Origin of the sequence: Microbacterium esteraromaticum, from assembly GCF_014084045.1 — a bacterium.
GTDB lineage: Bacteria > Actinomycetota > Actinomycetes > Actinomycetales > Microbacteriaceae > Microbacterium > Microbacterium esteraromaticum_D.
This window is the reverse complement of the sequence record NZ_CP043732.1, coordinates 2,326,906-2,384,576: the sequence shown is the minus strand read 5'-3', so window position 1 is coordinate 2,384,576 and position 57,671 is coordinate 2,326,906. Positions and strand designations below refer to the sequence as shown.

At 69.6% G+C, this 57,671-nt stretch carries 46 protein-coding genes, 1 tRNA gene and 2 pseudogenes (2 of these 49 only partly in view); 20 read left to right on the top strand and 29 right to left on the bottom strand.

All coding sequences use genetic code 11. The annotated features are described in order from the left end of the window. Nucleotides 1-907 carry the 3' portion of a glycosyltransferase family 2 protein gene (locus FVO59_RS11225; RefSeq protein ID WP_524538368.1) on the top strand. Its footprint begins 158 nt before the window's first position, so only the last 907 of its 1,065 coding nucleotides appear in the window; the start codon falls outside the window, past its left edge; its stop codon occupies nucleotides 905-907. Nucleotides 908-921: 14 nt separating this feature from the next. On the opposite strand, the gene FVO59_RS11220 is transcribed toward FVO59_RS11225, so the two are convergent. Genes FVO59_RS11220 through FVO59_RS11210 form a run of 3 tightly spaced genes read right to left on the bottom strand, consistent with a single transcriptional unit; the run spans nucleotide 922 to nucleotide 5,273 of the window. Continuing rightward, the gene (locus FVO59_RS11220; RefSeq protein ID WP_182252713.1) at nucleotides 922-2,358 is read right to left on the bottom strand and encodes a CDP-glycerol glycerophosphotransferase family protein; all 1,437 of its coding nucleotides are present in this window, start codon (nucleotides 2,356-2,358) and stop codon (nucleotides 922-924) included. Further along, nucleotides 2,355-3,608, bottom strand: a complete 1,254-nt coding sequence (locus FVO59_RS11215) for a CDP-glycerol glycerophosphotransferase family protein (protein WP_182252712.1) — start codon at nucleotides 3,606-3,608, stop codon at nucleotides 2,355-2,357. Before FVO59_RS11215 ends, FVO59_RS11220 begins: the two co-directional genes overlap by 4 nt. Before the next feature lie 54 nt (nucleotides 3,609-3,662). After that, nucleotides 3,663-5,273, bottom strand: coding sequence for a S1C family serine protease (locus tag FVO59_RS11210; RefSeq protein WP_182252711.1), 1,611 nt, complete (start codon nucleotides 5,271-5,273; stop codon nucleotides 3,663-3,665). A 97-nt stretch (nucleotides 5,274-5,370) separates the two neighbouring features. Between FVO59_RS11210 and FVO59_RS11205 the strand changes: the two genes are divergently transcribed. Beyond that, nucleotides 5,371-6,570 (top strand): aminotransferase class I/II-fold pyridoxal phosphate-dependent enzyme, encoded by a 1,200-nt coding sequence (locus tag FVO59_RS11205; RefSeq protein WP_182252710.1) that lies wholly within the window; start codon nucleotides 5,371-5,373, stop codon nucleotides 6,568-6,570. A gap of 37 nt (nucleotides 6,571-6,607) precedes the next feature. Here the strand turns inward: FVO59_RS11205 and FVO59_RS11200 are convergent, their stop codons facing one another. The 5 genes from FVO59_RS11200 to FVO59_RS11180 form a co-directional block, all read right to left on the bottom strand. Beyond that, entirely contained in the window at nucleotides 6,608-7,405 is a 798-nt protein-coding gene (locus FVO59_RS11200) for a carbon-nitrogen hydrolase family protein (protein ID WP_182252709.1), read from the bottom strand. A 177-nt stretch (nucleotides 7,406-7,582) separates the two neighbouring features. Next, a tRNA-Met gene (locus tag FVO59_RS11195) sits at nucleotides 7,583-7,656 on the bottom strand. Between the two features lie 63 nt (nucleotides 7,657-7,719). Next, on the bottom strand, nucleotides 7,720-7,923 hold the full coding sequence (locus tag FVO59_RS11190; RefSeq protein WP_182252708.1) for a DUF1918 domain-containing protein: 204 nt from the start codon (nucleotides 7,921-7,923) through the stop codon (nucleotides 7,720-7,722). 123 nt (nucleotides 7,924-8,046) lie between these two features. Next, complete coding sequence (locus FVO59_RS11185; protein WP_182252707.1) at nucleotides 8,047-10,962, bottom strand: UPF0182 family membrane protein; 2,916 nt, start codon at nucleotides 10,960-10,962, stop codon at nucleotides 8,047-8,049. A gap of 61 nt (nucleotides 10,963-11,023) precedes the next feature. Further along, on the bottom strand, nucleotides 11,024-12,115 hold the full coding sequence (locus tag FVO59_RS11180; RefSeq protein ID WP_259363179.1) for a YlbL family protein: 1,092 nt from the start codon (nucleotides 12,113-12,115) through the stop codon (nucleotides 11,024-11,026). Between the two features lie 118 nt (nucleotides 12,116-12,233). Here FVO59_RS11180 and FVO59_RS11175 point away from each other — a divergent pair, with 118 nt between their 5' ends. After that, complete coding sequence (locus tag FVO59_RS11175; RefSeq protein WP_182252706.1) at nucleotides 12,234-13,667, top strand: zinc-dependent metalloprotease; 1,434 nt, start codon at nucleotides 12,234-12,236, stop codon at nucleotides 13,665-13,667. A gap of 838 nt (nucleotides 13,668-14,505) precedes the next feature. Here the strand turns inward: FVO59_RS11175 and FVO59_RS11170 are convergent. After that, complete coding sequence (locus FVO59_RS11170) at nucleotides 14,506-16,236, bottom strand: ATP-dependent helicase (protein ID WP_430736351.1); 1,731 nt, start codon at nucleotides 16,234-16,236, stop codon at nucleotides 14,506-14,508. Continuing rightward, nucleotides 16,227-17,177, bottom strand: coding sequence for an NAD(+) diphosphatase (gene nudC, locus FVO59_RS11165; RefSeq protein WP_182252704.1), 951 nt, complete (start codon nucleotides 17,175-17,177; stop codon nucleotides 16,227-16,229). Before nudC ends, FVO59_RS11170 begins: the two co-directional genes overlap by 10 nt. 102 nt (nucleotides 17,178-17,279) lie before the next feature. Between nudC and FVO59_RS11160 the strand changes: the two genes are divergently transcribed. Next, entirely contained in the window at nucleotides 17,280-18,689 is a 1,410-nt protein-coding gene (locus FVO59_RS11160; protein WP_182252703.1) for a phosphotransferase, read from the top strand. On the opposite strand, the gene FVO59_RS11155 is transcribed toward FVO59_RS11160, so the two are convergent. Together FVO59_RS11155 and FVO59_RS11150 are read right to left on the bottom strand one after the other, a co-directional pair. Further along, on the bottom strand, nucleotides 18,635-22,138 hold the full coding sequence (locus tag FVO59_RS11155) for an ATP-dependent helicase (protein ID WP_182256736.1): 3,504 nt from the start codon (nucleotides 22,136-22,138) through the stop codon (nucleotides 18,635-18,637). The two genes, FVO59_RS11160 and FVO59_RS11155, sit on opposite strands and share 55 nt — an antisense overlap. Before the next feature lie 2 nt (nucleotides 22,139-22,140). After that, a complete protein-coding gene (locus tag FVO59_RS11150; RefSeq protein WP_259363177.1) occupies nucleotides 22,141-25,404 on the bottom strand; it encodes an ATP-dependent helicase in 3,264 nt (1,087 codons plus the stop codon). Between the two features lie 82 nt (nucleotides 25,405-25,486). Here FVO59_RS11150 and FVO59_RS11145 point away from each other — a divergent pair, with 82 nt between their 5' ends. Together FVO59_RS11145 and FVO59_RS11140 are read left to right on the top strand one after the other, a co-directional pair. Next, nucleotides 25,487-25,711 carry a DUF3107 domain-containing protein gene (locus FVO59_RS11145; protein ID WP_182252702.1) on the top strand — a complete coding sequence of 75 codons (225 nt, stop codon included), beginning with the start codon at nucleotides 25,487-25,489 and terminating at the stop codon, nucleotides 25,709-25,711. A gap of 1 nt (nucleotide 25,712) precedes the next feature. Next, entirely contained in the window at nucleotides 25,713-26,000 is a 288-nt protein-coding gene (locus FVO59_RS11140; RefSeq protein ID WP_182252701.1) for a hypothetical protein, read from the top strand. Nucleotides 26,001-26,069: 69 nt separating this feature from the next. Here the strand turns inward: FVO59_RS11140 and FVO59_RS11135 are convergent, their stop codons facing one another. Continuing rightward, the gene (locus FVO59_RS11135; RefSeq protein WP_182252700.1) at nucleotides 26,070-26,780 is read right to left on the bottom strand and encodes a ferritin-like fold-containing protein; all 711 of its coding nucleotides are present in this window, start codon (nucleotides 26,778-26,780) and stop codon (nucleotides 26,070-26,072) included. Between the two features lie 164 nt (nucleotides 26,781-26,944). Here FVO59_RS11135 and FVO59_RS11130 point away from each other — a divergent pair, with 164 nt between their 5' ends. Then, a complete protein-coding gene (locus FVO59_RS11130; RefSeq protein WP_182252699.1) occupies nucleotides 26,945-28,465 on the top strand; it encodes a DEAD/DEAH box helicase in 1,521 nt (506 codons plus the stop codon). A gap of 11 nt (nucleotides 28,466-28,476) precedes the next feature. On the opposite strand, the pseudogene FVO59_RS11125 reads toward FVO59_RS11130, so the two are convergent. Continuing rightward, nucleotides 28,477-29,408: pseudogene (locus FVO59_RS11125) on the bottom strand (DUF817 domain-containing protein). Between the two features lie 65 nt (nucleotides 29,409-29,473). Continuing rightward, a complete protein-coding gene (locus FVO59_RS11120) occupies nucleotides 29,474-30,349 on the bottom strand; it encodes a PHP domain-containing protein (RefSeq protein WP_182252698.1) in 876 nt (291 codons plus the stop codon). A 54-nt stretch (nucleotides 30,350-30,403) separates the two neighbouring features. On the opposite strand from FVO59_RS11120, the gene FVO59_RS11115 reads away from it, so the two are divergent. Then, nucleotides 30,404-31,435, top strand: a complete 1,032-nt coding sequence (locus FVO59_RS11115) for an endonuclease/exonuclease/phosphatase family protein (RefSeq protein WP_182252697.1) — start codon at nucleotides 30,404-30,406, stop codon at nucleotides 31,433-31,435. A gap of 25 nt (nucleotides 31,436-31,460) precedes the next feature. On the opposite strand, the gene FVO59_RS11110 is transcribed toward FVO59_RS11115, so the two are convergent. Next, entirely contained in the window at nucleotides 31,461-32,612 is a 1,152-nt protein-coding gene (locus FVO59_RS11110) for a cystathionine gamma-synthase (protein ID WP_182252696.1), read from the bottom strand. Continuing rightward, nucleotides 32,609-33,607 (bottom strand): pyridoxal-phosphate dependent enzyme, encoded by a 999-nt coding sequence (locus FVO59_RS11105; RefSeq protein WP_182252695.1) that lies wholly within the window; start codon nucleotides 33,605-33,607, stop codon nucleotides 32,609-32,611. The genes FVO59_RS11110 and FVO59_RS11105 overlap by 4 nt, the downstream gene beginning before the upstream one ends. Before the next feature lie 210 nt (nucleotides 33,608-33,817). Here FVO59_RS11105 and FVO59_RS11100 point away from each other — a divergent pair, with 210 nt between their 5' ends. The 3 genes from FVO59_RS11100 (at nucleotide 33,818) to FVO59_RS11090 (ending at nucleotide 37,491) form a co-directional block, all read left to right on the top strand. Continuing rightward, nucleotides 33,818-35,236: an aminopeptidase P family protein gene (locus FVO59_RS11100; RefSeq protein ID WP_182252694.1), complete on the top strand. Its 1,419-nt coding sequence runs from the start codon at nucleotides 33,818-33,820 to the stop codon at nucleotides 35,234-35,236. 168 nt (nucleotides 35,237-35,404) lie between these two features. Further along, a complete protein-coding gene (locus FVO59_RS11095) occupies nucleotides 35,405-36,292 on the top strand; it encodes a phosphotransferase (RefSeq protein WP_182252693.1) in 888 nt (295 codons plus the stop codon). A gap of 116 nt (nucleotides 36,293-36,408) precedes the next feature. Then, nucleotides 36,409-37,491, top strand: coding sequence for a serine hydrolase domain-containing protein (locus FVO59_RS11090; RefSeq protein ID WP_182252692.1), 1,083 nt, complete (start codon nucleotides 36,409-36,411; stop codon nucleotides 37,489-37,491). Between the two features lie 91 nt (nucleotides 37,492-37,582). On the opposite strand, the gene FVO59_RS11085 is transcribed toward FVO59_RS11090, so the two are convergent. From FVO59_RS11085 to FVO59_RS11060, 6 genes are read right to left on the bottom strand one after another with little or no spacing between them, the layout of a single operon-like run. After that, nucleotides 37,583-37,813 carry a hypothetical protein gene (locus tag FVO59_RS11085; protein WP_182252691.1) on the bottom strand — a complete coding sequence of 77 codons (231 nt, stop codon included), beginning with the start codon at nucleotides 37,811-37,813 and terminating at the stop codon, nucleotides 37,583-37,585. Between the two features lie 13 nt (nucleotides 37,814-37,826). Further along, nucleotides 37,827-38,600, bottom strand: a complete 774-nt coding sequence (locus FVO59_RS11080; RefSeq protein ID WP_259363175.1) for a type 1 glutamine amidotransferase — start codon at nucleotides 38,598-38,600, stop codon at nucleotides 37,827-37,829. Continuing rightward, nucleotides 38,597-39,706 (bottom strand): dipeptidase, encoded by a 1,110-nt coding sequence (locus FVO59_RS11075; RefSeq protein ID WP_182252690.1) that lies wholly within the window; start codon nucleotides 39,704-39,706, stop codon nucleotides 38,597-38,599. Before FVO59_RS11075 ends, FVO59_RS11080 begins: the two co-directional genes overlap by 4 nt. Continuing rightward, nucleotides 39,703-40,872 carry an o-succinylbenzoate synthase gene (menC, locus tag FVO59_RS11070; RefSeq protein ID WP_182252689.1) on the bottom strand — a complete coding sequence of 390 codons (1,170 nt, stop codon included), beginning with the start codon at nucleotides 40,870-40,872 and terminating at the stop codon, nucleotides 39,703-39,705. Before menC ends, FVO59_RS11075 begins: the two co-directional genes overlap by 4 nt. Then, the gene (locus tag FVO59_RS11065; protein WP_182252688.1) at nucleotides 40,869-41,549 is read right to left on the bottom strand and encodes a MurR/RpiR family transcriptional regulator; all 681 of its coding nucleotides are present in this window, start codon (nucleotides 41,547-41,549) and stop codon (nucleotides 40,869-40,871) included. The genes menC and FVO59_RS11065 overlap by 4 nt, the downstream gene beginning before the upstream one ends. Next, the gene (locus tag FVO59_RS11060; protein WP_182252687.1) at nucleotides 41,546-42,415 is read right to left on the bottom strand and encodes a GNAT family N-acetyltransferase; all 870 of its coding nucleotides are present in this window, start codon (nucleotides 42,413-42,415) and stop codon (nucleotides 41,546-41,548) included. The genes FVO59_RS11065 and FVO59_RS11060 overlap by 4 nt, the downstream gene beginning before the upstream one ends. 92 nt (nucleotides 42,416-42,507) lie before the next feature. Between FVO59_RS11060 and FVO59_RS11055 the strand changes: the two genes are divergently transcribed. Beyond that, on the top strand, nucleotides 42,508-43,659 hold the full coding sequence (locus FVO59_RS11055) for a M20/M25/M40 family metallo-hydrolase (protein ID WP_182252686.1): 1,152 nt from the start codon (nucleotides 42,508-42,510) through the stop codon (nucleotides 43,657-43,659). Here FVO59_RS11055 and FVO59_RS11050 read toward each other — a convergent pair. Then, nucleotides 43,656-44,273 (bottom strand): M15 family metallopeptidase, encoded by a 618-nt coding sequence (locus FVO59_RS11050; protein ID WP_182252685.1) that lies wholly within the window; start codon nucleotides 44,271-44,273, stop codon nucleotides 43,656-43,658. The genes FVO59_RS11055 and FVO59_RS11050 overlap by 4 nt on opposite strands. 415 nt (nucleotides 44,274-44,688) lie before the next feature. Here FVO59_RS11050 and FVO59_RS11045 point away from each other — a divergent pair, with 415 nt between their 5' ends. Genes FVO59_RS11045 through FVO59_RS11025 form a run of 5 tightly spaced genes read left to right on the top strand, consistent with a single transcriptional unit; the run spans nucleotide 44,689 to nucleotide 51,416 of the window. Continuing rightward, nucleotides 44,689-46,467, top strand: a complete 1,779-nt coding sequence (locus tag FVO59_RS11045; protein WP_182252684.1) for an ABC transporter substrate-binding protein — start codon at nucleotides 44,689-44,691, stop codon at nucleotides 46,465-46,467. 11 nt (nucleotides 46,468-46,478) lie between these two features. Next, nucleotides 46,479-47,543: an ABC transporter permease gene (locus FVO59_RS11040; RefSeq protein WP_259363174.1), complete on the top strand. Its 1,065-nt coding sequence runs from the start codon at nucleotides 46,479-46,481 to the stop codon at nucleotides 47,541-47,543. A gap of 11 nt (nucleotides 47,544-47,554) precedes the next feature. Then, a complete protein-coding gene (locus tag FVO59_RS11035; protein WP_182252683.1) occupies nucleotides 47,555-48,469 on the top strand; it encodes an ABC transporter permease in 915 nt (304 codons plus the stop codon). Then, a complete protein-coding gene (locus tag FVO59_RS11030; RefSeq protein WP_182252682.1) occupies nucleotides 48,469-50,148 on the top strand; it encodes an ATP-binding cassette domain-containing protein in 1,680 nt (559 codons plus the stop codon). The genes FVO59_RS11035 and FVO59_RS11030 overlap by 1 nt, the downstream gene beginning before the upstream one ends. After that, on the top strand, nucleotides 50,145-51,416 hold the full coding sequence (locus tag FVO59_RS11025; RefSeq protein WP_182252681.1) for a D-alanyl-D-alanine carboxypeptidase/D-alanyl-D-alanine-endopeptidase: 1,272 nt from the start codon (nucleotides 50,145-50,147) through the stop codon (nucleotides 51,414-51,416). Before FVO59_RS11030 ends, FVO59_RS11025 begins: the two co-directional genes overlap by 4 nt. 31 nt (nucleotides 51,417-51,447) lie before the next feature. On the opposite strand, the gene FVO59_RS11020 is transcribed toward FVO59_RS11025, so the two are convergent. Beyond that, nucleotides 51,448-52,386 (bottom strand): S66 peptidase family protein, encoded by a 939-nt coding sequence (locus tag FVO59_RS11020; protein WP_182252680.1) that lies wholly within the window; start codon nucleotides 52,384-52,386, stop codon nucleotides 51,448-51,450. 181 nt (nucleotides 52,387-52,567) lie between these two features. Between FVO59_RS11020 and FVO59_RS11015 the strand changes: the two genes are divergently transcribed. Genes FVO59_RS11015 through FVO59_RS11005 form a run of 3 tightly spaced genes read left to right on the top strand, consistent with a single transcriptional unit; the run spans nucleotide 52,568 to nucleotide 55,647 of the window. Beyond that, entirely contained in the window at nucleotides 52,568-53,875 is a 1,308-nt protein-coding gene (locus tag FVO59_RS11015; RefSeq protein ID WP_182252679.1) for a M20/M25/M40 family metallo-hydrolase, read from the top strand. A gap of 37 nt (nucleotides 53,876-53,912) precedes the next feature. Next, on the top strand, nucleotides 53,913-54,773 hold the full coding sequence (locus FVO59_RS11010) for a serine hydrolase (RefSeq protein ID WP_182252678.1): 861 nt from the start codon (nucleotides 53,913-53,915) through the stop codon (nucleotides 54,771-54,773). Between the two features lie 10 nt (nucleotides 54,774-54,783). After that, complete coding sequence (locus FVO59_RS11005; RefSeq protein WP_182252677.1) at nucleotides 54,784-55,647, top strand: serine hydrolase; 864 nt, start codon at nucleotides 54,784-54,786, stop codon at nucleotides 55,645-55,647. A 58-nt stretch (nucleotides 55,648-55,705) separates the two neighbouring features. On the opposite strand, the gene FVO59_RS16570 is transcribed toward FVO59_RS11005, so the two are convergent. The 4 genes and pseudogenes from FVO59_RS16570 to FVO59_RS10990 form a co-directional block, all read right to left on the bottom strand. Then, nucleotides 55,706-56,413, bottom strand: coding sequence for a DUF2785 domain-containing protein (locus FVO59_RS16570; RefSeq protein ID WP_259363545.1), 708 nt, complete (start codon nucleotides 56,411-56,413; stop codon nucleotides 55,706-55,708). Nucleotides 56,414-56,503: 90 nt separating this feature from the next. Continuing rightward, nucleotides 56,504-56,884: pseudogene (locus FVO59_RS16565) on the bottom strand (VOC family protein); the annotation flags it as partial. A 10-nt stretch (nucleotides 56,885-56,894) separates the two neighbouring features. Next, nucleotides 56,895-57,560: an alpha/beta hydrolase family protein gene (locus tag FVO59_RS10995; RefSeq protein ID WP_182252675.1), complete on the bottom strand. Its 666-nt coding sequence runs from the start codon at nucleotides 57,558-57,560 to the stop codon at nucleotides 56,895-56,897. Then, on the bottom strand, nucleotides 57,560-57,671 hold the end of the coding sequence (locus FVO59_RS10990; protein WP_182252674.1) for a DUF4870 domain-containing protein. It continues 296 nt past the right edge of the window; only the last 112 of its 408 coding nucleotides appear in the window; its start codon lies off the right edge, out of view; its stop codon occupies nucleotides 57,560-57,562. The genes FVO59_RS10995 and FVO59_RS10990 overlap by 1 nt, the downstream gene beginning before the upstream one ends.

The window sequence follows — 57,671 nt, the reverse complement described above, 5'->3', positions numbered from 1 at the left end:
CACGACCGAGCTCGCCAGGAGACTCGCCGCGTCCGACGACCGGATCCTGCTGGTCGAGAACCCCGCCGCGCACATCCCGGTCGGCCTGAATGCCGCGATCCGCGCGAGCAGCCATCCGACCATCATCCGGGTGGATGCGCACTCCGAGCTCTCCCCCGGCTATGCCAGGCGTGCACTCGAGACGCTGCAGCGCACCGGGGCGGCCAACGTCGGCGGCATCATGCGCGCCGACGGCCGCACCCCGTTCCAACGGGCGGTCGCGCGGCTGTACAACTCCCCCGTCGGTCTCGGCGGCGGCGCGTACCACGGCAGCGAGCACGAGGGCGAGGCCGAGTCGGCGTACCTCGGTGTGATGCGCAGGGAGGTCATCGAACAGGTCGGCCTTTTCGATGAGACGATCCGCCGCGGCGAGGACTGGGAGCTGAACCTGCGCATCCGCCAGGCCGGCCATCTGGTCTGGTTCGATCCTGCGCTCTCGGTCACCTACTGGCCGAGGGAGAGCTGGTCGCGGCTGGCCAGGCAGTTCCGTGCGACCGGCGCGTGGCGCGGCGAGCTGGTGCGCCGATTCGGCCGCAGCAACGGACTGCGCTTCTTCGCCCCGCCGGCGCTTGTCGTGGTGACGGCCATCGCCCTCCTCGTGGGCACGCTTCAGATCGCCGGTCTGCTGCGCGGCATCGCCGCTCTGATCGCGTCGGCGATCTACCTGCCGCTGATCGCGTACGCGCTGCTCGTCATCGGCGTGGGACTGGCAAGCCGTGGCGACGTGCGCCAGCGACTGTGGACGATGCTCGTGCTGCCCACCATGCACTTCTCGTGGGGTCTGGGCTTCATCGGCGGGGCGCTGCGCGGGGCCCGCGACACGGTCGACGCGTCGAGGCTCGGATCGCGCAACACTCCACTGCCCTGAGCGCCGCCTGCTGATCAGACCGTGAGCCACCCCTGGTCGAGGATGCGCGACACGACGCGATCGGCAGCCTGCCCGTCGTCACGACGGTTGAACTGGGCCCGCCAGGCGGCGTACCGCTCGCGGTAAGCCTCCGTCGCCTCGGGGTCCTCGAGCGCGCGGACGAGCTCGTCCTGGCTGTGCACGAGAGGCCCGGGCGCGCGCTCTGCGAGGTCGAAGTAGAAGCCGCGCAGCTGACCGCGGTAGTGCTCGAGGTCGGGGACGAGGAAGAACATCGGCCGGCCCGTGACGCTGAAGTCGAACATCACCGACGAGTAGTCGGTGACGAGCACGTCGGCGATGAGCAGCAGTCGTGCCGTCTCCGGGTAGCCGGTGACGTCGATCACCCGCGCACCGGCGTGATCGCGCCCCGGCCGGATGGTGCGGGAGTGGCCGCGCACGAGCACGACCGCATCCGTCTGCTCCGCGAGCAGCTGCGGGTCGACGAAGTCGACCATCTCCGCACGGTCGTCGCGCCAGGTGGGGGCGTACAGGATCACCTTCTCGTCGGCCCCGATGCCCAGCGCCTCGCGGATCGGAGCGGGGTCGCCCGTCACGAGAACGTCGTTGCGCGGGTATCCCTCGACCCAGATCGGCTTGCCGAAGAACGCGTACGCCTTCTTCAGGATGCGCTCCGCGTACGGGTTCTGGGCGAGCAGCACGTCCCACCGGCGGGACTCCTTGACGACGGCGGCCATGCGGCGCGGGTCGAACCCGGGTCGGTGCAGCGCGAGGCGCTTCAGCGGCGTGCCGTGCCACGTCTGCAGCACGATCTGACCGGGCTTGCGCACGAAGCGCCTCCGCAGCCAGTCGTTGACGACGAGGATCCGCGACTCCGCCCTGGCGCGCCACCATTCCGGCCCGCCCTCGACGACGGCGACCGCCCCCTCCGGCACCTCGATCGACAGGTCGGCCACGCTCCAATACCTGGTCACAGACGGAGCGCGCTCGGCGAGCGCGCGGTCGAGCGCGCGGGGATTGCATCCGGCGGTCTGACCGTAGAAGCTCTCGAAGAACACCGCGTTCTCCCCCGCGCCGATCTGCGACGCGTACCGCTGTTCGAGAGTGCGCTGCCCCTCGGCGGTCTCGTAGATCGGGGCGATGGGCGCGGCGATCATGGCATCCGCCCCGCGCACCTCCACGCGCAGGCCGGGCAGCAGGGTCGGTTCGATCTCGACCCCGTCGAGATCGACGCCGTCGACCGTGAGCCGGTATCCGCCCGCGGGCAGCGGCAGCACGGCACCTCCCCACCGCGAGGTCAGCAGAGGCAGCGTCGCCTTCCACGACCGGCCCCCGCCGGTGAGTCTGGCGCTGACGCGGGCGCGTGGTCCGACGAGTGCGGCGGATGCGGGGCGGGCGCCCGTCCCCGAGATGATCAGCGTCTGGGCCTGCTCATCGATCCGAGCGGTGGTCATCGTGCTCCCTTCGGCGCGGGGATGCCGCGCGCGCGGATGGCCTGGTACACGCGTCGGGCGTTCTGCCCGTCGCGGTATGCGTGCATGTGGGCGCTGAGCCCCGCGGAGCGCTCGGCGCGCTCCGCCCTCACGGCGTCGTCCGCGAGCACCGCGCCGATCTGCTCGAGAGCCGTCTCCCAGTCGATGGCGACGTCGTCACCGGCGACATCCTCGTAACGCCCGTAGAAGCCGCGCTCGCGCGCGTACTCCTCGGCGTCCGGCGCGAGGAAGACGACAGGCATCGCGAGGAGTCCGACGTCGTACGCCAGAGACGAGTAGTCGGTGATGAGCACATCGACCCTGGGCAGCGCTGGCGTCACGTCGGCGAGCAGGTCGGAGTTCAGCATCCGGACACGGCCGCTCGACCACGGCGGGGCGTATGCCCCCTCACCGAGCGGGTGCGAGCGGATGAAGAGCAGGGCGTCGTGCTTCTCGAGCAGCCGAACGATGCCGACCCACTGGGCCGCGGTGGGCACGGCAGGGTCGGCCGCGCCGTCGCGCCACGTCGGGGCGTACAGCAGAACACGCTGATCGGCGAGCAGAGGACCTGTGCGGGTGAGCAGCTGCGCGGCGGTCGCACGTCGCTGCTCATCCGTGCCCTGCGAGAGCACGTCGACGCGCGGCTCGCCCGTGACGACGACCCGATCGTCGCCGAGTCCGAACGCCGACTCCAGGCGTCCGCGGGAGCGGTGCGAGGCGGCCGGCAGCACCCGGATGCGCTGGGCCGCGCTTCGGTACAGCACCGTGAGCAGACGGCGGAGCAGCGCGGCTCCCGGCACTCCGGCCGGCACCTGTGCGGTGACGGGCGAGTCGAGCCCGATGCGCTTGAGCGGGATGCCGTGCCACAGCTGCACGACGAAGGCGTCACTGCTGCCGTAGCGGTTCACATCCCCCAGACCGTGGGTCACGACGACCACACCGGCGCGGATCGTCGCCCACCATCCGCGGAGACCGTCACGGGGCACGGTGCGGATGCCGAGAACCCTGGCATCGGCGGCTTCCCGTGGCGAGCGCGCGAGCCACAGCGCGCGATGCCCGGACTCCACAGCGACACGATGCAGCGCGAGAGCGCCGTCGCCGATACCGGCCCCGCAGCCGAACACCCAGCCGTCGCCGCGCGGGATGAGCAGCGCGGCTATGCGTCCTGCGGCATAGAGCGGGATCCGGATGAGCTTCGCCGCGTTTCCGGTGCCGAAAGAGAAGGACGCCACCCCGCGAGCCTATCGCGGGGTGGCGTCCTGACCGGGGAGCCGGCTGGGCGCCGCTCAGAGCTGCAGCTCGCCGAGCGTCACCTCGACCTCGTAGGTCTTGCCGGAGCGCACGTAGCTGAGCGTGGCGTCGCTCCCGGCTGCCGCGGCGCGCACCTGCGCGGTGAGGTCGCTCGCGCCGGTGATCGGGAGTCCGTTGAACTGCGTCACGATGTCGCCGCGCTTCAGGCCGGCCTCTTCCGCCGCGCCGCCCGGCGTCGGGGTGTCGATCACCGCGCCGGCGATGGAGGCGCCCTGCACGCTCGACGCGTCGCGCACCGTGGCACCGAGCAGACCGTGCGTGGCCGCGCCGTCTGCGATGATCTCATCGGCGACGCGCTGGGCGATGTTCGACGGGATCGCGAATCCCAGACCGATGGAGCCGGCCTCGCTCGACGCCGACGATCCACCTGCGGTGGCGATCGCCACGTTGATGCCGATCAGGCTTCCCTTGCTGTCGACGAGCGCACCACCGGAGTTGCCCGGGTTGATCGCGGCATCGGTCTGGATCACCGCGATCGAGATCGATTGCTTGGCCTGCTGCTGGCCCATGCCGGGGATGTCGAACTGGAACGGGTTGCCGCTGTCGCCCTCGCCCTCGTCGCCGTCTGGCTGCTGCTCGGAGTTGTCGGGCAGGGCGGAGGACGCGACCTCGATGCTGCGGTTCAGGGCGCTGACGATACCGGTGGTCACCGAGTTCGACAGGCCGAGGGGCGCGCCCACCGCGACGGCGGTGTCGCCGACGTTGAGCTTGCTCGAGTCTGCGAATTCGATCGGGGTGAGATCCTTCGCGCCCTCGAGCTTGATGACGGCGAGGTCGTAGACCGGATCGGTGCCGACGATGCTCGCCTCGAAGATGCGCCCGTCGGAGGTGGTCACGCGGATGGCGGGATCGGCTGCGGCGCCGCCGAGGGTGACGACGTGCGTGTTGGTGAGGACGTGGCCCTCCTTGTCGAGGATGACACCCGATCCGCTGCCCGATTCACTGGATCCCGCGACCTCGATGGTGACCACCGACGGCAGCACCTCGCTGGCGATGGCGGTCGTCTCGTTGACCGAGCCGGGGTTGTTGACGGTGACGCTCTGCGGGCCGGTGGCGGTCTGGGAAGCCGGGCGATCGAGCACGGCGTTGCCGAGCGCGCTTCCGCCGAATCCGGCGACACCGCCGACGAGGGCCGCGGCGAGGATGAGTCCGGCGACCTTGACCGTGCCGCCGCCCTTCTTCGGCTCGGTCACGGAGTGGGTGCCGCTGCTCGCCGGAGCGGCGACCAGTGCGGGGTCGAGCGTGAGGGTGGGCTGCTCGCCCGACGACTGCGGCGGCTGCGGCCCGCCCAGGTGAGACGGGCCGGCCTGCGGCTGACCGGGCTGCGGCTGACCCTGCTGTGGCGGCGCGGACTGCGCGGCCGGACCGAAGGTCGCGCCGGGTCGGGGCGGGGTCCCGTACTGCGGCATCGCAGGCTGCGGCGGAACCGGGGGCTGCCACGGCGTCTGCCCTGAACCCGTCTGCCCGGATCCGGTCTGATCGGAGCCGAAGTGCGTGGGGACGTGCTGCCCGTGCGCGGCCGACGGCGGGGTCTGGGCCGGTGCCTCGGAGTTCGAGGGCTGGTCGGGGGTGCTGTTGTCGTTCATCTTCTGCTCCTTCACAACGCCCTATCAGAGTGACAACCGAGTCTGTGCGTTTCGTATGCCGCGGATGAAATTCATCTATGGTCTTAGCCTGTTCTGCATGGATGTCATACCAGGAGCCTGGCGCCGCACAGCCGCAGGGGCCGGCCTGCTCTCCGCCGACGGCAGCGTCGCCCCGACCATCTTCGCCGAGATGTCGGCTGCGGCCGCGCGCACCGCTTCGGTGAACCTCGGCCAGGGCTTCCCAGACGAAGACGGTCCGGCAGAGGTGCTGGAGGCTGCCAGGGATGCCATCGCGCACGGCGCGAATCAGTACCCGCCCGGCCGCGGCATCCCGGACCTGCTCGCCGCCATCGGCGAGCATCAGCGGCGCTTCTACGGACTCGAAGTGGATCCGGACACCGAGATCCTGGTGACGGCGGGGGCGACCGAGGCTCTGACGGCGACGCTGCTGGCGCTGATCGACGGGCCGGACGACGAGGTCGTCGTCTTCGAGCCGTACTACGACTCGTACGCTGCCGTCGTCGCACTGGCAGGAGCGCGCCTGCGCACGGTGCCGCTGCGCCGGCCCGACTTCCAGCCAGATCTCGACCAGCTGGCCGCCGCGGTGAACGCCCGCACCCGGGTGATCCTCGTCAACGATCCGCACAACCCGACCGGCACGGTGTTCTCCGCCGAGGTGCAGGCCGAAGTCGTCCGTCTTGCGACGGTGCACGACGCGATCATCGTCACCGACGAGGTGTACGAGCACCTGTCGTTCCACAGCCCGCACGTGCCGATGGCGACACGGCCAGGCGCCGCCGAGCGGACGCTCACCATCTCGTCGGCGGGCAAGACGTTCTCGACGACCGGGTGGAAGATCGGCTGGATCCACGGTCCGGCCGCCCTGATCACCGCGGTGCTGACGGTCAAGCAGTTCCTCACGTACGTGAACGGCTCCGCGTTCCAGCCGGCGATCGCGGTCGGTCTGCGCCTGCCCGAGTCCTACTTCGACGACGCGGCGGCGACGATGCTGCGAAAGCACGAGCTGCTCGGCGCCTCCCTGCGCGCTGCGGGCTTCGAGGTGCTCGCCCCGCAGGGCGGCTACTTCACCGTCGCGGATGCGACGGCGCTGGGCGGCGAGGACGCCGCGGCTTTCTGTCGTGCGCTGCCCGAGCGCGTCGGCGTCGCCGCGATTCCGATCAGCGCGTTCGTGACACCCGAGAACCAGGGGCAGTACGCCGGTCTGGTGCGCTTCGCCGCGTGCAAGCGGGTCGAGGTGATCGAGGAGGCGGCCAGGCGACTGGCGGGGCTGCGCTGACGCACTCGCTTGCGGTCGATGAGCTCCCTTGTTCGCTTCAGCGCGGCACGACGCGGTAGCGGCGCAGCCGCAGCGACGGGTTCGTCTCGCGGGTGCGGGCGACGAGGTCGGGATCGAGCGATGCCACAGCCACACCCTCCCCCGCGCTGACGCCTGCGACGACGACGCCCAGGGGGTCTACGACCTGGGAGTAGCCCACGCCGATCGGCGCCGGGTGGTCGGCGGCGATCACATAGGCGGTGTTCTCGATGGCGCGCGAGGTGAGCAGGGTGTTCCAATGGTGCTCCTTGAGCGGGCCGCGCACCCATTCGGCCGGAACGATCAGGGCATCCGCGCCGGCGTCCATCAGCGTCCGCGCCACCTCGGGGAATCGCAGGTCGTAGCAGGTCATCATCCCGAAGCGCATCCCGAGCGTATCGAAGACGGCTGCCGAACCGAGCTCCCCCGCGGCGATCCAGTCCGACTCGCGCTGCCCGAACGCGTCGTAGAGGTGCTGCTTGCGGTACACCGCCTGCACCCCGGCATCCGAGACCGCGACGACCGTGTTGTGCACGCGACCCGCATCGGCGGTCTCGACCATCCCGGCCACCACGACGATGCCGTGCTCGGCGGCGAGCGCGCGCAGCGCGGTGGCGAACTCGCCGTCGAGAGCCTCCGCGTTCGCGGCGAGGGTCTCGTCCATCGGGTTCACGAAGTAATTCGAGTACTCCGGCAGCACGACGACGCCGGCGCCGCGGGCGGCGGCCTGCGCGACCAGCTCGGCGATACGCGCGCGGTTCTGCTCGGGCGAGTCGACGGGGGCGAACTGGCAGACGGCGACGACGGGGGCGGACATGTGAACATGATGCCCGCTCGCACCGCGGTTGCGAAACGCGCCACCGAGGACGGTCGCCGGACAGCCGGAGGATGAGAAGCGCGATGTCGAGGCAGCGCGCCGGCGCGGCAGCTGAGACACGACGCCGCATGCAGAAGGCCCCTGACCAGGAATACCTGGTCAGGGGCCTTCTCTTTGTTGCGGGGACAGGATTTGAACCTGCGACCTCCGGGTTATGAGCCCGGCGAGCTACCGAACTGCTCCACCCCGCGGCACGTCTTAAAGCCTAACACGGCTTCGGAGGGAGGGCTAATCGAGCGCGGATGCCGGGTGTGTCATGGCGTGTCGGCGGCTGAGCGCGCGTGCTCGAGCTCGCAGTCCGGGCCCGGGAAGATCAGGGATTCGGTGCCGTCGTCGAAGCGCACCAGGTACGGCGGCCCACCGTCCTGCCCCCGGGTCTCCAGCACCTCGCCGCGACGCTCGGCGCTGTCGACGTGCGCGCCGTGGATCACGATCCTCGACCCTGCCACTGCTCTCATCGCGATCGCCCTCCTCGAAGAGAATCCGATGCTCCCATTGTGCGTGCCGCAGCCGACCGGCGCCAGAGGGTGCGGATGCAGAAGGAGGGCACCCCGGCGGGATGCCCTCCTTCTGCGTCGGCGTCACTCGGTCGCGGCGTCCTCCTCGAGAGCGAGCAGCTTCTCGATCGCGGCGGTGAGCTTCTTGTCCTCGACAGCGAACTTCTCGAGGTCACCCGCCTTCAGCGCCGCCTCTCGGGCGGTCAGCGCGGCGCGCGCCTCCTCCAGTGCGGTCGCCGCCTCGCCCACGGGCGGCGTGCCGCCCTCATCGGGGTCGGCAGGGGCATCCGGGTCGGCGGGCTGATCGGGGTCGGTGGGCTCGACGTCGCCGTCGCCGCCCGAGGCACCCGCGTCACCACCGAAGAGCACATCGAGGGCGACGGTCAGCGTGTCCTCGAACGCGACGCGATCACCGAAGGCGACGAGCACCTTGCGGAGGTTCGGAAGCTTCGTGCCCTCGGACGACTGCACGAACACCGGCTGCACGTACAGCAGGCCACCGCCGACCGGCAGGGTGAGCAGGTTGCCGTACTTCACGTCGGACTTGCCGAGCGTCAGCACGTTCAGCTTGTTGGCGATCTCCGTGTCGGAGTCGAAGGTGTTCTGCACCTGACCGGGGCCTGGCACCGTGGTGTTCGTGTCGATCTCGAGCAGCCGCAGCTTGCCGTAGCCCTCGGATTTCACGCCCTTCTGGTTGCCTGCATCCGAATCCACGGCCAGGTAGCCCATCAGCACCTCGCGGCTCTCGCCCTGCTGGGCGGCTGGGATGAAGGTCGAGAACATCGAGAAGCGCGGCTCGTCCTGACCCGGCATCTTCATCGACAGGTAATACGGCGGCTGCAGGCGATCCTTGGCGCGGGGGTCGTCCGGCGTCTGCCAGCGGTTGTCCTCCTGGGCGAAGGAGCGCGCGTCATCGATGTGGTAGACCCCGAGCACGTCGCGCTGCACCTTGAAGAGGTCGGTCGGGTAGCGCACGTGGCTCATCAGGTCGCCCGACATCTCGCTGATCGGCTCGACGGTCGACGGGTACACCTTCTGCCACGCCTTGAGGATCGGGTCCTCGTCGTCCCACGCGTACAGCTTCACCGAGCCGTCGTACGCATCGACGGTCGCCTTGACCGAGTTGCGGATGTAGTTGATGTTGTCGAACGACACCGCCGATGCCGGCGTGCGGGAGTCGGCGATGGCGTCACGCAGGCTCACCGTCTTCGAGTACGGGTAGGTGGCGCTGGTGGTGAAGCCGTCGACGATCCACACGATCCGGCCGTCGACGACGCTGGGGTACGGGTCGTTGTCGAGGGTCAGGTACGGTGCGACCTTCTTCACGCGCGTGATCGGGTCGCGGTCGTACAGGATCTGGGACTCGGGGTTGACCAGGTTCGAGAACAGGATCTGCTCGGACTGGAACTTCATCGCGTACAGCAGCTTGACGAAGGTGTTCCCGATGCGCGGGCCGCCGTCGCCCTCGAAGGTCGTCTTGGTGTCGCTCGCGCCGTCCTGCCCGCGCGGGTAGTCGATCTCGACCGGCTCGGTGCCCTCAGGGGCGCCGACGATGGAGTACTCGGGCGACGACTCGCCGAAGTACACGCGCGGCTGGAACTTCTCGCTCTCGGTGAGGAAGCCGGAGGACGGGATGCCCTGCTCGAGGAACACGGGCTCGCCGTCGCTGGTGCGCTGGTTTCCGGCCAGGGCGACGAGGCCGTAGCCGTGGGTGTACACGGCCGCGCGGTTGTTCCAGCTGTCGCCGCCGCCGAGCTTGGTCATGTCGAGGTCGCGGACCGAGACGACGGTGTCCTGCATCTGGCCGTCGATCTCGTAGCGGTCGACGTCGAGCTCGGGCGCGAACTGGTAGTACGAGCGGTACTGCTGAAGCTGGCGAACGGTGGGACTGATGATCGCCGGGTCCATGATGCGGACGGATGCCGTGGTCTGGGCGTCCTCACGGAGCTGCCCGGGCGCGGTGTCGGTCTCCGCCGCGAACGGGGTGACCTCCATGTCGGCGACGCCGTACGCCTCCTTGGTGCTCTCGATGCTGCGGTCGTAGTACTCGGCCTGATAGGCGTTCTCGTTCGGCTTCACCTGGAACGTGGTGACCACCCACGGGTAGCCGATGCCGACGACCAGCGATGCCACGACGAACAGCGCGGTGGCGACCAGCGGGAAGCGCCAGCGGCCGATGACGGCGGTCACTAGGAAGAGCACGGCCACCACGGCCGCGATGATCGACAGGATCGCGAGTCCGGGGATCGTCGCGTTGGCGCCGGTGTACGCGGCACCGGTGATGCGACCCTCGGGCTGCACGAGGGTGAGGTAGCGATCGAGCCAGAGGCTGACCGCCTGCACCGCGAGGTAAAGACCGGCCAGCACGGCGAGCTGGATGCGTGCCGGCTTCGAGATGCGCAGCTCGCGCTGACCGATGCGCACCGAGCCGTACAGGTACGACACCAGAGCGGTGATCACGAGGCTGAGCAGCAGCACCGCCGATGCGAACGCCAGCACGGCCGAGTAGAACGGCATCGCGAACAGGTAGAAGCCCGTGTCGACCCCGAACTGCGGGTCGAGGGTGTCGGTGGTGACCCCGTTCGCCCAGAGCCACGCGGTCTTCCAGTTGCCTGCCGCGGCGAAGCCGGCGAACACGCCGAAGAACACGGGCATCCCCCACATCGCCAGGCGGCGCAGCGGCTCGATGACCTCCTGGTAGCGATCGAGCTGCGAGCTCAGCCGCACGTACACCGGCCGCAGGCGGTAGGCCAGCTGGATGCACAGGAAGATCGGCAGTGCCATGCCGAGGAACCCGATGGCGAACATCGTGGCGGTGGCGATCCACTGCGTGGTGAGCACCGAGGCGAAGTCGAGCTGGTCGAACCAGAGGAACTCGGTGTAGAGGGAGGAGAACACGAAGAACGCGGCGATGAGGGCGGCGATGATCGCCACCGAGATCGCGAGGATCCGACGTGAGGTGCTGGGTGTGGCCGGCTGCGGCGCTGAGGTCGAGGTCACCGTCCCATCCTAGGCAGGCGAGCTATGACGCGGCCCTGGATACGCGCTGGGCGTACGCGGATCAGCCCTCAGCGGTGCATACGGGCAGGTCCGAGGTGTCTGCGCCCGCCGCCACCACCTCGAGGATCTCGAGCGACTCCTCCAGCGTGCCCGTGCGGAAGACCTTCAGCCCGTCAGGCACGTGGCCGACGACCTCGTCGCAGTTGCTCTCCGGGGCGAGGAAGACCGTGGCGCCTGCGTCGCGGGCGCCGTACAGCTTCTGCCGGATGCCGCCGATCGGCCCCACGGTGCCCGCGGCGTCGATGGTGCCGGTGCCGGCGATCTCCTCGCCGCCGTTGAGCTCTCCCGGGGTCAGCGTGTCGATGATGCCGAGGGCGAACATCATCCCGGCGCTGGGTCCGCCGACGTTGTCGAGCTGCAGGCGCACGTCGACGGGGAAGTCGTAGTCGGTCGTCAGGACGATCCCGATCAGCCAGACCTCGTCTCCCGCGGCGTCGATCGACTTCTCGGGCGTGACCGAGACGGTCTTCTCCTGGCCGCCGCGCTCGATGGTGAGAGTGACCTCTGCGCCCTCGGCCTTCTGGATCGCATCGCGCAGCCGGGTGGCGGAGTCGACCGTCGTGCCGTCGATCGCGAGCACCATGTCGTCGGCCTCGAGCTCTCCCTGCGCCGGGCTGTCGGCGACCGTCTCGACCACGCGCACCCTCGCGCCGACGTCGTAGCCGAGCTCGGTGAGCGCGGCTGCCGTGGCCTCGTGCTGGGAGTCGACCATCAGCGCGGCGTTGCGCTCGTCGCGCTCATCGGAGGTGACTCCCTGCGGGAAGACGGTGTCGATCGGCACGACGGCCCGCGTCGGGTCGGTCCACGCCATGGCGAGCTCGAACCAGGTGGGCGTGCGCTCGCGATTGCCGATCACCTGCACCGTGGTGAGATCGAGAGTGCCGGCTGTGGGATAGGTCTCCGCTCCGTCGACCTCGATGAGGGGAACATCCTCGCCGTCTGCGCTGCGCGCCGTGCCGAGGGTGTCGTAGACGGGCCCCGGCCGCTGGATGACGTACGGCGTCGGCACGAAGGTGAGCGCGACCAGCGCGACCAGCGAGATGCTCAAGGCCACGATGCCGATGACCGTGCCGTTGCTGCGGCGTGATGACACGGAACCTCCGGGCGTTCGCGAGCGGCGTACAGGGATCCGCGCGCATCGGGTACGAGCACAGGATCGTGTGACTAGCGTAGAGCGCACACGCTACGGGCATGCTGAGAGGGCTATTCGCATGACAGATGACGATCGGGATCCGTCCGACTTCGAGGAGATGCTCCGGCGCATGATGTCTGGTGGGCAGGTCGACCCCGAAGCGCTGCGCGACGCACTCTCGGGCATGGGCGGGATGCCGATCGACCCCGCCCAGATGTCGGGATTCATGTCTCAGCTGCAGGGGATGTTCGGTGGCGACCCGTGGCAGAGCGCAAGACAGCAGGCCCTGCACATCGCCAATCGCGACGGCCTCGGCATCGCCGACGGCTCGCGCGCATCGCTCGCCGACGCCTTCGGGCTGGCCGACCTGTGGCTGGGTGAGGCCACCACGATCTCCGAGCTCGCCGGCGCGCCGCAGGCGATGACCCGCGGCGAATGGGTCGAGAAGACCCTGCCGGTCTGGAAGGAGATCGCCGACCCGGTCTCGACCTCGATCGCGGACGCCCTCACCGACGCGCTCGAGACGCAGGTCCCGCCTGAGATGCAGAGCATGGTGCAGGGCGCCGGTCAGCTGATGCGGGGACTCGGCGGCTCGCTGTTCGCCGCCCAGTTCGGGCAGGTGCTGGGCCGGCTCTCGCTCGAGGTGGTCTCCGGCGGAGACGTCGGCATCCCCGTGCTCCCCGCCGGCACCGCCGCGGTCATCCCGCAGAACATCGCCGACTTCGGAGAGGGCCTCGAGATCCCCGAAGACCAGATCACGCTGTACCTCGCGGTGCGCGAGCTCGCCTACGCCCGGCTGTACCGCCACGCGAAGTGGCTGCACCTGCACGTACTGTCGCAGATCACCGACTTCGCCCGCGGCGTGACCGTCGACATCGAGGCGCTCGAAGGACTGGCATCCCGCCTCGACCCCACCGACCCCGAGGAGCTGCGTGCGGCGATCGAGGGCGGCGCCCTGCTCCCGGCTCAGACCGAGACCCAGCGCGAGGCGCTGGCCAGGCTCGAGAACCTCATCGCGACGATCGACGGATGGGTCGACGTGGTCACCGAGGAGGCCACGTCGCGCCTGCCGGACGGCGGACGGCTGGCCGAGGCGGCGCGACGCCGACGTGCCGTCGGCGGCCCCGCGGAGGACGCCCTCGGCGCGCTGGTCGGCCTCAAGCTGCGCCCGCGTCGCCTGCGCGAGGCATCGGCGATGTGGCGTGCGGTGACGGATGCCGTGGGGATCGCGGCGCGCGACGCGCTGTGGGACTACCCCGACCTCATGCCGCTGGCCTCGGACATCGACGACCCGTCCGCGCTCATCGCGCGGCTGGAGGCGCTGCAGCGGGGTGAGGCTCCGGAGGCCGACGAGTTCGACGAGGCGCTGGCCCGCCTCCTGGACGGAGAGGTGTTCGGCCAGGGCGATGCTCCCGCTCACGGCGACCGCGACGACACCGCGCCCGACGAAGGCGACCGTCCGGAGGGCGACCGTCCGGAGGGCGACCGCCCGGAAGGCGACCGCCCCGTCTGAGCGCCGGTCCCGTCCTGGAACCGGAGCCGGCAGCGGAGCACGGACTGGTTCTGCACAGCGGCCGATTATCGCGGATCCGTCCACAGATCGCCGCTGACGGCACTGAGCAGAGACCCTGCGAGACACAATCGGGTCATGAGCCCGATGACGCCGACGACCGTGACGCGTCTCGATCCGCGCTATCCCCTGCTGTGGCGTGACGAGAGCACGGTGCAGTTCGGGCTCGAGGGGGTGGTGCGCCTCGAGATCGTCGGCCCGTGGGTCGAGCGGCTGCTGAGTCGGCTGAGCTCGGGCATCCGCCTCAGCGCCTTCGACGTCGTCGCGCACGGCGTCGGCGCGCCGCGCCAGGAGGCTCGGCGGCTGCTGACGGCACTGCGTCCGCTGCTTGTCGACGACGCGCTGCCCGCTCCCCCGTTCTGGGTCGACGGCATCAACCTCGTCGACGGTCGCGGCCAGGAGCGGCTGCGCCAGTCCCTCCTCGATGAAGGGCTGGAGGAGGCGGATCCGCGCTCCCCCGGGGCAGTCGCCGTGGTGATGGTCGGCGGGGCCGTCGCCGCTCTGCAGCTCGCGCCGTTCCTGCGTGACGACGTGCCGCACCTGCCGATCGGCTTCGAACATGATGCGACGGTCGCGGGTCCGCTGGTCGTGCCAGGCCGCACCCCGTGCCTGTCATGCCGGGACGCGCATGAACGAGATCGTGACGCGGCCTGGCCGCGCCTGCACGCGCAGCTCGTCGGCATCGAGGCCACCGTCACCTCGGCCCGCATCGCGCGCGCGGCGTCGCTCGCCGCGCGCATCCTGCGCACACCGACGCCCGCGGCCGGACTGATGGTGCGGGTCAGCCCTGACGGGCGGCACGCCTGGCGCTCGGTGCGACATCACGCAGAATGCCGGTGCCTCGAGCTGTCGTCCCGATCTCCGCGAGGAAGCGCGACGCAGACCGCTCCCCTCGTCCGGCTGAGCGCGCCCACGACACCGCAAGCGTTCGCGCGGCGCGCGTGATGCCGACATAGGCAAGGCGGCGCTCCTCGTCGATGTTCTCGAACGACGTCGCGTACGAGATGGGCAGTGATCCCTCCGCCCATCCGGCGAGCAGCACGTGCGGCCATTCGAGGCCTTTCGCAGCGTGCAGCGTCGAGAGCGTGACCGTCTGCAGCGTCGGCTCGTGCTGGTCCTTGGCCCGCGCCATCAGCTCGTCGGCGAACACACGCAGCGTCGTCCCGGTGGGCGCCTCCTCGGCGAGGCGCAGGATGGCTCGTCGCGCCTCCCACCCGTCGCGCTGCGCGCCTCCCGCCTGCGGCGGCTCGTCGGTGAGGCCGAGACCGCGCAGCACGTCGCGCACCGTGGGAAGGAACCCGGCATCCGTCGGGGCGACCGCCGCGCCACGCAGCGCGAGAACGGCCTGGCGCACCTCGGGCATGTCGAAGAAGCGCGTGCCGCCGAGCACGCTCGTCGCGATCCCCCGCGCGGCGAGCGCCTGCTGCAGCACCGCGGACTGCGCATGCGCACGATAGAGCACAGCGATGTCGGAGGGTGCGGCGCCCGAGGCGATTCGGCGGACGATCGCGTCCGCGATGCCTGCGGCCTCGTCGGTCTCGCTGTCGTACGCGGTGACCGTCGGGGGCTCGTCGTCGCCGACCGGTGCCTCAGCGGGAGCCAGCGCGAGAGCGCCGGGACGTCCGCGCATGAGCGCGTTCGCCGCTGTCAGGATCGGCGCTTTGGAGCGATAGTTCGTCTCGAGCCGCACGACGGTCGCGTCGCTGAATCGCCGCTCGAACTCGAGCAGGTATCGCTGCTGCGCACCGGCGAACGAGTAGATCGTCTGGCTGGCGTCGCCGACCACGCAGATGTCGCGACGGTCTCCGAGCCACAGCTCGAGGAGGCGGTTCTGCAGCGGCGAGACGTCCTGGAACTCGTCGACCGTGAAATGGCGGTACTGCTCGTGCACGGCCGCGGCGACCCTGCTCTCGGCCTCGAGCATGCCGGCGCAGGCCAGCAGCACGTCCTCGAAGTCGAGCTGACGACGCTCGTCCTTCAGCGCCTCGTATGCGCTCTGCAGCTCGATCAGCTGCTCGGGGCGGATGCCGCTGATCGGCCGCTCCAGCTCCGCGTACTGCTCGATCGAGAGCATCGAGACCTTGCGCCATTCGATCTCGGCGGCGATGTCGCGCAAGGTGGCCGTGCTCGGCCGCAGGCGCATCGCATCGGCCGCCTGCCCGAGCATCCGCACCTTGTTGTCGATGAGCGACGGTGCCGAGTCGCCCGCGACGGTCGGCCAGAAGAAGTTGAGCTGCTTGAGAGCCGCGGCATGGAAGGTGCGCGCCGCGACGCCCCCGACGCCCAGGGCGCGCAGTCGCCCGCGCAGCTCGCCTGCGGCCTTGGCGGTGAAGGTGACCGCCATCACGCGCTGGGGCGAATACGCCCCGGTGTCGACGCCGTGCGCGATGCGGTGCGTGATGACGCGCGTCTTGCCCGTGCCGGCACCGGCAAGCACGGCGACGGGGCCGCGCAGCACCGAGGCGGCCTCCCGCTGACGCTCGTCGAGGGCATCCAGGGCGCTCACTTCGATCCTTCGCCCTGCTGCGCCCGCTCAGTGCCGCGCTCACTCCGCTCGATCAGCCGGCGGCGTTCCGGCCGGCCCTCGCCGTACCAGTCCTCGATGAGTCGCCGTGCGATCGACGAGCGACTCGGGAGTCCTACGGGGCCGTCGCCTGCGAGCGCCTGCCCGATCTCATCGCGCGTGAGCCAGCGCACGTCGATGATCTCCTCGCCGTCCGCCTCGACGTCCTCGTCGACGGCGACGGCGCGGAAGCCGACCATCAGCGATCGCGGATACGGCCATGGCTGCGATGAGACGTAGCGGAGCTCGCTCAGACGCACCCCCGCCTCTTCGGCCAGCTCGCGGTGCACGGTCGCCTCCATCGACTCCCCCGCCTCCACGAACCCCGCGAAGCACGAGTACATCGTGCCGCGCCAGGCCGCGTTCGCGCCGAGCAGCAGTCGCTCTCCATCCGGGCTCTCCACGGCCACGATGACGGCGGGGTCGGTACGAGGGAAATGCTCGGAGTTGCAGGTGCCGCAGTGCCGCGACCACCCCGCGCTGCGCAGTTCGAGCCGGCTGCCGCAGCGGCTGCAGTGACGCACGTCGACGAGCCAGGCGGCGACCGCGACCGCGGTCACGAAGATCTCGGCCTCGAACGGCTCGAGCAGCCCGCCGACCTCGCGCAGCCCCAGCCAGGTCTCCTCCGGCGCGGCGTCGACGCTCCCGGTCTCCGGCGCGACGGATGCCAGCAGCAGCGCCGCGCCATCGGCATCCCGCCCCAGCAGAGCCCAGTCGGCGTCGCCGACCTCTCCGGCGTCGACCCGAACGACCGCACGGTCGGCGACCCGCAGCCGGCGATCGCGGACGACGACGACCCTCGTGCCGGCGGCGGCGCGCAGCCGCTCGACGACGCCGGGCTCGGTGCGCAGCTCAGCGGCCCGGTCGAGGATGTCGGACCCGGTGCTCATGCGTCCTCCTGCTCTCGTGCCGGCTCCCGGCGCGCGACGTATGCCGCGGCACGGGCGTGGCGTGGACGCCAACTGCGCGGGGGCAGACCTACGCTGGGGAGCATGGCACGCTCTCCTTTCACTCTAGTGGCGGCGGTCACGGCCGCTGTGCCCGGGGCGGAGGTCACGGGCGCCCGCGCTCTGACCTCGGACGGTGACGGGAGGTTCGACTCGGCCGTCGCGACTCTCGCCGACGGCAGCGAGCTGGTCATCCGGGTCGCCGCCGATGACGCGGCGGCGATCGAGCTGGCGGAGGAGGCGCTCGCGCTGCGCGCGCTCACCCCCGGTGCCAGGGAGATGCTGACCTTCCGCGCCCCCACCGCGTTGGGTGAGACGCGTGTCGGAGAGGCCAGGGCACTCGTGACCGACCTCATGCCCGGGTTCCAGATCGAGGCCGGGCACATCCCCGCCGGGCGAGGCGCCGCCCCGTCGATCGGCGAGGCCATCGCCGCCGTGCACTCCTTGCCGCCGTCGGTGGTGCGCTCGGCCGGTCTGAGCGTCCGTGACGCGGCCTCGGTGCGCGCCGAGACCGGGCAGCTCGTCGATCGCGCATCGGCGACCGGTCGCGTGCCGGCACGGCTCAGCGCCCGGTGGCGCGATGCTGTGGCCGACGACGACCTGTGGCGCTTCGAGAGCGCGGTGACGCTCGGCGGCATTCAGGCGCTCTCGTTCCTGTTCGAGGACGACCCGCAGGACGGCCCGCAGGTGGTCGCCGTGCTGGGGTGGCGCGGCCTCACCGTCGGCGACCCTGCTGAAGACCTCGGCTGGCTCTCGAGCGCCCCCGATGCGGCGTCCGACGTTCTCGCCGCGTACGTCGCCGCATCGCAGCGTGCCGCCGACGATGCCCTGCAGGTTCGGGCGCGGCTGCACGCCGAACTCGAATTCGCTCGCTGGCTCGTGCACGGCGACGACCTGCGGCGACCTGACATCGTCGACGATGCGGCAGCGCTCCTCGAGTCTCTCAGCGCCGGTCTGCGCAGCGACGACCTGCGAGTGATGACGGCCTACACCGGAGGGGTGGACTCCGCGCTCGATGTGCTGGACCGCGTGCCCGACACGGCCGCGACCGAGATCGACACGTCCATGCAGACAGATGCGTACCGCCCGGAGGATCTCTGGCAGGGCGACGCGGACGACGCCGACGAGGATCAGGTCTCTGACGACCGGTCCTCCGCGGGCGAGGCATCGCCGGATGAGGCGACCTCCGCAGACGACGGCGCAGATCACGCCGATGACGCGGCAGATCCGGCGCACGGATCGTGGGACGAGCCGACGCAGGACCTCACGGAGATCAGCGGCGTGCGCGGCTCTGGGCACGACAGCGCATCTCAGACCGAAGCCGATGCCCCATCCGGGAGCCGCCCGGAGCGCGGAGCGGACGACTCGGCGCCGAGCGACCTGGACTCCGCCGATGAGGCTCAGCGCGCTGCGCGCGCCGCCCTCCAGCGCTGGACGAGCTCAGACTCCGAGTAGACGCGGTCGCCGCGGATGACGAGATCGTCGGCGACGTAGAACAGCGCCACATCGATGTCCTCGAGCGGCACGCCGAACCGACGGTGGTAGGCGAGCCGGTAGAGGGCCAGCTGCAGCATCCGCTCGTCGCGCTCGGCCGCCGTTCGCGGGGCGCGGCCGGTCTTCCAGTCGACGATCTCGATGCGCCCGCCGCGGTCTTCCCGTCGATAGACCGCGTCGAGCTTGCAGATGACGATGTGCCCGTCGTCAGCACTCGCCCCGCCGCCGCGCACTTCGTCGCCGCGCGCCTCGTAGCCGAAGGCGAAGTCGATCTCGATCTCGACCGCGATCGGCTGCAGCTGCGCCCACTCGCTGCGCTCGAACACCGCACGCAGCTCCGCGAGAGCGCGCTCGTCGTCGCTGTCCGCGTGCGAGGCGTCCGCCGCCTCGGACATCTCTTCGTCGAGCTCCCAGAGCCCGCTCTCGACTGTCGATGCCGCTCCGACGAGCCCTGAGCGATGTTCGACCCAGGCGTGGAACAGCGTGCCGATGCGGGTCTGGGTATAGGGACGCTCGGGCATCGGACGTCCAAGATCGCGCAGGGTCCCGCGGTAGTCGGTGACCCAGTCCTTGAACCGCGATGCCGGTACGCGCGTCGGGGCATCGCCGATGACGCCCTGCTGCCGTTCGGCGCGCTCGACGAGCAGCCGCTGCAGCTGCGCCGTCGGCTCGGGAGGATCTGGCAGTGCGAGGGCGGCGCGAGCCTCGTGCTCGGCGACGGTGACGCGAGCGCGGCGGTCGCCCAGGGCATCCATCGGCCACGATCGGGTCATGCCGGCGCCTTCGTACGGGTTCTCGTCGGGATCCACGTCGGCGATCGGGTCGAGGCCGAGCACCTCGATCGCGTCGCGAAGGTACGGGCTCGCCTGACGCGGCTTGACCTGCCCGGCCCAGTGCGCGCCCGAGAGCAGCAGGTCCCGACGGGCGCGGGTGAACGCCACATAGGCGAGACGGCGCTCCTCCTGCTGCTGGTAGTCGCGGTACTCGTTCTTGAAGCGACGCAGCGCACCGCCATGCGGGAACGCCTTCGTCACCCCGGCGGCGAGGGCGTCGAGTGCGGCCTTGTGCCGCTTCGCGGGCACGTCGCCGGCGGCATCCATCTCGGCCTTCGGATCCCAGCGGAACACCGGCAGGGCACCGCGGTCGCCGCGCAGTGCGAACGGCACCACGCCGAAGCCGAACCAGCCCGAGGTGTCCTGAGGACGTCCTGGCAGCTCGCCGTCTACGAGGCGCACGACGGCCACAGCGTCCCACTCGAGTCCCTTGGAGCCGTGGATCGTGAGCAGCTGAACGACGCCGGGCTCGGGCGGCTCGGGCCTGGGCATGAGCTCGTCCGTGCTCTCGGCCTTGTCGAGCCACGCGAGCAGACTGCCGATCGTGCCGCGGTCGTCGGCGCTGAGGAACGCGCGCACCTCGTCGGCGAAGGCGCGCAGCTGAGTGGAGGCGATCCGTGCAGGTCCTCGGGACTCGTTGGCGGCCAGCTCGATGTCGAGGCGCAGCTCGAGCTCGATCAGGCGGATCAGCTCGGGGATGGGCAGGCCGGCCGAGCGTCGCAGCCGTTCGAGGATCTCCCCCGCTGCTCGCAGTCGACGGCGCCCCTCGGGGCTGATCGCCGAGAGCAGACGGTAGCCGTCGGGAGCCGTCCGCAGGAAGTCGACGGCATCGACGATCGACACGGCCTCATCGGCGCCGCGAGATGAACGCAGGCGCTGCTGCACCTCATCGGCGAGGGGGGCGAGATCGGCGTCGCGTCCGGCGAGCGCTGCGGCGAGATCGTACAGCGCCGCCATGTCGGCGACGCCGATGGCGAACCGGGGGCCCACGAGCAGACGGATGAGGGCGGATCCGGCCGTCGGGTCGTGGATGACCCGCAGCATCGAGACGACGTCGACCACCTCCGGGGTCGAGAGCAGACCGCCCAGCCCGAGGATGCGGTGCGGGATGCCGTTCCGCGCGAGCGCGGCGGCGAACGTCTGCATGTGCCGCTTGGAGCGGAACAGGATGGCGCCGGTGTGCGCACGATCCGAACCCGCTTCGTCATGCTCGCGTCTGCGCACCGCGAACCACTCGGCGACCTGCTGGGCCTCGTCATCGACCGTGTGCGCGAAGACCACCTCCACGCGACCCTGTCCTGCTCCGGGCCTGGGGTCCAGCGCCGGCATGTCGAGCCCTGGCCGCGCGAGCGGCTCGAGCACGCGGTTGGCGACGTCGAGGATGCGCGTGTCGTTGCGCCAGCTCGTCATCAGGCTGTACGTGGTGGCGGGCGCGTCGTGCGCGAACGCACGGCTGAATGCGTACAGGTTGTCGGCGCTCGCGCCACGCCAGCCGTAGATCGACTGATGCGGGTCGCCGACGGCCATCACCGCGCTGTCTCGGAACAGGGCGGCGAGGAACCGGGTCTGGATGACCGAGGTGTCCTGGTACTCGTCGAGCAGCACGACGCGATGCTGCTCACGCAGATCGCCCCGCACGTCGGGGGCGTTCTCGACGATGTCGAAGGCACCGCCGACCTGATCGGCGAAGTCGAGCACGCCACGTCGCTGCTTCTCGGCCATGTAGTCGCGCACGAGACGGGTGAGCACGGGAATGCTGCGCAGGTTGATCGCTGCCGTGTCGACATCGCGGTTGGTGCGGTACGGCTCGAAGGCGTCGGCCTGCTCCGCGGCGATGCGCTCGACCGCGTCGAGGTCGACACGGTGATCGAGCACCTCGGCCGCGAGCTTCTGCACTGCGTCGATGACGCCGCCGAGCGAGCGGTCGATCTCCTCGAGCTCGGGGATGTCGGCCCGCAGCACGACGGCGCGCGCGATGAGCCACGACGCGGACTGGCTGAGCATGGCGGCCTCGGGGTCGCGTCCGATGCGCGCGGCGTGCTCGCGCACAATGCTGTCGGCGAAGGCGTTGTACGTCGACACCTTCGGCCGGATCAGCAGATCCTCAGCCGAGCGCGGCGTGCGCGGATCCCAGCCGGTGCCGAAGCGCTCGGCGAGCTCGTCGAGCACCTGCACGCGAACGGCATCGCGCTGGCCTCCCTGCGCGGCGACGTGGATGCGTCGCAGCGCATCGTCGGCGACGAGCTCGGCGAGGTGCGGCAGCAGGCCGCGGCGGGAGAACTGGTCGATCATCTCGAGCCGGATGCCGATGCGCTCGGCCAGCTCACCCGCGGCCTTGCGCGTGAACGTCAGGCCGAGCACCTCGTCTGGGCGCACCCGCCCGTTCGCCACGAGCCACACCACGCGCGCGGACATCGTCTCGGTCTTGCCGCTGCCGGCCCCGGCGACGACCAGCGCGGGAGTAGGCGGAGCCTCGATGACGCGCTGCTGCGCCTGGGTCGGGACCGGGAGCCCAAGCGCGAGCGCGATGGTCTCGGCGGAGATCGTCGCGGCCGAGACCGCGGTGGAGTCGAGCATCGTCACGAGCTCACCGCCGGGACGGTGTGGATGTGACACGGAGTGACCCGCACCTGGGTGTCGGCGCAGTGCGCTTCGACCTGCGCGGTGAAGCTGCTGGCAGCCATCCCCCGGCCGGCGACGGTCACGCGCCGCAGGAACGCCGCGCGCGCCTCGTCGCCGAGCGTGTGCTGGTGGGCGACGCGGTAGGGGGCCCTGCCGACAGTCTTGGAGACGATGACCAGGCGCGCACCGGCGAGACCCGTCGAAGGTGCGCCCTCGAGAAGACCCTCCTGCACGGCGATCTGGTACGCGGCGAGCTGGGCGTGCTCGCGCACGTTCGTCTCGGTGTCGGGCTCGTACTTGCCGGTCTTCAGATCGACCACCACGACCCGTTCGCCGTCATCACCGCTCATGCGCTCCCATCTCTGCCCTCGGGCGTCCGCGTGCTCGCCGGCGCCCGCTGGATACACCTCGATCCGGTCGATGACCCCGCTGATCAGCGCACGCGGCCGGATGCCGTCGGTGTCGGTGCTCTCGTCTTCGGCTCGCCTGACCTCCCCGTGCTCGAGGTCGACCTCGAAGCGGAACGCGGCCTCGGCCCCCACCACGCGGCCGCCGTCGCGCGACACCTCGCCGAGATAGGCGCGCAGTCGTTCCAGATACAGATCGGCGCGGCGTCGCTCCTTGCGCCCGATCCACGCCGTCTCGAAGTCGAGCTCGGGCCAGTGCTCGTCGATGATCGCCCGCATCGCGTCCGGGTCGCCATCGGGGACCCTCTCCATCACCTCGTGCACGATGGTGCCGATGCCGGCGGACGGAGGCATCACGGTGTCGCCGCCGAGCGACGACACGACCCAGTTCAGACCGCACTCCTCGAAAGCCTCGAGCCGCGAAGGCGAGACGCGCACCGGCGCGAGCTGCAGATCTCTGAGCGGCGCCGTGGTCGTGGTCTCGGTCACGCCGTACCAGTCGTCGACGTGCGCACCCGGCACGCCCTCGTCGGCGAGGATCCGCAGCTGCCCCGCAGCGAACGCACGATCCGACGGGTCGGCCGAGGTCGTCAGAGTGCGGCGGTGGCGAGCCACCAGCCCCCGCAGGGTCAGCGGATGGGCGAAGCGCAGTTCGTCCTCCTCGGCCGGCGGCGGAGCAGGCAGGAACGAGAAGAACGGGCTCGGCGTCAGATCGTCGTCATCGACGGCCGAGACGACCAGCCTGCTGCTGGCGCGCGAGATCGCCCGCACGAACAGCCGCAGCTCGTCGTGAAGCGCCGCCCTGCGCCGGTCGAGCAGACCGGGAACGGTCTCCGGCTCGCCTGACCGCGCCGCGGAGATCGCCTCGGCCAGGCGCCACGTCTCCAGCATCCCGCCACGAAGGCGAACGTTCGGCCAGATGCCGTCCTGCACCCCCGCGACGACCACCGCGTCGAACTCGGTGCCGAGCGCGGTGGCCGGTGTCAGCAGCGTCACCAGCCCTGGTCGATCGGGCGTCGAGAGGGTGTCCTCCGGCACCTCGCTGTCGAGGATGTCGCGGATGAAGAGAGCCGGCCTCTCCTGAGGCGAGCGCTCGACGAACCGCTTCGCGGCGTCGAACAGCGCGACCAGACTGTCGAGCGACCGCGAGATCTCGGCTCCGCCTGGCTGGTCGGCGGCCGCGCGCCAACCGGCCTGCAGCGACCCGCCGCCGATCGAGCGCGCCCGATCCCACACCGTCCAGAGCAGTTCGTGCACGGTGCGGCCGGCCGCACCCTCGTCGTGGAGCATGCGGAGCGTCTCGGCGAACCGCTGGGCGACGCGGGCCTCGGGCGCGTCGACCCGATCGAACAGGTGCGGGAACTGCATCGCCTCGCGCAGCAGCTCGCGGGCCGGCGTCGATCCTCCCTGCTCGAGCTCGACGTGGCGCAGCCGGGCACGGAGTCGGCGGAGTCCGACAGCGTCGAGACCGCCGAACGGCGAGGTGAGCGCCTCGGCGAGCAGGTCCGACGGGCGCTCGTCGGCCGGCATGAGCCCGAGCCGCACGATCTCGACGATCTCGCGCACGATGCCCTCGCTGCCGAGCGGCCGGGGCACTCCCGCCGCCCTGGTGGGCACCTCGCGCGCCGCGAGCTCGGCCTCGAGCATGACGATCTGGCGCGTGTCGTGTGCGATGACCGCCAGACGGCTCCACGGGATCCCATCGCTGAGGTGCCAGTCACGCAGCACCCCTGCGATGCGATCGACCTCTTCGTGGGGCGATGGTGCGATCATCGTGCGCACGCCCTCGCCGTCGGTCTCCTCGGGAGCGCGACGGTGGTCGACGCGCCCCGCGACGCCGATGGCCTGGGTGACGGTGCGGGTCAGCGCCGTCAGCGCCGGGCTCTGGCGGTGTGCGCCATCGAGCACGTGCACGTCGGCCAGCACCTGGGCGAGCTCGGCGAACAGTTGCGCGCTGGCCCCGCGGAACGCGCCGGATGAGATGTCCGGGTCGCCGAACGCGAGCACCGCGACGCCCCGCGACCGCAGCGCGCGCACCAGGCGCACGCCGCCTCGCGTGAGCTCCTGCGCATCGTCGATCAGCACGACGCGCAGCCGGGCGAGCGGGCCGAGTGCGGCCGGCTCCGCGGTGTGCAGGATCGACGTCGCCTCGGCGAGCAGCTCAGGCACATCCCGGTGTGCGGTGCGCATGCCGCCCATCACCTCGCGGTACTCGCCGAGGAAGTCGTCGGCGGCCCGCCAGACCTCCCGTCCGGACGCGGCGAGCTCGCCGGGCCGGATGCCGAGCTCGGTGCATTCCGCGAGGAATGCACGCAGCTCGGAGCGGAATCCCTTCGACGCACGCACCGCAGGGCTCAGCGAGTCCGGCCAGCGACGCACTCCGTCTTCCGCATCGCCCGCCAGGAGGTCGGCGAGGATGCGGTCCTGATCGGCGCCGGTCAGCAGAGCCGGCGGCTCGTGCCCCTCGTGCACCATCACACCGCGCACGAGCTGGAAGGCGAACGATCCGAGCGAGCGAGCCAGCGGCCCTGGGGTCGCCTGGTCGATGAGCACGCCGATGCGATCGCGCAGCGCCGTGGCGGCCTGGCGGCTGGGGGTGAGCACGAGCACCTCGTCGGCGGAGACCCCGGTGGCGAGCAGATGCACCACGCGCTCGATCAGGGTGGTCGTCTTGCCCGTGCCCGGTGCGCCGATGATGACGCCGGATGCCGTGGCATCGGCGTGCACGACGGCGAGCTGGGCGGCATCCGGTGACATGCCCTCCACGCTATAACCGGCGACCGACACGCGCGCGCGGGGCTCGTGTGCGCCCACGGCGAAATCCGCGCCGCGCCCCGGACCCGGCCGATCGCCACCGGGTAGAGTTGCCGATGTTCGCCCAACCTGAGGAGATCGCGTGGAAATCCGCATCGGCATCATCAACACCGGTCGTGAGCTGAGCTTCGACACGTCCAGCAGCGCCGACGAGGTGCGCGCCCAGGTGACCTCGGCTCTCGAGCAGAACGCCAGCCACATCAGCCTCACCGACGCCAAGGGCAGCTCGTACATCGTGCCGACCGCCAACCTCGCCTACATCGAGCTGGGCACCGAGGAGTCGCGCCGCGTCGGCTTCGTGGCCTGACATGTACATCCTGCTCGCCCTCATCGCGGCGTGCTCGCTCGGTGTGGCCCTGCACTTCGGCATGCCCCGGCGCGAGCTGCGCGGCGTCGCGGTGACCCCTGCCGTCGCGACCGCCACGACGGCCGCCGTCTACACGATCATGCAGTGGATGGGTGCCGGCGAGGGCGACGTGTGGCTCTGGGTGGTGAGCATCGGCGCGGGTCTGGGCCTGGCGGCGGCATCCACCGCTGCACTCACGGCGCAGCGCACCCGCCGGGACGCAGCCGAGAAGCAGTCGCTCGGAATCTGAGGCCCTTCGCGTCCTGGGCGTTCCGAGGGCCATCCCGCGTCGGCATCGACGCGCGGCGCGGTCCGGATGCTACGACGCGAGCCCCATGGCATCCATCCGCCGCGCATGGGCGCCCATCAGCTCGGTGTACACCGGCTCGATCCGCTGGTCGTCTGCGACCAGGCGATCCGGGCGCAGCGCGTCACGGCAGACCAGAAGGGTGTCGCCGACGAGGCGACGCCCCCACATCGACAGCAGCGAGCGCCACTCGTCGTCGCTCTCGATCGTCTGCTGGATGATCGAGACGATCTCGCCTCCGCGGTCGTCCTGGCGGAGGATCGCGGCCACCCGCTCCCCCGTCTCGCCGTAGCTGCCCGCCAGTGCGAGGTAGAAGTCGTCGAGCATGCCGGCCGTCAGGTACACCGCCAGCAGCGTCTCCTCCTGCCGCTCGCCGATGGTCTTGCGCCGGAACTCGTCGAGGTTCTCGCGGAACGGCAGCATCACCTGGGTCGGGTCGTCGCCGCGCTCGGCGATTACCTGCACGATGGCGCGGTGCTTGTCGAGGGCGGCGCCCGCGGCGCGGGACAGCGCCTCCTTGCGGGCGAGCTCCTGCGTGCCCCTGATGCCGCGGCTGAGCGTCTCGAAGTAGCTGAGCTGCAGGTAGGCGGCCTGACCCAGGAAGCGGTTCAGCTCTGGCGCGAGCTCTGCGAAGTCGACGCGGGTGGTGTCCCCCGCCTCACCGCGACTGCGCAGTTTCAGGGTGCGCCGCTGCGGCTTGCGCTTCCAGAACCAGTTGACCACCCGCCCAGACTACTGGGCCGGAGGCTGTCCTCCGGTAGGCTTGTCCCGTCCTGCCATCGGAGCAGGGCCCCGCGCCTGTGGCATTCACTGAGACGGCGTGGATCCAAGACGAGGCGCCCCGCGTGGCACACGCCGCGCTCGCGCCGGACAGGCAAGAGAACACTGTGACTTCATTCGCTGATCTGGGAATCGATCAGGACATCATCGACGCGCTGGCCGCGAAGGGCATCGTCGATGCCTTCCCCATCCAGGAGCAGACCATTCCCCTCGGCCTTCCCGGCCAGGACATCATCGGCCAGGCCAAGACCGGCACCGGCAAGACCTTCGGCTTCGGCATCCCCGTGGTGCAGCGCCTGGGTCAGGACCCCGAGCCCGGGGTCAAGGCGCTCATCGTGGTGCCGACGCGCGAGCTCGCCGTGCAGGTGTACGAAGACATCGACCTGCTCACCTCGAACCGCTCGACGAGCGTCGTGGCGATCTACGGCGGCAAGGCCTACGAGGGTCAGATCGACCAGCTCAAGGCCGGCGCGCAGATCGTGGTCGGCACACCGGGTCGCCTCATCGACCTCGCCAACCAGCGTCTGCTCGACCTGTCGAACGCGACCGAGGTCGTGCTCGACGAAGCCGACAAGATGCTCGATCTGGGCTTCCTCGCCGACATCGAGAAGATCTTCTCGAAGGTTCCCGCCGTGCGTCACACGCAGCTGTTCTCGGCGACCATGCCGGGCCCGATCGTCGCACTGGCCCGCCGGTTCATGTCGAACCCGATCCACATCCGCGCCAACGACCCCGACGAGGGACTGACGCAGGCGAACATCAAGCACATCGTCTACCGCGCGCACTCGCTCGACAAGGACGAGATCATCGCGCGCATCCTGCAGGCCGAGGGGCGAGGCAAGACCGTCATCTTCACGCGCACCAAGCGCGCGGCGCAGAAGCTCGTCGACGAGCTGGGTGACCGCGGCTTCAACGTGGGCGGCGTGCACGGCGACATGGGCCAGGAGCAGCGCGAGCGCTCGATGGCCGCGTTCAAGGCCGGCAAGAGGGATGTCCTGGTCGCCACCGACGTCGCCGCCCGCGGGATCGACGTCGACGACGTCACGCACGTGATCAACCACACCATCCCCGACGAGGAGAAGACCTACCTGCACCGCGCCGGGCGCACCGGCCGCGCGGGCAAGACCGGCATCGCGGTCACCTTCGTCGACTGGGAGGACCTGCACAAGTGGGCGCTCATCAACCGCGCCCTCGAGTTCGGGCAGCCCGAACCCGTCGAGACCTACTCGTCGAGCCCGCACCTGTTCACGGATCTGGACATTCCCGAGGGCACCAAGGGACGCCTGGTGACGGCGCCGAAGGCTGAGAAGCCGGCGTCGGAGCGACGTCAGCGCCAGCCGCAGAAGGCGGCTGAGGCCGCCGCCGAGGGCGCAGATGAGGGCACCACGCGTCGCCGTCGCCGCCGTCGCCGCGGGTCTGGTGGCGACAAGGTCGGCTCGACCTTCGCCGAGGGCGCCGAGCAGCAGGAATCCGGACACGCCGACGCGGCCCCCGCGGCGGATCGCGACGCCGACGGGGCGGGCACGCACGACGGCGACGCGACCAGCGAGCACCGCGACGGCAAGCCCGCGCCGCAGCGCCGCCGCCGTCGCCGCCGCAGCGGCGGGGCGGCCCCCAGCGGCGCCTGACCCGCGTCAGCTCATCGAGGCCTCTCCTGCTCGGCGGGAGGGGCCTCGACCGCGTCACGGCGGGATGCGCCGGCGCCGGATGCCCGTGACGTGCGCTCCTCGGGTGCCTGCGGCGGATAGACCCAGGTGACCAGCACGACGGAGATGATCATCAGCAGGAACCACGAGCCGAGCTTGCTGATCGAGACGAGTTCCCATCCGTCGACCTGGCTCGGGTAGGCCCATGCCCCGCCCACGTGCCGATGTTCTCGGCCAGCCAGATGAAGAACGCCACCCCGGCGAACACCGCGAGCAGCGGCAGCCGGATCACCATCCTGCGGATGCGGGCGTGCATGACCGTGCGCCACCAGAGCAGGACGACGAGAGCGAGCAGCACCCACCGCGCATCCCACCAGAAATGGTGCGCGAAGAAGTTGACGTAGATCGCCGCGGCGACGATCGCGGTCATCCAGCGGCGCGGATATCTCTCGAAGCGCAGATCGAACAGCCGGTGCACGCGAACCATGTACGAGCCGACGGCGGCGTACATGAAGCCGCTGAACAGCGGGACGCCGCCGATCCTCAGCATGCCCTCCGCGGCGTACGCCCACGAGCCAACATCGGTCTTGAACAGCTCCATGACCGTGCCGGTGAGGTGGAAGAGCAGGATCACCCGCAGTTCGCGCAGGGTCTCGAGGCGCAGCGCGAGCATGAGCACCTGGATCAGCACGGCGGCGAGCGTCAGCAGGTCGTTGCGGGCGAGAGGCGCGTCATCGGGGTGGAAGAGCCGCGCCGCCACGATGACCAGCAGGAGCGCCGCGCCGAACGCGCACGCCCAGGCCTGCTTCAGCAGGAACACAACGAACTCGATGACACCGGCGCGCACGCCTCCCGCGGCCGCGTCGCGCAGCATCCGGTCGGCCGCGTCATCGATCCGCTGCTCGAGCGGTGTCCCCCATCGCATGACCGGACGTTATCGGCCGCGTCCGAACGAGTGCAGGGAGAAGCCCGACAGAACGCCGGGCGGCATCAGGGCTCGCGCGGAGCCGTGCCGGTTGCGCGCTCGATGATCCGCGCGACCATCTCGTCAGCCGTCGTGTTCTCCCCCGGCCTATTCGGCTTGCCGCTGCCGTGATAGTCGCTGGAACCCGTGACGATGAGGTCGTGGCGGGCGGCGATGTCACGCAGCAGTCGCCTGCCGTCAGCCGTGTTCTCGCGGTGGTCGACCTCGAACCCCGCGAGTCCTTCGGCGATCAGCCGCTCGATGTACGACAGCGGCATCATCCGATCGCGGCCGGCCGTCACCGGGTGCGCGATGACGGCCACTCCCCCGGCTCGGGTGATCAGGCGCACCGCGGTCAGCGGGTCGGGCGCGTAGTGCGGCTCGTAGTACCCCTCGCGCGGATGCAGGATGCCGTCGAACGCCTCCGTGCGGTCGCGGACGATCCCCCTCGCGATGAGGGCGTCGGCGATGTGGGGGCGCCCGACGGTGGCATCCGGCGTCGTCTGCGCGAGCACGTCGTCCCAGCCCAGGTCGTAGTCGCGGCCGATGTTGCGCACGATCCGCTCCGCGCGACCGACCCGGTCGCTGCGGATGCGGTCGGTCTCGGCGATGAGATCGGGGTCATCCGGGTCGAAGAGGTAGCCGAGCACATGCACGCTGCGCCACTCGTGCTTGGCCGAGAACTCCATACCAGGCAGGAACGTCATGCCGAGCGCCGCGGCGGCGTCGCCCGCCTCGCGCCAGCCGGTCGTGCGGTCGTGATCGGTGAGAGCGGCCGTGCGGATGCCATGGGCATGGGCCTGACGCATCACCTCGGCGGGCGGCTCGGTGCCGTCGGAGTGGTTCGAGTGAAGGTGCAGGTCGCTCGGGCCCTGGAAGCGGGCGGAGTGGCCTGTGGTCATCCTCTGAGCGTACCGCCAGCGGCGTCACAGCCGTCTCCCCTAGGCTTTCCGGCGATGCTACGACTCGTCGGAATCCTCTTCACCGTGCTGTTCGCCATCGCGACGGCCGTGCTGGTCTGGCCGCAGTTCTTCCGGCTCGAGCTGGTGTTCCCCCTCGCGCAGATCGTCGCGTCGCGAGCCGCGCTCGCAGTCGCCTTCCTCGCCATCGCGCTGCTCTCGGCCGTCCTGCTGTTCGCCAGGCCGCTGCGCGGGGTCGCGGCCTCCGTCCTGATCATCTCGCTGATCGGGGCAGGCTCGATCGCGCTGATCGGGGCGATGCGAGGGTACGGCGCCGCCGCTCTTCCCGAGAAGACCGACGGCGCGGTGCGCGTGCTCACCTGGAACACCGCGGGTGCCGCGGTGTCGGCCGAGGCGATCGCCGACGTCATCGACGAGCAGCAGGCGGATGTGGTCGCGCTGCCCGAGACCTCGGAGCAGGTCGGCGAGCAGATCGCGATCATGATGCGCGACGCCGGCCGGCCCATGTGGGTGCATCACGTGAACATCCGCCCTGACGTGCCCGATGGGCCGCAGGCGTGGCAGACCACCATCCTCATCTCGGTCGACCTGGGCGAGTACTCGGTGATCGACTCGTCGCGTGACGGGTCGAGCAACACCGGATCCGTGCCGAGCGCCGTCGCCATGCCCATCGACGGCTCCGGACCCACCATCGTCGCCGTGCACGCCGTGGCCCCCAGGGAGGACGCCATGTCGCAGTGGAGGTCGGACCTGGAGTGGGTAGCCGATCAGTGCCCCGAGGGCGAGTTCATCCTCGCCGGCGACTTCAACGCGACTCTCGACCACATGGCGTCGTTCGGCAGCGGCGGCGGCGACATGGGGCGCTGCGTCGACGCCGCCGCGAGCACCGGCAACGGGATGGTCGGCACGTGGCCGGCCGACCTCCCGCGCCTGGTCGGCGCACCGATCGACCACATCATGTCGAGCCCGGAGTGGAAGGCGACCGGGTCCGTCGTGCTCGAGGAGTCCGGCGGCAGCGACCACAGGGCGGTCGTCGCGCAGCTCGAACGGGCGGGCGACGGCGGCTGAACGGGGCACGCCGCCGCGGACGAGCTCAGGCGCCCAGTGCCTGCTCGAGGTCGGCGAGCAGGTCCGCCGAGTCCTCGATGCCGACCGACAGGCGGACGACCTCCTCGGGGACGGCGGCATCGGTGCCGCGCACGGAGGCGTGCGTCATGGCATCCGGATAGTTGACCAGGGATTCCACCCCGCCCAGCGACTCCGCGAGCTGGAACAGCCGAGTCGCCTCGGCGAAGCGCCTCGCCGCCTCCCCCGACTCCAGAGTGAGGGAGACGATGCCGCCGAACGCCGACATCTGACGCGCGGCGATCCCGTGCCCCGGGTGAGTGGCGAGACCCGGATAGTGCACCTGCGCGACGCGTTCGTGCCCCGACAGGTATTCCGCGATCGCGGTCGCGTTCTCGCTGTGTCGCTGCATGCGCACGTCCAGCGTCTTGATGCCTCTGGTAGTCAGCCACGCGTCCATGGGGCCCGAGACCGCACCGACCGCGTACTGCAGGAATCCGATCCGCTCGGCGAGGCCGTCGTCATTCAGCACAACGGCGCCTCCCACCACATCGGAGTGGCCACCGAGGTACTTCGTGGTCGAGTGCACGACCACGTCAGCGCCCAGCTGCAGGGGGCGCTGCAGCGCCGGGGTCGCGAACGTGTTGTCGACCACGACGATCGCGCCCGATTCGCGCCCGATCGCCGCGAGACCTGCGATGTCGGTGATGCGCAGCAGCGGGTTCGACGGGGTCTCGACCCACAGCACCCGGGGCGCGTGCTCCGCGACGGCGGTGCGTACGGCATCCGCATCGCTCATGTCGACGACGCGCAGCCGCACGCCCCACGGGCCGAGCACGCGCGCGAGAAGACGATGCGTGCCTCCGTACACGTCGCTGCCGAGCAGCACCTCATCTCCCGGCGAGAGCAGCGCGCGCAGCAGGGTGTCTTCGGCGGCGAGGCCCGATGCGAACGAGAAGGCGTGCGCACCGCCCTCGATCGCGGCCAGCTGCGTCTGCAGGGCGGTGCGGGTGGGGTTGCCGCTTCGCCCGTACTCGTAGCCCTGACGAAGGCCGCCGATGCCGTCCTGCGCGTAGGTGGTCGAGAAGTGCACGGGCGGGATCACCGCACCGGTGGTGGGGTCGAACTCCTGGCCGGCGTGCACGGCGAGGCTGGCGAAGGCGCGGGCGAAGTGGGTCATCGGATGCTCCTGACGGTGGGGTCCGCGGGGGTGCTCGGGGTGACGAGGTCGGCGAAGCCGTGCTCGGCGAGCCATGTGTCGTCGTAGAGCTTCGAGAGATAGCCGCGGCCATGATCGGGCAGCAGCACCACCACGACTGCATCCTGCGGCAGGTCGCGGGCCGTCCGCAGCGCGGCGACCGCGGCCATGCCCGACGACCCGCCGACCAGCAGGCCCTCCTCGCGGGCGAGTCTGCGCGTCATCGCGAAGCTCTCGGCATCGGGAACCCTCTCGTACCGGTCGACGACCGCCGGATCGAAGGTGTCGGGGATGAAGTCCTCGCCGACGCCCTCGACGGCGTACCCGTGCACAGGGCCGCCGGAGTAGATCGACCCCTCGGGGTCGGCGCCGACGATCACGACATCGCCCTGCTCCTTGAGAAAACGCCCGGTTCCGCTGATCGTTCCGCCGGTGCCGATGCCTGCGACGAAGTGAGTCACGCGGCCGTCGGTGTCGTTCCAGATCTCGGGCCCGGTCGTCTCGTAGTGCCCGAGCGGGCCATTCTGGTTGGCGAACTGGTTCGGCTTGAACGCACCGGGGATCTCGCGGGCGAGCCGGTCGGAGACGCTGTAGTAGGAGTCGGGATGCTCGGGCGGCACGTTCGTGGGAGTCATCACGACCTCGGCGCCGTAGGCCTTCAGCACATCGACCTTCTCGCCTGCGAACTTGTCGGGCACGACGAAGATCATCCTGTAGCCGCGCTCCAGGGCGACCAGCGCCAGGCCGACGCCGGTGTTGCCGCTCGTCGGCTCGACGATCGTGCCGCCGGGTTGCAGCCGGCCCTCGCGCTCCGCGGCGTCGATGATGCGGCGGGCGATGCGATCCTTGGCGGATCCGCCGGGGTTGAGGTACTCCACCTTCGCCAGCACCGTGGCGGCGATGCCGTCGGTGACGCGGTTCAGGCGGACGAGGGGTGTGCCGCCGACGAGGTCGGCGATGTGCGTCGCGTAGCGCATGAGAGGGTCCTGTGAATGAGACCGCCCGCAGCCGGAGAACTGTGCGGAGGCGGTGTGCCGTCGGGGTCGTCGAAGATGAGAGCGAAGCGCTCAGCGACAACAGCGACAGGAGAAGGACACGCGCTCACGATAGCCGAGAAGCGCGGGGACCGACAACCGGGACTCTCGGCCGGGCCTTCCGTGCGGGTCGTGCGGTGAGAGGATGGATGCATGACCAGCGCAGACAACGACGCCGCCGTCGAAACCCCCGCCGAGCCCGTCGCCGAAGAGAAGAACCCGCGCAAGCAGCCGTTCCCCCGCGGGTTCCTCGACACCATCTCCACCGGTTGGGCCGATCGCCCTGAGTCCATGCCGGCACCGCGTGCGCAGGCCCCCTTCGCCGCCGCACGCCGCGCGAAGGTGTCGGAGGCGTTCCGCGGCAGGCGTCTGGTGATCCCCGCCGGATCGTTCAAGCAGCGCAGCAACGACACGGACTATCCGTTCCGCGCACACTCGGCGTTCGTGCACCTGACCGGCTGGGCGAACGAGTCCGAGCCCGACTCGCTGCTCGTCTTCGAGCCGACCGATGACGGGCACGAGATCACGCTGTACTTCCGCGAGCGTGCCGACCGCAACACGAGCGAGTTCTACTCGGATGCCACGATCGGAGAGTTCTGGATCGGACCGCGTCCCTCGCTCGCCGGGGTCGCCGCCGACCTCGACGTCGCCACCGCGCACGTCGACACCTTCGTCGCGGGAGACGACGACCTCGTCGTCGACGCCGACGAGGAGCTCACCCGCTTCGTGTCCGAGCTGCGCCTCGTGAAGGACGAGTTCGAGATCGCCGAGATGCGGCACGCGGTCGCCGTCACGGCATCCGGATTCGACGACATCATCCGCGACTTCGACCGCGCCGTCGCCCACCCGCGCGGCGAGCGCATCGTCGAGGGTGTCTTCCACCAGCGCGCGCGCAGCGATGGGCACTGGGAGGGCTACGACACCATCGCCGCCTCGGGCCATCACGCGTGCTACCTGCACTGGACCCGCAACGACGGTGCCGTGGTGCCCGGCGACCTGATCCTCATCGACGCGGGCGTCGAGGTCGACAGCCAGTACACCGCAGACATCACGCGCACCCTGCCGGTGAACGGCACCTTCACAGAGGTGCAGCGCCGCGTCTACGAGGTCGTGCTCGAGGCCGCTGATGCCGCGTTCGCGGCGGCGAAGCCCGGCGTGAGGTTCCGGAGCGTGCACGAGGCCGCGATGGAGGTCATCGCGAAGCGCACCGCCGAGTGGGGCCTGCTGCCGGTGACGGCCGAAGAGGCCCTGGACGCGGACAAGGGCGGCCAGCACCGCCGCTACATGGTGCACGGCACCTCGCACCACCTCGGCATCGACGTGCACGACTGCGCCCAGGCTCGTCGCGAGATGTACTACGACGGCGTGCTCGAAGAGGGCATGGTCTTCACGATCGAGCCGGGACTGTACTTCCAGATCGACGACCTCACGGTTCCGGAAGAGCTGCGCGGCATCGGCGTGCGCATCGAGGACGACATCCTGATGACCGCGGACGGCGCGGTCAACCTGTCGGCCGACATCCCGCGCACCGCCGAGGACGTCGAGGCCTGGATAGCCCGGCTGAAGGGCTGATCATCCCGGTGCTGGTGGTCGACAGAGCCCTCCCGGTCGTCGAGCGAGCCCTCCCGGTCGTCGAGCGAGCGAAGCGAGTCGAAACGCACCGAGCCGAAACGCACCGAGCCGAAACGCACCGAATCGACACGCAGCGCCTCGGATGGCACAGGTTCCATGACACCGCGGATGCATGACGGCCAGCTGGCTGTCGACGAGGAACTCGCGGGCGCGCTGATCGCCCGCGAGTTCCCGCGTCTGCGAGATCTGCCGGTAGCGGCACTGGCCGGTGCGGGCACGGTGAATGCGATCTTCCGGGTGGGCGCGCACCTGACGGCGCGGTTCCCGTTGGCTTCCGTCTCCGTCGCTGATCTGGAGACGGAGGCCGGATCGCTTTCGGCTTTCGCGGTGGCGAGCCCCTTCCCCGCTCCCGAGCCCGTCGGGGTGGGCGCGGGCGATGAGCGGTATCCGTCGGCATGGTCGCTGCAGACGTGGCTTCCAGGGGAGGTGGCCGATCCCTTCTGCGTCGCGTCGGCGACGAGGTTCGCGGCCGAGCTCGGCGAACTGATCCTGGCGATGCGCGCTGTCCCCACAGGCGCGCGGGTCTTCGACGGGCGGGGCCGCGGAGGGGTGCTCAGCGACCACGATGAGTGGATGACGCACTGCCTCGCGCGGAGCGTCGGTCTGCTGGATGTCGACCGGGTCGCGATCGTGTGGGATGCACTGCGCGCGGTGCCGACGGCGGGCGAGCACGTCATGAGCCACCGTGATCTCACACCCGCGAACCTGCTCGTGACGGGCGACGGGCTGGCCGGGGTCCTCGACGGCGGATCGTTCGGTCCCGCGGATCGTTCGCTGGATCTCGTGTGCGCCTGGCATCTGCTGGATCAGGGATCGCGTCGGACGCTGCGAAATGCGATCGGCGCGTCGGATGACGAATGGCGCCGCGGCGCCGCGTGGGCGCTGCAGCAGGCGATGGGGCTTGCCTGGTACTACGAGGAGTCGAATCCGGCCATGGCCGAACTGGGGCGCAGCACCGTGTCGAGGGTACTGAACGACGAAGACGCCATCGGGTGACCATGATCGGACGCATGGTCTTCGAGCGAGGTCGACGTGGGGCTCTTCGCCGGTCGAGTGATCACTTCAGATAAGCGGTTGAGGCGCACAGTCGCCTAGACTCCACGAGTGTGGCGATGACGGAGTCTGCTGACCGATCGGAACGGGCACTCGACGAACTGCTCGAGCAGGCGATCGCGCCCGGGGCCGGTTCGGCCGCGGTGCTGCTCGCGAGTGTCGGTGGCAGAGTCGTCGCGCAGAGAGCTCTCGGCACCACCAGGATGTGGGATGCTCCGGGGGTCGCCACTGCGACAGCAGCATTCCCCGTCACCACCGAGACCAAGTTCGACCTGGCCTCGGTGACGAAGGCGTTCGTCGCCACCGCGCTGCTCACCGAGCTCGATGTGCGCGGCCTCACTCCCTCAGTGCCCCTCTCGGACTATCTGCCGGAGTTCAGAGAGGGGTCTCTGCGGGACCTCACGCTCGAGCACCTGCTGACCCACAGTGCCGGTTTTCAGGCCTCGTGGGATGATCACGAGCCAGACCCCGGCGCCGAGCGCTTTCGCCGCACCGCCCGTCCCATCGACAGGCCGGGAGCCGTGCACCGGTACGCCTGTCTCAGCTTCATCTGGGCCGGTCTCCTCGCGACCGAGCTCAGTGGCAAGCCGCACGACGCGCTCGTCACCGAGCACGTGCTGCGCCCGTTGGGCCTGCAGCACACCGGATACCGCCCGGATCCCGGAGAATGGCCCCGCATCGCGGCGACCGAGTACGACCCGGGGCGCGGGATGGTGCAAGGCGAGGTACACGACGAAACGGCCTTCGCGCTCGGAGGCGTGAGTGGCAACGCGGGAATCTTCGGCACCGCCCCGGATCTGCTTCGCTTCGCGGAAGCACTGCGCACCGGCGAGGGCCTGCGGCCCCGGGTGCACGCCTGGCTCACCGAGCCGGCACCGGGCGTCCCATCCGCCGAGTCCGGCTATCGGCCGAGCTACGGGCTGCGCATCGGCGAGAAGTGGTGCGCAGCGGCTCCTGGCCCCACCGCCAGCCACACGGGGTTCACAGGCACCGGCTTCTTCACGGTGCCGAACGGCGAGTGGTCGTTCGTGCTGCTGACCAACCGAGTGCATCCGAGCCGCGACCACGGCTCGCAGCCCGAACTTCGCACGCCCATCGTGGCCGCGACCGTGCAGCTCGCCGAACGATTGGCGTCCTCATGAACAGCCCGGGCGCCGACGAGACCCAGGGCGTGTCTGCCGAGGTTCGTGTCGCGGTTCCCGGCGCTTTGCGCCCAGACGCGAGCGGACTCACTCAGGCCTGAGTCGCCTCGCCCGACCTCAGCTTTGACGTGACAGCGGCGAAAGCGCCCGCCCACCCGCTCGCGAATGCCGCGAACGTCGCGCTGGCCGCGGCCATCTGAGCACCAGATGCATCGGCGGCGGCGAACCCGAACCAGACGGTCGCCGCGCCCACGCCGACGATCGCGACGACGTTGACAAGCCGTACCGTCAGCTTCAGCCGCTGAACGCTGTGAACGCTCATTCACGTCCTCGAGTCAAGCCCCGGGCCGCATGGCCGGGCGCGCGGCGGATGCGTGGTCGCGAACCTCGTGGGCGAAGGCGAGAATCAGCCGACGACTCGCGGCGGTGTTCTGCTCGTGCAGCGATTCTGCCGTGGCGAGCAGCTGCGCGAGCTCGCGCCCCTCGCCGCGCAGAGCCGCATCGTCCCAGTTCGCGAGGTCCGCCGCACTGGCCTCAGGGTGGAACTGCACGCCGCGCACATGCGTGCCGATCACGAATGCCTGATTCTCCACCTCGTCGCTCGACGCGAGCAGCTCGGCTTCCGGGGGCAGGCGGGTGATCATGTCCTCGTGATTCTCGATCATCGGTGCACCGTCGACGCAGGCCGAGAGCAGCGCATCCTGTCGTCCGCGGTCGTTCGCGCGGATGACCGTCGCTCCGCGCTCGGTCGGTCCGTACTTCGCACGTACCTCGCCCCCTGCGACATGGGCGATCAGCTGCGCCCCCAGGCAGATCCCCAGTGTCGGCAGGTCGCGATCGATCGCCTCGGCTGCCAGCCGGCGCTCCGCGGGCAGCCAGGGCGCCCGCTCGTCGTCGTCGGGCATGAGCCCTCCGCCCAGCAGGACCAGGCCGTCGAAGCCCTCGAGCGTCTCGGGCAGCCCGCCAGCGCCGAGGATCGGCTCGACCTCGATGCGGGCCTCGACGAGCCAGTCGGCGAGCCGTCGGGGCCCGGAATTCGGCGAGTTGACCACCACGAGCACGCGGGGCGTGCGCTCCTGCTCCACAGCCTCGTGCTGTTCCGCGCTCACGTCGTCTCCCGCGTCTCTGTATCCACGGCGGGCGCGATCGCCGTGGCGCTCGGCGCACCGGCCTCCCCGGCGAGGAATGCCAGGTGATCGGCGTCAGACGCCTCCAGCACTCTCAGCACGTTGTCGCATGCCAGCCCCCGAAGCTCCGCGTCGCTCCATCCCCGACCGGCCAGCTCGGCGAACAGCGCCGGGTAGCCGGACACATCGGCGAGCCCGATCGGCATCGCGTCGGTCCCGTCATAGTCGGCGCCAAGACCGACAGCGTGCACGCCGGCGACTCGCCGCACATGCTCGACGTGGTCCGCCACCCGGCCGACTCCCACGTGGGGGGCTTCGCCGACCTCGCCCTCCCGCACCCATCTCCGGCGATCCTCGTCGAGGAACGACGGCACGAACGCGACCATCACGACCCCGCCGGCCGCCCCGATGCGGGCGAGCACGTCGTCGGGAACATTTCGGTCGTGGCGGCAGAGCTCCTTGGCGCAGGAATGGCTCACGATCACCGGGCGCGACGTCGTGTCGAGCGCGTCGCGCATGGTCGCCGGCGACACATGCGCCAGGTCCACCAGTACGCCGATGCGATTCATCTCGCGCACGACCTCCCGACCGAAGCCGGTGAGCCCGTCGTGCGCGGCCTCGTCCGTCGCAGAATCCGCCCAGTCGGTCGTACGCGACCACGTCAGAGTCAGATACCTCGCGCCCAGCCGCGCATACTGCCGGAGCACCGCGAGCGAGCCGGCGAGCTGAGCACCGCCCTCCACCCCGATCAACGAGGCGATCTTGCCCTCGGCGATGGCCGCCCTCGTCTCTTCCGCGGTGCGGGCGAAGCGCAACCGATCCGGGTAGGCGTCGATCAGACGGTGCACGAAGTCGATCTGCTCGAGTGTGGCGACCACCTGATCCGCACCCTCAAGCACCGGGTCGACCCAGACCGACCAGAACTGGCCGCCGACACCACCGGCGTCGAGTCTCGGCAGATCGGTGTGCAGCTCCGGAGCACCGGTGTCGAGACCGGCCGTCGCATATCCTCGCGTCACCCGGCAGGCCCACGCCAGGTCGTTGTGGCCGTCGATCACCGGGTAGCTCGACGTCTCCGCCCCACTCACGCGACGCCTCCCGCGGCCACGGGCACGCGGGTCGCGGCACCCGCCTGGTCGGCGAGCGCCGAGTCGAAGGTCTGCAGCGCCTCGCGTTCGATCCAGTCGACATCGACACGGTGCCCGAGTCCCGGCGACGTCGATACGGCAACCGTCCCGTCGATCGCTCGCACCGGCGGGTCGATGATGTCGCGGGCGTAGTACTTGTCGGATCCCGAGACGTCGGAGGGCAGCGAGAAGTTCGGCAGCGACGAGAGCGCCACGTTCGTCGCGCGGCCGATCCCGAACTCGTGCATCCCACCGCACCAGACGGGCACGCCGGACTGTTCGGCGAGATCGTGCGCCTGCCTCGCCCGCGTGAGGCCACCCATCCTCGACACCTTGATGTTCAGGATTCGACCGGCGCGCATGCGCAGCATCGTCTCGAGATCCTCGATCGACACGATGGACTCGTCGAGGCAGATCGGCGTCTGCAGGTGCTCCTGCAGCTCCGCGTGGGCGATGAAGTCACGCGCGCCGAACGGCTGCTCGATCATCGTGAGCTCGAACCCATCGAGGGAGCGGAACAGTGCCGTCGACTCCTCGCCACGCAGGTACGCGGCGTTCGCGTCGACGTGCAGATCGATCTTCGGGAACGCCGCTCGTGTCGCGCGGACCGGCTCCAGGTCCCACCCCGGCGCGATCTTCAGCTTCACCCGACCGTAGCCCGCTTCCAGCTGCCGCTCGACCTGTGCGAGCAGCGCGTCGATCGACGGCTCGATACCGAGCGAGACGCCCGAGCGCACCTCGCTGCGTGTGCCTCCGAGCGCCGACGCGAGCGAGATGCCCTGCGTCCGGGAGAAGAGGTCCCATGCCGCCCCGGCGAACCCCGCCTTCGCGAACTCGTACCCGCGCACTTTCGCCCAGCTCGCCTCGAGATCCGCAGGATGCTCCCACTCATGCGCGAGCACGCGATGCACGAGATGGCGCACCGCCATGTTCCAGGACGTGTCGACGGTCTCGGAGCAGAAGAAGGGATCGCTCGGCGAGGCGATCTCGCCCCATCCGACGGTGCCGTCACGGTCGGTGAGCTCGACGACCACGTGCTCGATTCCGTCCTTGCTGTGCGAGCTGGTCTCAAAGCGGTGCAGAAGCGGCAGCCTCACGAAGAAGAGCCGCACGCGTTCGATCCTCATGAGCGTGCCTCCTGATCGCGGTCCGGTCCGTAGAAGGCCAGCTCGGCGGCATAGTGATCCCGCATCGAGAGGCGTCGGCGTGCGCCCTTCGAGCTCGCCGTGGTGAGGGTGCTCAGCAGGTGGCACACGGCGGCGACCGCGGTGGACGAGTCGGCGTACGAGGCCGAGGCGGTGTGCACGCGGATCAGCACGGTCGCACGGCCCGCGAGGGGTGCGTCCTCACTGTCGGTGATCACGACGAGCTGCCCTCCTGCCTCATGGAACAGACGCCCCAGCCTGATGGTCTCCTCGCGATAGCGACGCATGGAGAAGGCGATCAGCACGTCGCTCGCGCGAACGTCGGTGAGCACGGTCAGCGGCGAGAGCGCCCGTCCGTCGGCGAGAAAGACGTTGGAGAGGGTCGCAGAGAGATCGGCGTTGAGCAGCTGCGCATATGCCGCCGCTTTGCCCTCGCCTGCGATGTACCGTCGGCGCGCGCCGAGAATGAGCGCCGCCGCCCGCGGCACGTCGCCGGTCGCGGCCAGCTCCTCGAGCGTCTGCGTCAGCGATCGCACCTCGTTCTCGATGACGCGCGCCTGAATCCCCTCGGCGGAGAGATTGGGGCGGAAGCGCTCACCGAATCGGTCGCGCGGAGACGGAAGCGAGCGATCGTGCTCGTCGTTCGAATCGGTGTTCATGCGTGTTCCTCCGAGTGGGCTGCGTCGTCCGGCGCCGCGGTGGAGATCACGCGCGGCACCGCGAGATAGGCGACGGTCGAGGGATCGATCCGGCGGCAGTCGACCAGCACTCTGCCGTCGGCGAGCACCGCCTGCAGGGCATCGGCGAGCTCGCCTCGCAGCGTGTCGATCGATGCGGCGAGCTCGGCACCGGTCGGCAGGGGCACCCAGACGGCACCGTCGGCCTGTTCGACCGGCTCGGCCCAGCGCACACCGGCGAATCGGGGGGCGACCGCGCGGCGCTGCTCGCGATACGGGTCCACCGGCTCCGCCAGCTCCCATTCGACGACGATTCGATCGGTGCAGGGTCGATCGTAGTAGTCGGTCAGATAGGTGATGCCGATCGCGCCGAGCGTCGAGAAGTTGAAGTGCCCGTTCCTCGTGAGAATCGGGTCGAACGCCCATCGCATCCTGCGGTGCCCCCATCGCAGCGCGACCCTGCGCTGAAGCTGCTTGAGTTCCCGGCCGACGCCGCGCCCCTGATACGCGGGGTCGACCACCGCCGACTGCGAGTAGTGGAAATCGGATCCGCTCGCGTCGCGGCCCGCGAACCCGTAGGCGAAGCCGATGAGCTCGTCACCCGGTTCGAAGACCCCGACCACCGAGCCGCCGTAGTCGCGCAGCGAGCTGAGCAGGTTCGGGTTGAGGGTGAAGCCCGGTTCGTCGTAGCCGAAGACCCGTGAGTAGAGCGCGTTCGCAGCCTGGAAGTCTCTGAAATGCTCGAGCTCTCGCCCCACGAGAGTGGCGGGTGCCGCTGCTGCCGAGCCGGAATCGGACGGCCCGGGACGGGGCGCGAAAGCCGCCCCGATCGGCGAGGTATCGATCATGATATGTTTCCTATGTATGCGGTACGCAACGTTGTTGCATCGATATTATGGGGCGATTGCCACACTCTCAAGCCTGATATACGTTTCGTAACATGAGCTTCACTGCGGCAACTCACTCTGCATCGTCCGATGGGGGCGACCGGGAGGCGATCGCGCTGCTGCGCGAACTCGTGGCGATCGAGACGCCGAGCTTCGACGCGGCGGCGAGCACCAGGATCGCGGAACTGCTCGAGGCCCGGTTCAGGGAGGTCGGCGCATCCGTGGTGCTGCACCGGACGGAAGCCGGTACAGATCTCGTCGCCGACGTTCCTGGTCACGGAGCGCCGCTGCTGCTCGTCGGGCACACCGACACCGTCTGGCCCGTGGGCACGATCGAGACGAGCGTGCCCTGGATCGAGGAGGGCGACCGGATCCGCGGCCCTGGTGTCTTCGACATGAAGAGCGGGATCGTCGTGATGCTGCATGCACTGGCCGCACTGCGCGCACGGCCGCACCGTGCGGTGCGGGTCGTCCTTGTGAGCGACGAGGAGGTCGGCTCTCCGCTCTCCCAGCCGCTGCTTCGCGAGGTCTGCGAGGGCGTGGCTGCGGCGATCGGCTTCGAGTCGCCCCACCCGGACGGTGCGCTGAAGGTGGGACGGAGGGGCAGCTCTCGGGTGCGGATCGCGGTGGAGGGGCGTTCGGCGCATGCCGGGCTGGATCCCGAACTCGGGGTGTCTGCGATCGACGAGCTCGTCGATCAGCTGCTGCTGCTGCGCGACCTGACCGCGACCGGCCCCTCGGAGTCTCCCGTGCTCTGCAATGTCGGCACGCTGGAAGGCGGGGGCCGCACCAACGTCGTACCGGACCGAGCCGCGGCGGAGGTCGGCCTCCGCTTCGCCGACGCCGATGCCGAGGATCGAGTGCTCGCGGGACTTCGGGGGCTCGCCCCGCGCCGCGCCGGCGCGAAGATCGCCGTCGACCTGCTCAGCCATCGCCCGACCTGGAGAGCCGGCCGGCGTGACCACGAGCTGCTCGCATCGGTCGCCCGGCTGGCGGCCGGCATCGGCCAGGCACTCGGCGGACGACCGGCGAACGGTGCTGGCGACACGAACCTGCTCGGTTCGCTCGGGATCCCGACACTCGACGGCTTCGGACCGCGAGGCGCCGGTGCGCACGCGACGAGTGAGCACATACTCACACCGTCGCTCTTCAAACGGATCGAGCTGCTGACGACGGTGCTCTCGGAGCACGCGCCCGGCCCCTAGCCCGCCGCGTAGTCGGGAGCGGGTTCGGCGCCCACGTACTCCTCGTAGTTGATGATGCCCGACTCGCGCATGTCCAGCGAGATCTCGGTGCCGACATACCGGAAGTGCCAGGGCTCGTAGATGTATCCGACAACCGGCTGCTCCCCCTGCTCATAGCGGAGGATGAAGCCGAATTCCGCGCAATGCCTGCGCAGCCACAACCCGGCCGCGGTGTCGCCGAAGGCGCTCGTGAACGCGTGCCCGGCCCCGTCGTCCAGGTCGACGGCGAGTCCCGTCTGGTGCTCGGAGTGGCCGGGTCTCGCCGAGTAGGTCTCCGCCGCCGCGACGCCGTCGCTCGCTGAGTACCCCTCGAAGAGGGACTGCTGCAGCTCCCGACTGCGATAGCCGCTGACGAGCCGAAAAGGCACCCCGGCTTCCGCCGCTGCAGCCGCCATGACCTGCAGTGCGGCGGCCGCGGCGGCTCGGATCGGATGGCCGCTCGGGTTCTCGAGTCCGGCGGGCATGACGAGATCCTCCGGCACCCAGCCGATCGGGTCGAGCGGCCGAAGCTTGTTCACGAGCACCGAGAGCGAACGCGGATCTCGGAGTTGCTGTTCGGAGGGGCGTATCACCATGAACCTCGGCTCCTTTGCCTGTGATTTGAAACGTAAGTCTGCGTTTCGCACGAAGTCTAGTCGTGCAGCCCCGCCCGCGAAACCCCCGGCCGCGGGCGCCACGTGAGATCACGGCCTCAGCAAATCAGGCAGAATACTGAGATAAATGCCGCCGCCGAACTATACAAACCTCGGCAGGTCCCCCTACTATCAGGAGAGATTCACCCAGAGGATACGATTTGTATCTTTTGAGCCAGCACGGTCATGACGGAGTGACGATGCAGTACACACGAGCGACATCGACAGCACAGCGCGGTCCCCTCTGTCGTCTCGTCCGCTCGCTTCGATCTCCTGAGCACCCGATTCCGGCGCCGAAAGCCGTGCGCCTCCCCTCGCTTCCGCGTAGTGCAAGTGCCCGAATTGAAGGAGATCCGGCATGAAACTGATCAAACCACTTATCGGCCTGGGTGCGGCTTTCGCATTCACGGTCGGTTCCCTGTCCGCGGCCGGTGCCGCGCAAGAGGCCGAACCGAGCGTGATCCGACTCGCCACCAACATGGACCAGGTCGACACACTCAACCCTTTCACCGCCGTCTTCAATGAGGCGATCGTCGTGCTCGACTACGAGTACGAGCCGCTCGCCGGCATCGGTCCGAGCGGTGATTACGAGGGAATCCTTGCCGACGAGTTCGACGTCGAGGGCACAACCTGGACCTACCACATCCGCGACGCCGCGAAATGGTCGGACGGCGAGCCGGTCGTCGCCGATGACGTCGTGTGGACCTACGAAGCCATCATGAACGACAAGGCACTGCAGGTCGCCAACGGCGAGTCGGTCGGCAACATCAAGCAGGTCACGGCTGAAGACGAGAAGACCGTCGTCTTCGAGACGAACTCGCCGACTCCGCTGCACCCGGGCATCCTCCCGATCGTGCCGAAGCACATCTGGGAGGACATCGAGAACCCCGCCGAGTACCAGAACACCGAAGACGTCGTGGGCAGCGGCCCCTTCATCATCGATGATTTCAATCAGGGCACCTCGATCACCCTGAAGGCGAACGAGCACTACTGGAAGGGCAAGCCCGGAGTGGACGGGCTCGACCTGATCGGCTTCAAGAACACAGACGCGTCGGTGCTCGCGCTGCGCAACGGCGAGATCGACATGCTCGGCGGCCTGAGCTCCGCGCAGTTCGAGTCCCTCAAGTCGGTGTCGGGACTCACGACCTACCAGGTGACCTCGAAGCACTTCTGGGATCTGCAGATCAACCCCGGCTGGACCACCGTGAGCGGCGAGCCGTTCGGCACGCAGCATAAGGTGCTCGAGGATCAGGCGTTCCGCCAGGCTGTCGCGCAAGCGATCGACAGCGAGACCCTGGTCGATCGTGTGCTCAACGGACTCGGCAGCACCGGTCCGACGATCATTCCTCCGGGGGCTCCGGGTGGCTTCTTCACCAAGCTCGAAGGCAAGGCGCGTCCCCAGGGAACCGATGAGGCCATCAAGTCGCTCGAGGCCGCCGGCTACACGACCGATGCGCAGGGCAACCGCCTCGACAAGGACGGCAACCCGATCACCCTCCGGCTGATGTTCAACGGAACGAACACGCAGAACAACGCGACCGCCGAGTTCATCGTTTCGTGGATGAAGGACCTGGGTATCACGATCGAGTCCAACAGCAGCAACTGGGACGTGATGTCGCCGCTCATCACCAAGGGCGACTACGACATGTACATCAACGGCTGGGGCGTCGGCCAGGATCCTGACTACCAGCTCTCGATCAACGTCTGCAGCACGCTTCCCGACACGCCCGGAGCAGACAACGCCTCGCAGGCCGGCGTGTGCGATCCCGAGTACGACAAGCTGTTCCAGGCTCAGCACACCGAGCTGGACCGTGACACCCGTGCCGGGCTGATCGAGGATTCGCTGCAGCGCATCTACGACTGGGGCACGACGAACATCCTCTACTACGACGATTCGCTCGGTGCCTACAATTCCGACCGACTCGACAACCTGGTCGAGGTCATGGGCAGCCCGTACAACCGGTTCTCCGTCGCGCAGGCGACGATCAAGGGTGCTGACAGCGGGTCGGGCGACGTGGGCGCCGCGGATTCGCCGTGGCTGATCTGGACCATCGCCGGTGTCGTCGCGGTGCTCATCATCATCGCACTCATCGTGATGGCCTCGCGCCGCAAGAAGACCGCGGACGACCGGCAGTAGAGGAAGCAGCCATGGAACGCGAGAATCCGAGCAACGCCGCGGTGGGTGTCATGGTGCCCACAGCCGAACAGCTCGGGGCCGATGAGGCCGCAGATGTTCGACACAGCGGGAGCACGTGGAGGTATCTCCTCGTCAAAGCCGGTGGTTCCGCCGTCAGCCTGCTCATGGTGGTGGTGCTCGGATTCTTCGCGTTCCGTGTGCTTCCGGGCGACCCGGTCGCGCTGCTGACCAGGGGTCGCGCGATCACGGTCGACCAGATCAACCAGCTCCACGAGAAGTTCGGACTCGACCGACCGATCCTCGTGCAGTTCTGGGACTACCTCGTCGGCCTCTTCACCGGCGACCTGGGCACCTCGCTGGTCTACCAGCGCCCGGTGACCGAGCTCATGGGCAACTTCATCGGCCCGACGGTTCTGCTCATGTCGGTCTCGATGGTGCTCACGGTGAGTCTCGGCATCTGGGTCGGGCAGAAGGCCGCATGGAGACGGGGCAAGTGGTTCGACAAGTCGGCCACCTGGCTCTCCCTCTTCTTCTGGTCGATGCCGACCTTCTGGTTCGGCCTGCTTCTGCTGCTCGCATTCTCGGGCACCGGGATCTTCCCGAGCAGCGGAATGGTCACGGTCGGCACGAACTACACAGGCTTCGCCTACGTGCTCGACGTGGCTCGCCACCTCGTGCTCCCGGTGATCGCGCTCTCGATCGCGTCGTACGCCCAGTACGTGCTGATCATGCGCTCGTCGCTGCTCGAGGAGCTCGGGCAGGACTATCTGGTCACGGCGCGGGCGAAGGGCCTCCCCGAGGATCAGGTGCGTCGCCGCCACGCGCTCCCGAACGCGTTGCTGCCGACCGTCACGATGATCTTCCTGCAGCTCGCCGGCCTCATCGCCGGCGCCGTCACCGTCGAGACCGTGTTCTCGTGGCCGGGCCTCGGGTACCTGACCTATCGAGCGATCCAGGGGCCCGATTTCCCGGTGCTCCAGGGCACGTTCGTGGTCTTCTCGTCGATCGTCATCATCATGAACTTCTTCGCCGACATCCTCTATCGGGTCATCGACCCGAGGGTGCGCGCAGCGTGAAAGGGGCAGACGTGTCAGTGGATACCGCCGTCGTCGCAACCTCCAGCGCACGTCAGCTCGCCAGGAGGCGTCGTCTCGACGCCGCCCGCGCGAACTGGCGGGCATTCGCCAAGCAGCCCGGCGGCGTCGTCGGCTTGATCGTGATGATCGTCGTGGTGCTGCTCGCCATCTTCGCCTCGACGCTCTTCGACGCTTCGACACTTGATCCGACGAAGGCGACAGGCGCACCGTTCCAGCCGCCGTCGGCGGAGTTCCCGTTCGGCACCGACTATCTCGGCCGATCCCTGTTGCCTCTCATGGTCTGGGGAGCCCGCACCTCGCTCACCGTCGGCGCGGCCGCCACGCTCATGTCGACCGTGATCGGCACGCTGATGGGCCTGCTCGCCGGCACCATGCGCGGATGGCGAGCGGCGATCGTCATGCGCGTCATCGACTTCTTCCTCATCATTCCCGGCCTCGTGCTCGCGATCGTGCTCGGCGCGATCCTCGGGCCGAGCAGCTTCACGATCATCGTGGCGATCGGCGTGACCTCCTGGGCAGGCACAGCTCGCATGATCCGCGCGCAGACCCTCTCGCTCGAGTCGCGAGGGTACGTCGAACGGGCTCGCGCGCTGGGAGCATCGCAGAGCCACATCACCTGGCGGCACATCCTGCCGGGCGTGATGCCGCTCGTCCTCGCGAACACCTCGCTTGCGGTCGGCATCGCCATCATCTCGGAGGCGACCCTCGCCTTCCTCGGAATCAGCGGCGGCGGCATCTCCTGGGGCACCATCCTGCAGCAGGCGCTGGGCAGCGGGGCCGCGGTCGCCGGCTTCTGGTGGCTCATCGTGATCCCGGGCCTCGCCATCCTGTTCGTAGTTCTCGCTTTCACCCTGGTGAGCCGCGCGCTCGAAACCGTAGTGAACCCGACGCTGGGAGACCGCTGATGCACGCACTGCAATTCGACGACGTCTCGATCTCGTACCGCACCCGCGACGAGGCGGGAGCGCCGATCGACTTCGAAGCCGTCAAGCACGTGAGCTTGACGCTCCCCCGACGTGGCACCCTCGGCATCGCCGGCGAATCCGGCTCGGGCAAGTCCACGCTCATCATGTCGGCGCTCCGCCTGCTCCCCGACAGCGCCACCGTCACCGGCGATATCCTGCTCGGCGATCAGAAGGTCAACGAGCTGAGCTGGGGCAAGGTGCGGGCCGTGCGCTGGAAGGAGGCATCGATCGTCTTCCAGGGCGCGATGCACTCGCTGAACCCGGTGCAGCGGGTCGGCCGCCAGATCGCCGAGGCGATGCGCATCCACGATCCGAAAGGCGGCAGGCCCGGCCGCGATGCGTATCGCACCGAGGTCGAGGCCCTGCTCGAACAGGTCGACCTGCCCTCGCACTCGATCGACGCCTACCCGCACGAGCTCTCCGGGGGGCAGAAGCAGCGCATCATGATCGCGATGGCGCTCGCCTGCGACCCGGAGGTGATCATCGCCGATGAGCCGACCACCGCGCTCGACGTCATCGTGCAGGAGCGCGTGCTGAATCTGCTGACTCGTCTTGTCGAGGAGCGCGGCCTCTCGCTGCTCATGATCACGCACGACCTTTCGGTGCTCGCGAAGACCTGCGACGAGATCGCCGTCATGTACCACGGCGAGATCGTCGAGAGCGGCCCGTCGCGCGAGATTCTCACCAACCCGAAGCACCCGCACACCCGGGCGCTCACCGACGCGGTGCCGGTGATCGGAGACGCGAAGAGCCGGCTCAACCCGACCAGCCGCAAGCAGAGCGAGCCGGGTGAGACGGCGGCGATCCGCGTGGTGCCCACGAACGTCGGCGAGGAGATCCTCAGCGCAGACGGACTCGAGGTGCAGTTCCACACGCGAATCGGCGATGTGCGCGCCGTCGATGGCGTCGACCTCAGCTGCAAGACGGGCGAGATCACGGTGCTCGTCGGGCAGTCGGGCTCAGGCAAGACCACCCTCGTGCGCACGGTGCTCGGGCTGCAGGCCCCTACCGGCGGCAGCGTGCGCTACCGCGGCGAGCCGCTCGGTCGCAAGACCCGGGAGCTGCGGGCGTACCGAGGCGCGGTGCAGTTCGTGCTGCAGGATCCGATGTCGGCCCTGAACCCGAAGCACACCGTCTACGAGATCATCGCCGAGGGCATTCGCGTGCAGCGCCTCGAGGGCGACGAGCGAGAGCGGGTGCGCCAGGCCCTGATCGCTGCCGAACTCACCCCGCCGGAGCGATTCCTCTCGAAGCTGCCGAGCGAGCTCTCGGGCGGTCAGCGGCAGCGCGTCGTCATCGCCGGTGCGCTCGCGCTCGAGCCGGAGTACCTGATCGCCGACGAGCCGGTCGCCTCGCTCGACGCCTCAGTGCGCGGAGAGATCCTCGCGCTGCTGCTGCGCCTCAAGGGAGATCTCGCCCTCGGCTGCCTGGTCATCACGCACGACCTCGGCGTGGCATGGAACATCGCCGACCGGGTCCTGGTGATGCACCGCGGCCGGATCGTCGAGAGCGGAGCGGCCGAAGAGGTGCTGCTCCGACCGCAGCACGACTACACCAGGCAGCTTCTCGACGCCGTGCCCACCATTGGTGACCCGATAGCGAAAGGGGCCAGCGCATGAGCTCAGAGACGATGACCGAGGATCGCAGGGCCGACGACACGACGGGCACCGGAGCGCTCGACGACCTGCGCAGGCAGGCCATGGATCCGCGCCTCGGAGCGGCCCGCATCCTGGTGGTCGAGGCGGAGAGCGGTCGGCCCCTGCTGGAGCGGGCCGCGGATCTGCCCGCGGAGACCGCGAGCGTCATGAAGACGATCACCTGCGCCGCCGCACTGCACGTGCTCGGACCAGACCATCGGATCGCCACACGGGTCGTGCGCGGAGCCGTGCCGGGCGAGGTCGTGCTCGTCGGGGGCGGCGATGTCACGCTCAGTCGCGTTCCCGGCGACGGCGCCACCTACTACACCGATCCCCCGCGCCTCGACGAGCTCGCCCGCCGCACTCTCGAAGCGCTCGGCGGCACTCCGCCTGTGCGCATCGTCCTCGACGACTCGCTGTTCGCGGGTGGCGAGTGGCGGGATGATCAGTGGGAACAAGAGGATCGCGACCCGAACGGCGACGTTCCGCTGATCTCATCGCTGCAGACCGACGGCGACCGCGACGATCCCGCATCCGACGAGGGCGCCCGGGGCGCCGATCCCACCGGCAGGGCCGGCGAGGCCTTCGCGGCGTTTCTCGGCGGATCCCCCGAGCTCGCGCGGGGCACCGCTCCTGTCGGAGCCGAGGTGCTCGCCTCTGTCGAATCGCGGCCTGTCGAGGCGCTGGTGCGCGAGTGCCTGAAGACCTCGGACAACGCGCTCGCCGAGGCGCTCGCGAAGCTCTCGGCGATCGCCCTCGGCTCGGGCCCGGGCTTCGATGAGGTCGGCGAGAAGTTGCGAGGTGTGCTCGCCGAGTACGGCGTGCCGATCGACGGCGTCGAACTGCTCGACGGCTCGGGCATGAGCGCGGGGATCCGCGTGCCGGCGCGCACCGTGGTCGATCTGCTGCGGCGGGCACGATTGCGCGAGGGAGCGCTCGGGCTGCTCGACGACCGGCTGACCCGCACCGGCCCGAACGGCACGATGTACGTGAAACGGTTCGTCGGCGAGAACACGATCATCGGCGACGCGCTGCGCGCGAAGACCGGCTATATCGGTTCGGTGCATTCGCTCGCGGGAGTCGTGCGCACCGTCGGCGGCGCAGAGCTCGTCTTCGGTGTCTTCGCGATGGGCGATCGGATGCCGCCCGAAGACCCTGCCCGCACTGCGGTCGACGACTTCACGGTGCGCTTGCACCTGCTGGGAGACGCGCTGCTCGATCTCGACGAGTCGGTGCGGCTCGACCCGTAGGCCGCCGCGAAACGACGGGTGAAAGCCGCACTCAGTCGAACGCGAGCGCCGGCTGCTCGTCCGCAGTGAGCGTCGCGGTCACTCCGCGCCCGATCGGGAACGAGGACACGTCGGGACCATGACCGAATCGCAGACCCCAGACGACAGGGATTCCCAGCGGGGTCAGCAGCTCGGTCATGAGGGCGCGGATCTCGTCGAGCGGGCCGCAATCCACCCACGTGCCGAGACCGACGCCGACGGCACCGTCGAAGTACCCCGAGCGGAGCAGGATCTGCATGAGGCCGTCGAGTCGATACGGTGACTCGTGGATCTCTTCGAGCAGCACGATGCGCCCCTCGGCGCGGCCGACGACCGAGGGGTGCGATCCGGTGCTCATCGCGAGCAGACTCAGATTGCCGCCGGTCACCTCGCCCCTCGCTTCTCCTGACACGAGGGTCGCCGTCTCATCGTCACTGGCCAGCTCCCAGCGCCGCTCCCCCATCACCGCTGCGTGCAGCGCGGTGACGTTGCCGGGCGAGTCGAGCAGGTCTCTCGTGGCGATCATCGGCGTGAACCAGGTGGGGACCCCGAGCCGCTGCTGCCAGAACTCGTGCAGTGCGGTGATATCGGACGAGCCGTAGAGCGGCTTCGGCGTCGCTGCGGCGAGCGCCTCGGTGTCGAGGTGATCGAGCAGGCGAATGGCCCCGTAGCCCCCGCGCAGGCAGAAGATGCCCTCGATGGACGGGTCCGTCCAGGCCCGACTGAGGTCGGCCGCCCGGTCGGCATCGCTTCCCGCGAGGTAACCCGAGGCGCGTTCGTGGCGATCGAGCGCGTGCGCGCCGAGCACCGGCTCGAGCCCCCAGGATCGCAGCAGCGCCTCCCCCTCGTCGACCGCACCAGGGACGGGTGGCCCGGAAGGGCTGATCAACGCGCAACGAGCGCCCTCGCCGAGCGGTGCGAGCGCGGTCGAGCGATCCCTCATCTCATTCATGAAGCAAGTTTACGAATCGTAAGAAAGGCACACAAGGCGAAAAAACATCAAAACTCTGGCATACACCTGATGACATACGGTACGGATATAGCTAGGCTCTGAGAGGAGCTGCTCCCACCCATCGGAAGCGGTGTTCACCGGTTCGAGCCTCAGAGAGGACGGTTCGCGAGTGCCTCAGGCGATGACGCCAGCGGAGTTGTGCGCCCATTTCATTCAGTTCGACACGTCGAACTTCGGATCAGGAGAGAGCACGGGCGAGACACCGCTCGCCGAGGAGATCGCCCGGTTGCTTCGCGACGCCGGGTACTCCCCCGAGCTCTACGCGCGCGAACCGCATCGGGCCTCCACCGTGATCCGCGTGCCGGGCACGGATCGCTCGCTTCCCGGCATGGTGGTGCACGGCCATCTCGATGTCGTTCCGGCGGAGCCGGAGCAGTGGTCGGTGCCTCCCTTCGAGGGCAGGATCAGCGACGGATACATCTACGGGCGCGGAGCGGTGGACATGAAGGACATGGTCGCGATGATGGTGGCGACCCTGCTCGAGTGGGCGAGCCTCGGCATCTCGCCGCAGCGCGACATCGTCTTCGCATTCGTCGCAGACGAAGAGGCTCGCGGTGACTGGGGCGCGGGCTGGCTGGTCGAGACGCACCCTGAGCTGTTCGCCGGGATCGGCGCCTCGATCGGCGAATCAGGCGGGCACGCCACCCCGCTGACCGCTGCCGACGGCGGCACCGTGATGCTCTACCCCATCGCCGTGGCCGAGCGCGGCACGCTGCACGCACACCTTCGCGCTGAGGGGACCTCGGGTCACGGGTCCCGCCCCTGCCCCGACAGCGCCGTCACCAAGCTGCTCGCGGCGACCAACCGGATCAACACCCACCAGTGGCCGCTCGAGCTCGGCGACACGGTTCGCGAGTACATCACCAGCACGAACGCGGCGCTCGGCTACCAGGTCGATCTCGGCAGCGAGGCCGGGGTGACCGAAGCCATCGACCGGATGGGCGAGGCCGGCGAGGTGGCGCGTGTCACCAGCCGCTGCTCGTCGACGACCACCGTGCTGCGCGCGGGCTACAAGGTCAACGTCGTTCCGGGCGTCGCCGAGGCCGAAGTCGACGTCCGATGCGTTCCCGGCTCCTTCGAATCGACGCGAGCCGCACTTGCCGAGCTCATCGGCCCCGACGTCGCGTTCACGATCACGGACCCGGGCGAGCCGACCGACTTCTCCTCCGGATCACCGTGGTTCGCAGCGATGCGCGAAGCCGTGCTGCGGCATGACCCCGACGGCGTCGTCGTACCGTACTGCATGGGCGGCGGCACTGATTCCAAGTCGTTCAGAAAGCTGGGCATCGAGTGCTTCGGATTCGTGCCGCTCACCGCCGATCCCGAGGGCCGTCGGCTCGCGGGGCTGCACGGCATCGACGAGCGCGTTCCCGTCGCCTCGGTGAATGGCGGGCAGCGGATCCTCAGCGATTTCCTCCTCAACCTCTGACTCCTCCCACACGAACCCACTCACGGAAGGCACGCTCATGACGGAACTCCCCGACACCGGACTGAACGAGGAGACCGGGGGCCTCGTCACCCCCTACTCCGATGGAATCCCGATGGTCTCGTACGCCCTGGTCGATCGTGACGGCACGATCCTTCGTCAGTACGACGCCGAACGCCCCTACTATTCGGCATCGACCGTCAAAGTCGGCGTCATGGTCGCCGCGCTGCGCGAGCTGCAGAGCGGCGCGTGGAGGCTGGACGAGGAGAAGGAGGTCACCCACGAATTCGCCAGCATCCTTCCCGAGGCGGGGCGCTTCGTCATGCGGGCAGAGGAGACCGACGAGGGTCTCGGCGTGCCCGGCGACATCGTCACACGCGCCCGCGTGATCGAGCGCATGGTCACGGTGAGCGCGAACTGCGCCACCAACATCCTGTTCGAAGAACTCGGCGCGGAGAAGGTCGCTCAGGTCTTCCTCGACGCGGGGGTGCCGGACACCGGCATGGATCGCCCGTATTCAGACGCCGCAGGCCTCGAGGCAGGGGTCACGAACCGGGCCTCCGCCCTCGGACTCGCCCGCCTCATGGCGTCGCTCGTTCGCGGAGACCTGCTCGACCCCGAGTGGACCGAGTACGCCAAGGAGCTGCTGCGGCGACGCGAGAACCCGAGGATCAGCGCGGTCGCCACCGACATCGCGGCAAAGACCGGCGGAGTCGTCGACACCGGGAGCAAGGGCGGCGGAATCGACGGCATCGCCCACGACTTCGCCTTCGTCGAACTGAACGGCACGATGTACTGCCTCGGTATCTGCACGCGCGCGTACACCTACGAACAGGGAGCGGCTGCGATTCAGGCGCTCGCTTCGGCTCTGCTCAACGACACCGCGATCGCAGCACGCTGAGAGTCGAGGGATGACCGAACCGCACGTCTCCTACGCGTTGCTGAACGGCGCCGGCGAGACGTGCGGCGCGTACGACGAGCGGCGAGAGTTCTACGCGGCGAGCACGATCAAGCTCGCAGTGGCAGCGGCGCTCCTGTTCGCGGTCGAAGGCGGCACGATGAGCCTTGAGCGTGCGGTGCCGAGCTCGCGACGATTCGCCAGCAGGATTCCGGGTGCGGCGCACATCGACTTCGAGCTCGAGCCCGACGAGCTCGACCCGGGGATGCCCGCCGACGGCACACCGGTCAGCCTCAGCTGGTGCCTCGAGCGGATGCTCACTGTCTCATCGAACGAGGCGACCAATCTGATCATCGAGGCCCTCGGCGCCTCCTCCGGGGGCAGCGAGGCTCCGGTCGGCGTGCGCGGGCTCGACGCCGTGCGCGAGGCGTGCGCGCGGCTCGGCGTGCCGGGCGTGCGCGTCACCCGCCTCATCTGCGACGCCGCGGCGAAGCGCGCGGGCTTCACGCATGCAGCCTCGGCGCTCGACCTCGCACAGCTCATGCTCGCCGTGACGAGCGGCGAGGCACTCACACAGGCCTCTCGCGATCTCATGGTGGGGCTGCTGCGCGCTCAGCGCGTGCCGATCATCGCCGAAGTGCTCCCCGCGGGCCTCGCCTGGGGCTCGAAGAGCGGATGGGACGACGAGATCAGGCATGACGTCGCATTCATCGGCACGCCAGGCAGCGACGAGTTCCGCGTGCTCGCGATCTGCACGCAGGGGTACTCCGGCCGCGGCGCTCAGCAGGTGATTCTCGCGGTTGCGCACTCGCTGGTCGAGGCGCTGCATCGGCCGTCCGCGCGCGGCGCAGCACCCGGCACGTCTGCGAGCCCGTAGCCCGACCATCGAGCACGGCCTCTCGTCCGTCAGCAGACATCCCGTCTGGCGAGTGCCGTCAGCTCCCGCCCTGAAGGTGGGGGTACCGCTCCTGCACGCCGCGCCTGATGGCCGTATCCACGGGCGATCCCGGTTCCGCCTGCAGCAGCAGCGCACGCAGCAGCTGCTCTGCGTTGAACGTCTGCGCATACGGGTCGGCTGCGCCTCGTTGTGCGCCGGCGACCGCCGAGTTCAACCGCTCCGCGATCCCGGCCGCAGCTCCCGGCACGGACGAGATCGCGAGAGCGATGCGGTCGGCCTCACCGGCTGTCCACGGACCTGTCGCCGCCATCGCACGCTCGATCACGGCGTCACGCAGCAGCTCCCGTATCCCCGCGTCGCGCCATCCGAATCGCGCGAATTCGCCCCACGCATCCGCTCCATGCGCAATCGCATGCGCCCAGCCCCGCCCCTCGACGTAGCCTCGCACGTCTCGCTCGGCGACGAACCAGCGCACGAAAGCCGCACACCAGCGATCGATGCCGTCACGCAGGCCCAGGACATTCGTACGGGCGACACACGCGCCCAGCACCAGGGCCGAGAACGACCGCCCGAAGACCGAATCACCGGTGTCCTCGCCGAGTCCGACCTCGAGAGCGAGCAGCCGCCGCTCTATCAGTGCGACCAGACGATCGTCGAGCCGCCCCGAGGCGACCGCCTCGCACAGCGCGTCGAGCGCCGCTTCTCGGGCATCCGACGAGACGGACGACAGCCCAGCTGCCGCCATCGACAGCCACGTCTCATCGAGCATCCGCGAACCTGCGGAGGCACTATCAGCGACGGCGTCCGCCGCGCCCCCTGCTGCGCTGTTCGCACGCGCAACGACCTCGACCTTGAACCCCGCCGAATTCTCCAGCCAGCCGGCGTAGTGAGCCTCGCCGCCGGCATGCGGGTAGCGATCCGCGTACAGCGGAGACCATCCGTGCTGCGGCGCCACCTCCATCAGTGCGTCGACCTCGCCCCGCGATCCACCATGAAATGCCAGATGGTTCACCCCTGGGCGGCGCCGATCGTGACGATCCGCCGACAGAGTCGGCGATCGGGTCAGCGTGAGATACGCTCCGCCCGCCGACCAGGACTCGCCATCCGCCCAGCTCTGCACGCGCACGAAGCCGAGACGCTCGAGCAGCCATGGCCATCCGCCCGCGGCGGCATCGCCGGCAAGCCATACCTCGACGTGATGGAGCCCGACGCTCATCGCATCACCGTCAGTCGCGGCCGACATCCGCGATGAACTCCGCGACCAGCGGCGCAAGCCCCGCACCGACCACCTCAGCCGGCCTCTTGCGGCCCTTCACCTCGAACGAGTGACCACCCCCGTCGATCCAGGCGATCCGGGCGTCCTGACACGAGGCCATCGCTTCCTCGAGCTGCGACAGCGGCTGCACGAACGGGTCGTTCGTGCCCTCGACGAACAGCTGTGGCGGACGAACGGCAGGCAGATGCTCGATGCGCGGCTTCTCGGGCTTGCCCGGCTGATGCAGCGGGTAGCCGAGATAGACGAGCCCGTCGACCTCCAGCCCCTCTGCCGCTGCCATCGACGCCATCCGTCCGCCGTACGATTTCCCGCACGCCCACACCGACGCGTCGGGACGCTCTTCGCGTATGGACGACACCACGGCGCGCCAGGTGAGCATCGCATGCGCCGCTGGTCCTGGCATCCGCCTTCCGGCCTCCACGTAGGGGAAGTTGAACCGCATCGTCGTGAAGCCCTCGACGCGCAGCGCATCGGCGAAACCGATCAGGAACGGGTGATCCATGCCGGCGCCCGCACCGTGCGCGATCGCGACGACACCGCGCGAGGGTCCGTCCGGCTCCGCCCAAGCCGTCGTCACCGTGACCGCACCGGCAGGCAGCTCCACCACGATGCCCATCAGAGACTCCTCACGAACGGTACCCGAACGAACTCCCCACGGCGCGCCGTGCGCAGTGCGACGATGACCACCACCAGATGCACGACGCACACGATGACGTACAGCGTGATC

Bases quoted from the DNA above. Each gene is read 5' to 3' on its own strand.
- FVO59_RS11085 (WP_182252691.1), bottom strand. From the start codon at position 37,813: ATGAGCGTTCACAGCGTTCAGCGGCTGAAGCTGACGGTACGGCTTGTC.
- FVO59_RS11100 (WP_182252694.1), top strand. From the start codon at position 33,818: ATGACCAGCGCAGACAACGACGCCGCCGTCGAAACCCCCGCCGAGCCC.
- FVO59_RS11015 (WP_182252679.1), top strand. From the start codon at position 52,568: ATGACGCCAGCGGAGTTGTGCGCCCATTTCATTCAGTTCGACACGTCG.
- FVO59_RS11040 (WP_259363174.1), top strand. From the start codon at position 46,479: ATGGAACGCGAGAATCCGAGCAACGCCGCGGTGGGTGTCATGGTGCCC.
- FVO59_RS11095 (WP_182252693.1), top strand. From the start codon at position 35,405: ATGCATGACGGCCAGCTGGCTGTCGACGAGGAACTCGCGGGCGCGCTG.
- FVO59_RS11190 (WP_182252708.1), bottom strand. From the start codon at position 7,923: ATGAGAGCAGTGGCAGGGTCGAGGATCGTGATCCACGGCGCGCACGTC.
- FVO59_RS11025 (WP_182252681.1), top strand. From the start codon at position 50,145: ATGAGCTCAGAGACGATGACCGAGGATCGCAGGGCCGACGACACGACG.
- FVO59_RS11140 (WP_182252701.1), top strand. From the start codon at position 25,713: ATGTACATCCTGCTCGCCCTCATCGCGGCGTGCTCGCTCGGTGTGGCC.
- FVO59_RS11055 (WP_182252686.1), top strand. From the start codon at position 42,508: ATGAGCTTCACTGCGGCAACTCACTCTGCATCGTCCGATGGGGGCGAC.
- FVO59_RS10995 (WP_182252675.1), bottom strand. From the start codon at position 57,560: ATGGGCATCGTGGTGGAGCTGCCTGCCGGTGCGGTCACGGTGACGACG.
- nudC (WP_182252704.1), bottom strand. From the start codon at position 17,177: ATGAGCACCGGGTCCGACATCCTCGACCGGGCCGCTGAGCTGCGCACC.
- FVO59_RS11105 (WP_182252695.1), bottom strand. From the start codon at position 33,607: ATGCGCTACGCGACGCACATCGCCGACCTCGTCGGCGGCACACCCCTC.
- FVO59_RS16570 (WP_259363545.1), bottom strand. From the start codon at position 56,413: ATGGCGGCAGCTGGGCTGTCGTCCGTCTCGTCGGATGCCCGAGAAGCG.
- FVO59_RS11030 (WP_182252682.1), top strand. From the start codon at position 48,469: ATGCACGCACTGCAATTCGACGACGTCTCGATCTCGTACCGCACCCGC.
- FVO59_RS11050 (WP_182252685.1), bottom strand. From the start codon at position 44,273: ATGGTGATACGCCCCTCCGAACAGCAACTCCGAGATCCGCGTTCGCTC.
- FVO59_RS11210 (WP_182252711.1), bottom strand. From the start codon at position 5,273: ATGAACGACAACAGCACCCCCGACCAGCCCTCGAACTCCGAGGCACCG.
- FVO59_RS11020 (WP_182252680.1), bottom strand. From the start codon at position 52,386: ATGAATGAGATGAGGGATCGCTCGACCGCGCTCGCACCGCTCGGCGAG.
- FVO59_RS11155 (WP_182256736.1), bottom strand. From the start codon at position 22,138: ATGCTCGACTCCACCGCGGTCTCGGCCGCGACGATCTCCGCCGAGACC.
- FVO59_RS11010 (WP_182252678.1), top strand. From the start codon at position 53,913: ATGACGGAACTCCCCGACACCGGACTGAACGAGGAGACCGGGGGCCTC.
- FVO59_RS11175 (WP_182252706.1), top strand. From the start codon at position 12,234: ATGACAGATGACGATCGGGATCCGTCCGACTTCGAGGAGATGCTCCGG.
- FVO59_RS11115 (WP_182252697.1), top strand. From the start codon at position 30,404: ATGCTACGACTCGTCGGAATCCTCTTCACCGTGCTGTTCGCCATCGCG.
- menC (WP_182252689.1), bottom strand. From the start codon at position 40,872: ATGAGGATCGAACGCGTGCGGCTCTTCTTCGTGAGGCTGCCGCTTCTG.
- FVO59_RS11120 (WP_182252698.1), bottom strand. From the start codon at position 30,349: ATGACCACAGGCCACTCCGCCCGCTTCCAGGGCCCGAGCGACCTGCAC.
- FVO59_RS11205 (WP_182252710.1), top strand. From the start codon at position 5,371: ATGGATGTCATACCAGGAGCCTGGCGCCGCACAGCCGCAGGGGCCGGC.
- FVO59_RS11045 (WP_182252684.1), top strand. From the start codon at position 44,689: ATGAAACTGATCAAACCACTTATCGGCCTGGGTGCGGCTTTCGCATTC.
- FVO59_RS11005 (WP_182252677.1), top strand. From the start codon at position 54,784: ATGACCGAACCGCACGTCTCCTACGCGTTGCTGAACGGCGCCGGCGAG.
- FVO59_RS11110 (WP_182252696.1), bottom strand. From the start codon at position 32,612: ATGACCCACTTCGCCCGCGCCTTCGCCAGCCTCGCCGTGCACGCCGGC.
- FVO59_RS11060 (WP_182252687.1), bottom strand. From the start codon at position 42,415: ATGATCGATACCTCGCCGATCGGGGCGGCTTTCGCGCCCCGTCCCGGG.
- FVO59_RS11200 (WP_182252709.1), bottom strand. From the start codon at position 7,405: ATGTCCGCCCCCGTCGTCGCCGTCTGCCAGTTCGCCCCCGTCGACTCG.
- FVO59_RS11090 (WP_182252692.1), top strand. From the start codon at position 36,409: ATGACGGAGTCTGCTGACCGATCGGAACGGGCACTCGACGAACTGCTC.
- FVO59_RS11065 (WP_182252688.1), bottom strand. From the start codon at position 41,549: ATGAACACCGATTCGAACGACGAGCACGATCGCTCGCTTCCGTCTCCG.
- FVO59_RS11220 (WP_182252713.1), bottom strand. From the start codon at position 2,358: ATGACCACCGCTCGGATCGATGAGCAGGCCCAGACGCTGATCATCTCG.
- FVO59_RS11160 (WP_182252703.1), top strand. From the start codon at position 17,280: ATGGCACGCTCTCCTTTCACTCTAGTGGCGGCGGTCACGGCCGCTGTG.